Raw genomic sequence first — 57,341 nt, forward strand, 5'->3', positions numbered from 1 at the left:
CAGGAGGAGGCGTTTCGTAAGAAACGTCGACGACTGGCGGGAGGGTTTGTTGTTAACCCAGTGCACCTTCGGCAGCAGTCCGCACAGCGCGAATATTGTCGCCATAGACCGACTGGTTTGAAACTGACCCGCCTTTAAAAACTGCTGATCCGGCGACCAACACGTCAGCGCCTGCAGCGACCACCAGAGGCGCTGTTTTGGGATCAACACCGCCGTCGATTTCGATATGCACCGGTCGGTCGCCGATCATCTCGCGCAAACGTTGCACTTTTGCGGTCATGTCGATGAATTTCTGCCCCCCGAAGCCAGGGTTGACGGTCATGACGCACACCAGATCAGTCAGGTCCAACAGATGTTCGACGGCCTCGGCGGGCGTCCCGGGATTCAACGCGATCCCTGCTTTCATTCCCGCAGCGCGTATCGCCTGCAGCGTGCGGTGCGAATGCGGCCCCGCTTCGACATGCGCGGTCAGCACATCAGCGCCCGCATCGGCATAGGCTTGAATATAAGGATCGACCGGAGTGATCATCAAATGCACATCCATGACGGTCTTAACATGTGGGCGAAACGCTTTGACCGCTGGGGGACCAAAAGTGAGGTTTGGGACAAAGTGGCCGTCCATCACGTCCACATGAACCCAATCCGCCCCTTGCGCTTCGATGGCCTGAATCTCCTGTCCGAAATTTGCGAAATCGGCTGACAGGATCGAGGGAGCGATCTTGATGGAACGGTCAAAACTCATGACTGGCCTCATGTGGGTGTGCTGTTGCGGTGGCGTATACCCTCGACTCGCGTCAATGCATAGGCCTGACTGCGGTGAATCTGATCGATAGATTCAACATACAAACCCGCCAGTTCAAAGCCTGCTCAGGCGCGATAGAAAAGATATCGATCGGGCGCGATGGTCTCGGGGCCTTCAATCTGCGCAAAACCCGTCAACGGTTGCCCTGAAATCAACAACCCACCGGGTCGCATGACCTGTTTGATCAAAGGGCTGAGGCGTGCCGCTTCCGCAACATCTTCGGATTTGATCCCGCGGCCGAAATCGTAGTGCGCCAGCGCGATTGTTTGGCCTGCGTCCGCCAGTTTACGCAACATCGGCTCAGCCTCACCCTGCAGGAAATCCTGTGCCGGTGGCATGCTGTCGGGATGACACTGCAAGACGCGATCCATCACCCATATACGCCGAGAGGGCAGGATCTCACGCAGATGATCATAGGTACGTCCGTTACCTAGCCCCAGGTCCAGAACGTCCCCTTCCATGGTGCCGATCTGTGCGGCGGCCCAGTTTAGCCCATCGCGTTGCGCCGTCAGGCGGCGCAGCATGGAATCCAGTCGGCTCATTCGGGCTCTCCTTGCGAGTTCAGTTGCGTGGTGCGGTCCAGGGTGTGCCCGGTCCATCAAGCAGCCTGTGCAACAGATCCTGTGTAAACGTCCAGATGTCCTGATCATGGACCAGATGATGCGTCAACACCCCAAATGCTTCGGCATTGTCTGCGCGATCGGTGCGTCGGTCATGCAGCAGCTCAACCGTCTGTTCGATCAGTCTGTCAGGGTCGATTAAACCGCGCGTCCCGCGCCAGTCGATTGGATCGAGATGTGTGTTTACCTGCGCGAGGCCGGGCGCCGCGAGCGGTATCTTTCGGGGGGTCGCCGTCGACAGTATCCGATAGCCCAGCCCGTGAAGCTGCATGGCGACTTTGGAGTCGATCCGATTCCACGGGGGCACAAACATCGGACGCAAGTTGTCACCGAACAAACCTCGCAGCCGGGACAATCCAGCCTCGGCATCTGCAACTACCGCTTCAAGGGGCCGGTGCAGGCGAAATTCGGCTTTCTTCTCGTCCGCAGGCGCGTGGTTCTGATGCGCCCAGCCATGCACAACCGGGATCAAAACAGACTGATCTGACACATACTCTGCAAGTGCCGTCTGCGCCTCACGCGGGATTACCGCCAGATGGACTGGCAGGCCGAGCTCGTCTGACATGGCCGATAGCTTTTCTATCTGTGGTGTCACTGCAACTGCATCGTCATCACGCCACCACAAGGGCAGGGTCAATCCTGCATCCTGCCAGCGCCGCAACTCTGACTGCAAGGGGCGCCAATCAGGCCTCATCGGCTGGCCTCGTACAAGCTCACTGCAATATCCACTGACCGGCGCGCGCCATCAAACCCTTCGGTCATCGGGGGGCGTTCAACACTCGAAATGACATGCTCCAGCGCATTGGCCAGCGAGCCGGCGGTCAGGTCAGAACTGTTAAGCACCTCGATCCCGTTCAACTGCGAAAGAGATCGCGCGCGCAAAGATTGCTCAACCTCTTTGCCATCATCGAAGGGGATCAGAACCGCCGGGGTACCGCTTTGCAGCAGGTCCATGGCGGTGTTGTAACCGCACATGCTGACCGACGCGGCGGCAAGCGGCAGCATTTGGCGAAAATCAGGGCGGACGGTTTCAAGAAGAACCGATGAACCCTCGGCCATTTGCGAAAGCTCGGCAATCCGCGCATTGGCATCCTGCCCGCCCACCAACAGGCGCCATCGCCTGTTGGGCATCTTTCGGGCGGCCTCGATGGCCGCTCGAAAGATCGGCTGGCCGACAGATCCGCCACCCGCGCTGACCACGATCTCGCCTTGGCCTATGCCGTCTGGATGACTTGGCGCAGCACTTGGGGCGACGAAACCGGTGTAATGAAGGCGCGATGCCAGTTGAGCCGAGACAGGCCAACTGACTTCAAGTTCGGTGATCTTGGGGTCGGAATGGACCAGAACGCCGTCGTAAAACTCTGCGATAACCTCATCCGTTTGGGTTACTTTTGCAGACTTCGATGGCGGTGCAAGAATGTCACGGATCGAACCCAGGATGATGGGCGGCTGAGGTAGGTTCCGCGCGGCTTCCAACGCAGAACGGAATTCTGCGGCCAAGGAGCGCCGCCCGAACGGATAAAGCTCGGTGATCAATATTTGTGGCCCAAAGCTGCGGACCGCCTGCGTCAGAGCGTTGGTGCGCGCAGCGAAATAGGCCGGGTCAGCAACAGTACCACTCTGATCAAGCAGGCGGGTGAAATCGGTGCCGTCAGACCGCAGCGGCGGTAAGTTCAGAAATGACAACCCACGTGTGTCAAGCTGTGGCGCAGGCATTCCGCCCGAGACCATAAACACTTCATGGTCCTGTTCGGCGAATGCGCGCCCCAATGTGAGGGCTCGGCTCAGATGCCCTGTGCCCAACAGATGGGTAACAACGATCATCACCTTCATGGTCAAACCTCACGCGCAATCAATCGAACGGGTTCGGGTTCAGGCCGCATTTCGTCCAAGTCTACGATAAACAGTCTGTTGCGCTTGATCTTGAACGGCGCGGGGCCGGCAAAATTCCAGCCCCACGCCTTGGCCAAGATCACCCTCATGATGCCGATATGGCAGACCGCGAGATTGTCGCCGTCCAAGCCCGCCAGCCACGGCGCGATACGCGCCCATAATTCGGCTGGGCTTTCGCCGCCCGGAGGCCGATAATCCCAGCCCCAGTCTTCGATGTGGCGGTAACCGCTATCGGGTGTCTCGATCAGCTCAGCACCGCGCTGTCCCTCCCATTCGCCCCAATTCATCTCGGTCAGGGCCTGAGATGTTTTGGGCGCTTTACCCGATACCAACTGCGCTGTTTCAGACGCGCGGCTTAGCGGGCTGGACCAGACTGATGCCGCGTTCCATGGCGATGGCAGGCAATACCCCGCAAGTTCAGCCCGAGCGTCGGCATCCAACGGAATGTCGCTGCGCCCCTGAATGCGACCCGCGCGATTCCAATCCGTGTGTCCATGGCGCAGAAGGGCGAGGCGGGTCATCGGTTTTTCTCCAACAATGGGCGCACAGTGGTCCAGAACCGCTCGGTGGCGGATGGCATCAGATGGCGGTGCGCGACATAGGCGCGGGCGCGATTGCCCTCAGACTGGCTCAGGTCGGGATGGTCCAGAAACCTCTGTATACGCACGGCCAACCCTTTGGCACCCGATCCGGTATCGGGATGATCGGAGGGTATCAGCACATCACGAACACCGGGGCGATCTTGTGCTGCGACGGGAACGCCGCAGGCCTGGGCCTCAAGATAGACCATTCCATAGGCTTCGTTGACCCCGGGCCAAACGAACAAGGACGCCTGGCGGTACTGGACCTGCAACGTGTCCCGATCCAGCTGACCCAGAAACCGGACACGAGGTCCGAACCGCGCCATCAGCGCCTCGACTTCCAATCGGGCCGGGCCATCGCCTACCACGTCCAACGCCCAATCCCCTGTCAGATGTTCCAGCGTGTCGGCCAGAATGGCGTACGAGGCCAGCTTGTCCCCCGGCCGCATCATGCCCACGGTCAGCATCGGCCCATCACGGGTCGAAACAGGGGGCAATTCCGTGATGGGAAGAAACGGAGGCAGTTCCACCAACGCCTGCGTACCGAACCTTTCCCGTTCTAACGTGATCAGGTCGTTGGCAGTGTGGTAGAAAATCACCTGCGCGCTGTCGCACGCATCATGCGCCGCTTGCGCAAAATCAGCCCATGGGCCTGCAAGCCGGCTGGTGGCGCGGGTACTTTCCAGCTGCACATACGGGATGTCTCTTGCGCGGCTCACGGCCGGGCCGAGCAGATCGGGGGCCTTGTAGTAGTTGTGATAAGTCACCCACAGGTTCGTGTCAGAGGGCAGTTCCTCAGCCAGTCGTGCAGCCTCGGTCGTTGCTTTGCGACGTAATTCGTCCTGAAGTGCCCGGTCGCCTGCCTTGTCGTAAATCCGCAATTGCGAGGCCAGCTCAACAATGTCTCCCTGAGCGCCGAGGGCCTGCATCAGGTTGCGGGCCATTTCGCGATCACCCGAGGGCTTGGGACTGTCGGGGGACTTCATCGGTGCATAGAAAGCCACCCGCGCCATCAGGGCTCGTCCGCGCACAAGGCGCTGAGCCGCTCGGACAAGCGACGTATGCCCGGGTCCATCCGGAAGTCGGCGATCAACCGGTTATACGCGGCCTCAGCCATCTCGGCCGTTCTGGCCGGGTTCTGGGCGAGATCCACAATAGCCGAGGCCAGAGAGGTCGGGTCATCTTCTGACAGCTGACCGTGAACACCGGATTCAATGAACTCCGGGATGGCTGACACCGGCGTTGACAGGATCGGGAGGCGCTGGGACGCGGCTTCCATCAAAACATTGGGTAAACCATCGCGGTCGCCGTCGGCAGCAATTCTGCTGGGCAGGACAAACAGATCAGAGCGGCGCATCTCGGCAATGACTTCCGGTTGATCGCAAGCCCCCATCCACGTGATCCGATCGGAAATCCCTGCGGCATCGGCTTGTGCGCTCAACTCATCGCCCAGATTTCCGCCGCCGATATGGGTCCAATGCCAATTCAGCGATCTGGGGAGCAGCGCGAAAGCTTGGAGAAGCCGGTCAAAGCCCTTCTTTTCGACAAGACGCCCGACCGACAGCATGTGAAAGGGTGCATCCGCTGCACGCGAACACTGCTGGGGAGGTGCAGGAAACCGCGACAGGTCCAGCCCATGATAGATCAGTTCTACCCGCGCAGGATCATCCGCCAGTTCGCGCAGATGTGCGGCACCAATGGCAGTACAGGTTGCCCCGAAGATGGCGCCGTGAGAGGCCAGTTGCAGCTTTTCCCGCTTTTCCCAGTCTGGTGAGGTCCAGATATCTTTGGCATGCGCCGAAAAACTCCAGGGCAGGCTGCGCATGATAGACGCATAGCGGGCGACCGAAGACGGAGTGTGCATGAAATGCGCATACAGCGCCCGCGTTTGATCGGGCAGCTCAGCGGCCAATACGCAGGCCTGACCAAACCGGCGAATTCGGTTGTGAGTCGGGTCTCGGCGAAGGTCTTGCCGCCAGACCTGGTAAGCTTGTGCGTATCCGGGCAGACGAGCTGCATTGTCTCGCGCAGTCGCCAGCCGCTCAGGCTCTTCATAAAGGTATTCCGGCAGGTAATGCACCTGCCCCTTGAAGCGATCGTGCAGAGGATGGCGCTTGGTATCGGTCGGGTGGCGCAACGACCAGATATCGAAGCTGTGCCCTGCCTCCTGCAAGGCCACCAATTCTTGCGCGATGAACGTCTCGGACAGGCGCGGCCAGCCTTTGACCAGCACCGCCAGCTTGGGGGGTTCGCGCGTCATCCGGTGGCGCGCTCTTGTTCCGCGCCTAGCAGCGCGTTTATGCGATGAGTGACGTAGCTTAGCCCGTCCAACAACCCTGCGCGAATGGCCTGCGAAGGCAGCGGCTGATGGGGCAAGGCGCGGATCGCGCGGATCATTGCATCCGCCGTCAGACCGTCACGGTTTTCATCCAGCATGCGTACCAGACCCAGATCCTCGGCGCGCGAGGCACGAATCCATTGCTCCAGCCGCGGCGTCGTGCGCGGAACAATGACGGCGCGTTTGTCGAAGGACAAAACCTCGCAGAAGGTATTGTACCCGCCCATGCAGACCACACCGGCAGCGCCCGCGAACAGCGTTTCGATCTGCGATTCAAAGCCAACGGCGGTCACACGGCCATTTAGGGCGGCGACACGGGTTTCAAAATCTTCGCGTAGTTCGCCTGACAGGAAGGGCCCATAGACCAGCACAGCGCGGGGTGACAGATCCGGGTCTTTTTCATATGCGGACAGCACCAAATTGACCATCGCCTTGCCATCGCCACCACCACCAGGGGTAATCAGGATATACGGTTGTTCTGGTGGCTCACCAACCGGCCCAAGATCGCGACGTAGATACCCTGTCCAATGAATGCGCTCTTGCGTCGCCGGGCTGAGGGGAAGGCCTTGTGTAGGATCGTAGACCGATCGCAACCCATATACCCAGATCTCATCATAGAATCGTTCAGTCGCCGAGATCGCGTCCTTACGCTCCCATTCGGCGGCCAGTACTTCGGGCTCATCCAGAACGTCGCGCAGGCCCAGAACCAATTTGGTTGAGCAGGAGTTTTCAAGATACTCAAGCGTCGGCAGCAGCTCACCGCGAAAACCGGTAGGCTCTTTGTCGACGATCAGCACATCGGGGTCGAACTGTTCGACAGATGTCTGGATCAGGCTTGCGCGCAACTCGGTCACATCATCGATGCCCATGCCGATGGTCTGCGAAGCATACGAGCCGTCGGCGCGTTTGGTGACCCCGGGTAGACGGACATGGTCAACGCGACGCGGAAAAGTAAACCGTCCGGCAATGGGTGAACCGGTCAAAATGAGGGCCGAAGCGCGTTGATCGGCTTGTGTTATGGCCGCAGCCAGCGCGCGTGACCGGCGCAGGTGACCCAGGCCGAACGTGTCGTGACTATATAGCAGGATGCGCGGTGCGCGGCCGTGATTTTCGTTTTTGATCCCTAGGCTCATGCCTTCGCCTGTTTCGGTTCCGGTGCAACTCCGCGCGTCTGCACCTGATTATCGTAATTCTGCCAGACCTTCTTGCCAAAGGCACAGATTCCGCCGTCCAAATGCGCCAAACATTGCGAATTGGCAACAGCATAATGCCACCGCCGGCAACAGGCGCACCTTGCGATATGCAGGCCGATGGTTCTTCATGCACAAGCCAATTCGGAGGCTGGACGCCTCAGGTGGTCATATTCAATTTTTGTTGTCTTGGAAACACTTTATCCCATCCATTGCGTCAGGAACACGGGCTCTCACGATGTTGACACCGCGTGTGCGGATGATTTGAACAGCCTTCTGAGGTTCTATAGTCTTGGACGCAGCTACGAATTGGATGCGATATACGATGAAAATGAATGTTCTGGCCGGGCTGATTTTGGTGATTTGGGCGGCGATGCTGGCCAGTGCAACCGACGCGGTTGCGCAAACTTCGCTTATTCCGGGATACCCAATAGGATCAAGCGAGGAAACCGGTTCTTCAAGCTCTGCCGCTGACAGCGATCTGGCGGCGGCCATTCGATCCGCTTCCGAGGCGGGCGCAAGCGTAATCGTAATCGACAGCGCCGGGCAGGTTGTATCGGCAGCGGGCAATAGCGCCGACGCGACGCCAGAGGCAGATAGCATTGATCACATGGCTGAGGGTTCTCAGCTGATGAAGGCGCAAGAGCGGTTCTCAAAGTTCCGGGATTCCGTACGCTCGCGGATGGAGGCGCTGCCCTATTCGGTCTTTGAGGTCCAATACATCCTCAGACAGACCAGTCCGGACGGGCGGATTCAGACCTATGTCGAGGTGTTGGTCCTGAACGTGTTGTTCCTTTTGCTGGGGCGATGGTTGTCGATCGAAATCTACGGCAAGCGCATCGCGAAGCGTTTGGTGGTTGCGCGCATCAAGGAAAACCCGGTTGGCTATCGTGAAAAGATGCCTTTCCTTGTGTATCGTTTCGTGATGGGCATTGGCGGAACGATCTTTGCCATGCTTATGGCGCTGATCGTTGGCTATCTGTTCTTTGGTGAAGCGGAAGACATATCAATCCAGTTTACCGTTACGGCAATCTTTACCGCATTTTTCCTTTCGCGCACTGTCTCGGACTTGTGGCGGATGGTTCTGTCGCCTTACCTTAGCCAGTATCGCTTGCCGCCTTTTTCAGACCGGGACGCCAAGCGCCTGTATGTTTGGGCGTCAGCACTGGCGACCTATGACATCTCGGTTGTTCTGTTCTCGACATGGGTCGCGGATTTTGGGCTGAACTATAACGTCTATGCCATGGTCTATGGTAGCCTGACGCTGATCGGGGCGCTGGGCAACATACTGATGATCCTGTTCAATGCACGCGCGATCTCGAACGCTATTCGTGGCGGGCGTGCTCCGGATCAGGTGTCTTGGATACTGAAGTTCATCTCTTTCGCCTGGGCGCCGGTTCTGGTGCTTTATATGGTGTTCAGCTGGTTCAAACTGGCCGTTGATCTGGTGCTTGAGGTTCAGGATTCGATCCCGATCGTGGCCAGCAGCTATGCCATCTTTATGTCCGTCGTCGTGGCCTACGGCGCGATGAACTATCTGCTTGAAAGGTATTTTGATCGCAATCGCAGAATTGAGGTGATGAATGCCGACGCAGAAGCGGCTGAGCAGATCGAGGATGAGCTGGTGGCTGATACGCCGCAGGCCGAAAAGCGCAAACACGCCATTCTGACGTACGAAGACCTTGCCCGTCGTGTGGCAGGCATTCTGGCCTTTGTGGTGGGTCTCTATGCGCTGGTAGTGATCTGGAACCCGCAGGCCAATTGGTCGGATGACTTGCCGATCGAGCGGGCGCTGGATGTGATGGTGATCCTGTTTATGGGTTACATTCTGTTTCACTTCTTCCGCGTCTGGATCGATAGCAAGATCGCGGAAGAGACGGATGACGGCGGTGCTGAAGCCGAGCTGGGCGACGAAGGAGGCGAAGGTGGGCAGAGCCGTCTTGCAACTTTGTTGCCTCTGTTCCGCGGGGCCATTCTGGCTGTGGTCGTTGTGACCATCGCGCTGATTGTATTGATGGAACTGGGGATCAATGTCAGCCCGCTGTTTGCCGGTGCAGGTGTTGTGGGTCTGGCCGTTGGTTTCGGGTCGCAAACCTTGGTCCGCGACATCTTCTCGGGTGCGTTCTTCCTGATGGATGATGCTTTCCGAAAGGGTGAATACATCGACATTGGTGATGTGAAAGGGACGGTCGAAAAGATATCGGTCCGGTCCTTCCAACTGCGCCACCACCTTGGTGCGCTCAACACGATCCCATTTGGAGAGATCAAGGTTCTGACAAACTATTCCCGCGACTGGGTAATCATGAAGCTGCCGTTGCGGGTGACCTATGACACCGATGTCGAAAAGGTGCGGAAGCTGATCAAGAAGCTGGGTCAAGAGCTGCTGAGCGATCCGGTGATTGGTGATAACTTCATTCAGCCGCTGAAATCGCAGGGTGTGATCGAGATGCAGGATTCTGCGATGATTATCCGGGTCAAGTTTATGACCAAGCCGGGCGATCAGTGGCTGGTGCGTAAGAAAGTCTATCAGGATATTCGTGAGCTGTTTGCCCGTGAAGGCATCCGGTTTGCGCATCGGGAAGTCACCGTGCGACTGGCGGATGACAAAGAGGCCGAGGACCTGACTCCCAAACAACGCGAGGCTGTCACAGGGGCCGTTCAGGCCGCGATTGACGAAGACTATCTGGACGATATCGGCCCCGGCGGTGGTGATGATCGCTAGGAGGGCTCCCGCCCCTTTGGTTTGCGTCTCTGGCGAGACGTCAACCAAAGCGTTGGGCCGGGCCGCGCGTCCCGCGCGGCGGCAGCTTTAAGCGGTAAGTGACGGCCAAGTGGGCTGCGAAGTTCCCAGTTTGGACGCAGGCAAAGCCCAGTGCATCTTTGCGGATCCAACGGTTAGCGCCGGCTTCAATCGATAGCCGGGCCCCCACCCGGAAGGTTCGAGCGCATCCGCATAATCGACAGGCAGCGCCTCGGTAATTTCGTCACCGGGCTCGCTCTTGGCGAGGGTGGCCAGCAATTCGGCGGTGCGCGCCAGCGAGAGCCTGGCATCCATAGCAGCGTGTCCAGATGCGGCTTCGGCGAGCGCCGAGAGCAGGGCGGCTGCCATCAAGTAACCAGTTGCGTGATCCAGTGCCTGAACGGGCAACGGAGTTGGCTTGTCGGCCCCCGCCCAACCCATCCCTGCATGTGCGATTCCGGAACTCATCTGTACAAGGCTGTCAAAACCGCGGCGCGCTGCCCAAGGTCCTTGCCAGCCATAGGCGTCTAGCGTGACCTCAACCCTGTTGGGGGCGAGCTGATCCCGCGTGTGTTTACCCAGACCGAGTGCGTCCAAAGCGCCGGGCCGATACCCGTGGACAAGTATGTCCGCTTGGGCCAGCAGCTCTTGCAGTTTTGCTTTTCCATCGGGTGATTTCAGGTTCAGATAGGCGCAATGCTTGCCGAGAGAAATGTCAGGAATGACGCCAGGTTCATCCCAGCCGGGTGGATCGATCCTCAGGACCTCGGCGCCGAATCCCGCGAGTGTTCGTGTCGAGACTGGCCCGGCCAGAATGCGGGTCAGATCGAGCACACGCAGCCCAGCAAGAGGTCGCGCGGCAGTCGCCTGAGGCCGATCACGTAGTTGAATATTGCGTGGCCCCTGCCATCCGATCAACGGCTCGCGGGCCAATATGCGTCCTTGCGGATGGTCATGCCACTCAGAGCGGCTGCGCATTGCGGCAGCGACGCCGCCCTCGGCGACAATCGCGGCTTCCAGTTCAGAGATGCTCCAATCCCGAACCGCGCGCGATACCAGCGCACGGTCCGGCGCGACTTGCAAAACACTAAGGGCGGCGGCGCGATGACTGGGCAGGTTGGTGTGCAGCCTGATCCACCCATCAGAGGCCTGATAGTCACCAGCAATCGCGTCCCAAAGGCTGGGCATATCCCACCCTTTGGGTTTGAAGGAAAAGCCATACCACAAGGAGGCCAGTCGATGATCTACGGCCACCTCCAGAGGTGTAGGCGCCAGGTTCAAGGCTGTCACAAGGCGCGACAGCTCCTGCCCGACTGCCGCAAAACTGGCCGTCGCCAGTTCCGAGACCGCAAAGGCGCTGGGCCGCGCACCCGCCCCATTGACCCTGTAGGTTTCAGGTGAGGGGAGGGCGGACAGCAAGCTCATTGCTGATAGGGATCAAGGCTGTCGCGCAACCCGTCGCCAAGGAAGTTGAAGGCCAGCACGACGACGATGATTGGCAGCATCGGGATCGCGGTCCATGGATAGATTTCGATTGAGGCGAGGTTCTGCGCATCGTTCAGCATCACGCCCCAACTGACCGCCGGGGCCCGCAGTCCAAGGCCAAGGAAGCTGAGGGCGGTTTCGCCCAAGATCATCGCAGGGATTGATAGCGTGGCCGAGGCAATCAGATGCGACATGAAATTGGGTAGCAGGTGCTTTCGGATCACACGACCGGAACTTGCGCCCATCATCTCGGCCGCACGTACGTATTCCTCTTCTCTGAGAGACAGGAATTTTGCGCGGACAGATCGGGCAAGGCCTGGCCAATCGAGAATACCGAGGATGATCGAGATGATGAAGAATACCGCGACCGGGCTCCAATTTGATGGCACCGCGGCGGATAAGGCCAGCCAGAGCGGAAGTTCCGGCAGCGAGCGCAGGATTTCGATCACACGGTTGATGGTCCAGTCGATGCGCCCTCCGAAATACCCGGCCATTGATCCGAACAGGATGCCGAGGAAGAAGGATACCGAAATGCCGATCAGGCCCACTGTCAGCGACAGTTGCGCGCCATATAGGATGCGGCTGAATACATCGCGGCCCAGACGGTCCGAGCCCCACAGAAACAGCGTGGCCCCTTCGGGCGCGCAAAACAGGTGCGTATCGGATTTTATCAGGCCTGCGAGTTTGTATTCTGACCCTTCGCAGAAGAACCGGATTGGGCGCGGGTCTTCCGTGTCAGCGACGAATTTCCACTGGAAAGTTTCAAGGTCCGCCTCTGCAACTATTGGATAAACGTAGGGGCCGATGAACTTCCCCTCATGAAACCAGTTGACCGACTGGGGTGGAGCGTACAGGTGTTCTCCGTTCCGGTCATTGGGGCCGTAGGGGGCAATAAAGCCCGCAAAAGGCAGCATCAAGTAGCAGAGCAGCAAGAAGAGGCCAGAAATCAGACCCAGCTTGTGGGTCCTGAACTTGCGCCAGACCAGCACCCAATTAGGGGCATCGAGATCTGCGCGCTCAAGCTGCTGAATAGAGGCCTGCGGGTCAAATGGTGCGTCGTCGACATAGCGACCATCGGGTTTGTCGGTCATGCTTCGCGCCCCTCGTAACGAATGCGCGGATCAAGCATGACCAGCAGGATATCGGAAATCATGGTGCCGATCAGCGTCAGCAGAGCCACGAACATAAGAATGAAGGCCGACAGGAACTGGTCCTGCGTTTTCAAGGCAGTCAGCAGGGTCGGGCCGATTGTTTGCAGACCCAGAACTACCGAGACCAAAACCGACCCGGAAACCATCGAGGGCAGCAGGTTTCCAATGTCGGCGACAAACGGGTTGAAGGCCACGCGCAATGGGTATTTCGTCAGCATCCGCGATGGGGACATGCCCTTGGCGATTGCTGTTTCGACATAAGGTTTCCCTAGTTCATCCAGCATATTGGCGCGCAGGCGCTGCATCATGGCCGAAGCACCCGAGGTTCCGATGACGAAGGTCGGAACGATCAGGTGGACAAGGATGGATTTCAACTTGTCCCAACTCATCGGTTGTCCCTCAAAGGAAGGGTCCATTAGTCCGCCGATTGGCAGGTTGAAATAGCGATGGCCATAGTAGAACAGGATCAGCGCCAACAGGAAGTTCGGGGTCGCAAGACCCAGATAGCCTACAAAGGCCGAGGTATAGTCGATCCACGTCCGTGATCTGGCCGCAGCGATGACCCCCAATGGCAGAGCAACGGCATAGACGAATAGAATGGCAGCCAGATTGACCACAACCGTCAACCACAGCGTATCGCCCACGATCTCGCGCACGGGGCGGTCAAATTCGAAGGACCAGCCATAATTGCCCTGTAACAAGCCTTCGAACCCATGCGGTCCGGGCCAGAAGCCCATCCAGATCAGGTACTGCTCGGGCAACGACCGGTCCAATGAGTATTCCTTGCGCAGAAACTCGGCCTTGGCGACACCGGCGGACTGTCCCGAAGCCTGCAGTTCGGCGATCTGGTTGCTGAGATAGTCGCCGGGGGGCAGGTTGATGATCACGAAAATCAGAACCGACACCACCAGCAATGTCAGCAGCATCGTGAAAAAGCGATACACCGCGTAGCGCAGCATGACCATTTAGCTGCTCCTGAATTAGTCGGCGAAGAAGAACTCGTCGGGACGGTGAATGCCGAAATGTGCGCCGGGTTCCCACGCCCACATGGCCTGCTCAGGCACATTGCGCAGGCGGTTCGACACGACAATAGGCTGCGGTGCGCCGTTCAGGATTCCGATCGCATAAAGCTGGTCGGCGTGAATTTTCAGCATCTCAGACCAAACAGCTCTGCGTTCTTCATCCGTGGAGGCGATTTCCCAATCGTGGGCAAGCTTCATGAGAAGTTCGGCCTCGGGCATGTCTGGTGGTTCGCCCGACCCTCCATTTGTCTGATAGTATTGGCCCCATTTAGGCCACGCCAGAAAGACCTGATCGGTCGGGGCGAGATAGGCCGGCGATGTGTGGCTTTGCGGAATGCCGTCATCCCAGCCGAACCAGACCGACGCCATTGTATTGCCCGAGAAGACCCGGTTGCGCAGAATGTCTCGATCCAATGGTCGCATGACCAGTTCGACTCCGATCTCACGCCAGGTATCCGTGACGATCTGCAGGGCGTTTTCAACCTCTTGCCGCTCACCTGCGGTTTCGATGATCAGCTCCATCGGACGCCCGTCGGGCAACAGTCGGATACCATCTTTGTCACGCTCGGTCAGCCCAGCCTCATCAAGCAGAGCATTCGCCTTGTCGACGTCATACTGTGCCCAAGCCTGCGCATTCGCTTCGTCGTAGAAGGGCGATGCGGGCAGAACCGACATAGCGCCGGGTTGGGCCAGCTTGAAATAGAGCGCCTGATTGATCGTCTTGCGATCAATGGCGAGCGACAGTGCCCTGCGTACACGTACATCGCGCAGAACCTCGCGCCACGCATCGTCAGTGTAGTTCAAATTGGGATAAATCGCGATCTGCGACGCGACGCCTGTTTTCCACAAAAGCGTCTTGTATCCACCTTCAGCCTCGCCCTTTTTCAAGATCGAGGCATCGCGGAATGCCAATCCGCGACCTTGCAAGTCAGTTTCACCCGCATTTGCTTTGGCCGCAACCAAACCCGGTGCGACGATCTCCATTTCGACTACGTCGATATAGGGCAGCTGAACCCCATTTGAATCCACCCGATGGTAATAAGGGTTACGGACAAAGTTGTGCCGGATTTTCTTGCCCGAACTTGCGTTGAGCCATGGCTGCAACGTCGGCAGTTCATGATTGTCGTACTTATATAGATTGTCCAACTTGTTATGCAGCGCCGCCCAGCTTTTTACCCGCGCATCTTCGACCTTGAATGCCAGTTCTTCGGGGTCTGCAAACTTCTCGTGATACTGCTTAAGGAACTCAGACGGTCGATAGATAAAGGGCGGCCGCGCCTGAGCAAGTGATTGCAGGAAATTCGGGTTGGGGTCATCCCATTCGAATACAACTGTTGTTTCGTCGGGGAAGGTGACGGTGGGTGTTTTGCCTTCAACCAGCAGGAAATCTGGTGGGCCTGAAGGGCTGAGCAATTCGTTGTTGGCCACATCCTCCCACCAATACCGGAAGTCTTCGGATGTGAACGCGGATCCGTTTGACCATTTGTGGCCGGGTCGCAGGTTCAAAGTAAATTTGCGATTGTCTTCGTTTTCGAAAGAAGCCAGCAAATCCGGGACGATGTTGTAATCCTGATCGAAGCCCACAAGCCTTGCGTAGCCATAGACCACCATTTGCCGAATGTCTTTGGACCGGGTGACCATCGTGCGCAGTGTACCTCCGGGTACACCGAATTCGCGACCTTTGGCGGCTAAGTCCACGATCAGCGGATCTTGCGGAATACGTTCAGCAACCGGTGGCAGGTCGCCGCTTTCAACCTCGGTTTGCCAGAACGCGTTTTCCTGAAGATTAGACGGAATTTCCGCCGCAGCGGGCAGCATTCCTGCGAAGGCCAGCGTCGCGGCCAAAATCAATCGGTGAGTGGTCTTAAACATGGCAACGTACCTTATGGCCGGGCTCCAACTCTACCAAAGAAGGTATCACGGAGTCGGAAAATCGAAAGGCGTCATCCCAACTGTCGGGTGAACCGGCACCAAGCGCAACCAGTTTCAGATCAATCGGGCGATTGATATCCGGTTCGGGCTGGGCGGCAATCAGTGCCTTGGTATAGGGATGACGTGGATTGTAGAACAGAGTTTCGGGTGGGGCTTGTTCCACCACAAGACCCCGGCGCATGACGGCGACCTCGTCGGCAATGCGTGCGACGACGGCCAGATCATGCGAGATGAAGAGATAAGACAGGTTCAGACTGTCCTGCAGTTCTTCGAGCAGGGTCAAAATTTGCTCTTGAACGGATACATCCAGCGCCGAGGTTGGCTCGTCACAAACAATCAACGCCGGGTCCAGCATCATCGCGCGGGCGATAGACAGGCGCTGTCGTTGTCCACCAGAAAAAGCATGCGGATAGCGTTTGAGCATATCGGCATTCAGCCCGACCCGCTGCAACATCGCGGCCGCTTTGTCGCGCTGCTCTGCCACGGTGCCGAGGCGGTGTATCTCCAACGGCTCGGTCATGGCATCCTGAATGCGCATACGGGGGCTAAGAGAGCTATAGGGATCCTGAAACACCATTTGCGCCTTGCGCTGAAACGCGGTGCGTTCGGTCCGTGTCATACTGTGAACCGTTATCGGTTCGGAATCCCTTGTTGTTCTGAACAGAACTTCGCCGCCCGGGTCGGGCAGTTCAGCGCCCAGAGCGATTCTGGCGGCGGTTGTCTTGCCAGACCCGCTTTCGCCAACGATTGCAAGCGTCTTGCCGCGCGCCAGCTTCATATCTACGCCCCGGCAGGCATGGATCAGTTTGTCGGCTTTCCAACCTTTGCTCGACCGCATCGTGTAAGTCTTTGAGACCCCGGTCATCTGCAGAATTAGGTCCTCGTCGGGCATCGGTATGCCGACGGCATCCTGATCGGGTATCTCAGGCGCAGCGTCGAACAGCTGCTGCGTATAGGGGTGCGCCGGATCATTCAGAATTGGTGCTGCCGGGCCAGCTTCCATCACGCGGCCTTTGTGCATGACGACCACCCGCTCGGCCATGTTAGCAACTACACCCAGGTCATGGGTGACAAGGATCAGCGCCATACCGGTCTCGCGCTGCAGCTCTTTGATCAGCCCAAGAACCTGCGCTTGGGTGGTAACATCCAGCGCTGTTGTCGGCTCGTCCGCGATGAGCAATTCAGGCTTGGACACCATGGCCATGGCAATCATGGCGCGCTGGCGCATGCCGCCGGACAGCTCGAACGGATAGCTGTCGTAGGCGCGGGCAGGGTCGGGGAAACCAACCCTCTCAAACTGGGTCAGAACTTCTTTGCGGGCCTGTGCATCGGATGCGCCGCGATGCAACCAAAGAACTTCGCTGACCTGATTTCCGATTTTGTGAAGCGGTGACAGAGATCGCATCGGTTCCTGAAAAATCATAGAAACCCGATTGCCGCGAATACCACGCATCTGTCTTTCACTCAGTTCGATCAGATTAGCGGTGCCTTTGGAATCGTTCAGCGTGATCGTTCCGCTACGGATCTGGGCGGTACGCGGCAGAATACGCAGTGCAGCGCGACAGGAAATCGTTTTGCCCGAACCGGATTCTCCAACCAATGCAAGTGTCTGCCCGGGTTCGACCTCGAAGCTGACATCTTGGACAACGGATGGACCCGTGCCAAAGCCGATGCTGAGATCCCGAACGGACAACAACGCACTCATGCGGGTTTTCCACCCGTCTGGCCGCTAGAAAACATCGGCTTTGTGAACTCCCTGTCTTTTTTGAGCAGTTTCGCGCGGTTGGGGCGGCGTAGTCAAACACCTTCTTCACCCGAATTGTCGCGGAATCGTGAAACTCGGGCCGTATGGCTACACAAAGTCTTGAGTTTTTGCCATCAAAGGCGCAATCGCCCCCCGACTGGTGTCGAATGATTTTGAAAGAGGTGCCCCGTGTCCGAGCAACAAAGCCGATTGGATCTGTTCATTGACCGAATGGTCTCGCAACGTGCTTGTCTGGACTTTGCCATCGCGCAGACCACGGGGCAGCCCGGTCCGGTTTTTGAGCTGGGATTGGGAAATGGGCGCACATATCACCACATGGTTAAGCACATTCAGGACCGTCCTGTTTATGTTTTTGAACGGGCCGTTGCGTCTCATCCCGATTCGACACCGCCCGATGATCTGGTGATTCTCGGTGATGTGCGCGAAACATTGCCTGCTTCGGTTACGCGATTTGGCGCGTCAGCCAGTCTGATCCATGCCGATCTTGGGGGACACAACCGGCAAAAGAATGATGCTTTTGCCCGCCTCGTCTCACCTTTGATCGAACCGCTTCTGGCGCGGGATGGACTGATGGTTTCCAGCGATCGTATGTATTTCGAAACACTGACCGAAGTGCCGCTGCCTGCAGGCGCGGTGGAGGGACGTTGTTTCATCTACCGGCGTTGATCTGCCGTAGGGTCACTGTGTGATCCGACTCGCGCTATAGTACCGGGCCGGTCTAACGTCTGAGGCGTGAAGCTTTGGAGGGGACCGTCAAAAATGCTGTTCTACGATTGTTCAACCGCGCCAAGCCCGCGCCGTGCCCGGATGTTTATTGCGGAAAAGGGGCTGGAGATTGAAACCCGCCATATCTCAATCGCCAAGGGTGAACAGTTTAGTGATGCCTTCCGGACCGTGAACCCCGGTGCAACGATTCCCGTGCTTGTTACGGATGAAGGTACCACGCTCACAGAAAATCTTGGCATCGCCGCCTATCTCGAGGCGCGCTTTCCGGAACCTGCCTTGATGGGGCAAACGCCGGATGAAAAAGGCGAAATTCTGATGTGGAATGCCATCGCCGAACAACAATGTGGCGCACCAATCGCGGAAACTTTGCGAAACACCCATCCTTCGTTCAAAGACCGCGCGATCACCGGGCCTGCAAACCACGCGCAAATCCCTGAACTAGCGCAGCGGGGGGCTGAGCGGGTGCGTGCCTTCTTCGATTTGCTTGAGGCCCGTCTGCAAGTGAGCGGTCTCGTTGCGGGTGACATGTTTTCACTGGCCGATATCACCACATTTGTGTTTGTCGATTTCGCACGTGTCATCAAGATGCGTATCCCAGAAGAGAACACGGCCACACGCGCCTGGTTTGATGCCGTTCAGACACGCCCGAGCGCCCGGCTTTAAGCTGATCCGGGTGCTGTCCCTCGAACTGTACAGAAATGTCTAGACAGAAGTGAACAGTGCCTCTAGCGTCCTCTGCGAGTCATGCAGGGGAGCGCAGGATGAAATCTCAGTATCGTGTCGTAGTCATCGGTGGCGGCGTTGTCGGCGCCTCGGTTCTGTACCATCTCGCCAAGTTTGGCTGGTCAGATGTGGTCATGCTGGAGAGGCGGCGTTTGGCCTCGGGGTCTTCGTGGCACGCGGCGGGAGGCATCCATGCGCTGAACGCAGATCCGAACATGGCGTCGCTGCAAGCCTATACGATCGATCTGCTGAGCGAGATCGAAAAAGAATCGGGCCAAAATATCGGCCTGCACATGACCGGTGGACTGACGCTGGCAGGTACACCCGAACGGTGGGAGTGGCTGCAGGCCAACTACCGCATTTTCCAGTCTATCGGCATCGACGACTGTGAGCTGTTGTCGCCAGAGGAGGCGCAGAAACGCTGCCCGATCATGTCCACCGACGGCGTGCTGGGCGCAATGTGGGCGGATCGCGAAGGTTACATCGATACAACCGGTACGGTTCAGGCTTATGCAACAGCGGCCAAGAAACGCGGCGCGGAATACTACGAAGAAACCAGGGTCGAAAGCCTGACACAGACTGCGGATGGTTGGGAAGTTGTGACCGACAAAGGCACTATCACTTGTGAACATGTGGTCAACGCAGCTGGCCTCTGGGCCAAACAGGTGGGGCGCATGGCCGGAGTGGAGCTGCCGGTTTCGCCGCTGAAACACCACTATCTGATCACCGATACGGTGCCTGAGGTGGCCGAGGCGGATTTCGAGATGCCGATGACGGTTGATCTTGAAGGCTTCACCTATATGCGACAGGACCAGAAGGGCGTTCTGGTGGGCATCTACGAGGTCGATCACGAGCACTGGGCTATGGACGGTGCGCCGTGGAACTACGGTGAAGAGTTGTTCCAGGAACAGCTCGACCGGATCGAGAACGAGCTGACGCTGGGCTTTGAACGGTACCCGTCGATCCAGAATGTTGGCATCAAAACATGGGTGAACGGCGCGTTTACCTTCTCACCCGATGGCAACCCGCTGGTCGGTCCGGTCCCAGGCAAGCGCGGTTATTGGTCAGCTTGTGCGGTGATGGCCGGATTCCTGCAGGGTGGCGGCGTTGGTAAGACGCTGGCCGAATGGATGATCCATGGCGAGCCTGAGGCCGACGCATGGCCTATGGACGTGGCGCGCTATGGCGATTTCGCTCAGAACAAACGCTACATCCGCGAAACAACCGGTCAGTTCTATTCCCGTCGTTTCGTGATGACCTATCCGAACGAGCAACTGCCCGCAGGTCGCCCGCTGAAGATGGCCCCAGCCCATGATGCAATGACCGAGGCGGGGTGCAAATGGGGCGTCAGCTGGGATCTGGAAGTACCGCTTTACTTTGCGCCCAAGGGCTTTGAAGAGACGCCGACGCTGAAACGCTCGAACGCGCACGACATCGTAGCTGAGGAGTGCAAAACCATCCGCGAAGGCGTGGGACTACTGGATATCTCGGGCTTTTCGCGCTTCGAGGTCACAGGCCCAAATGCCGAGGCTTGGCTGGACAGGATCATGGCGTCGAAACTGCCTGCACCGGGGCGTGCCAAACTGGCTCCGATGCTGGGTGAAAACGGTCGCCTCAAGGGTGATCTGACCGTGCTGAACTGGGGCGACGGGACCTGGTGGATCATGGGCAGCTATTATCTGCGCGCATGGCATATGCGCTGGTTCGATGATCACATGATGGACGGTGTGAACATCCGCGATCTGGGCGAGGAATATTGCGGCTTTGCCGTGGTTGGGCCGAAATCGCAGGCTGTGGTCGAGAAACTGGCAGAACAAGATATCTCGGGCCTGAAATTCATGGGCTGCGGCGACTTTGATATCGGTCTGGTGCGTGCCCGTGTGGCGCGTATGTCGGTGACGGGCGAAAAAGGGTATGAGATAAACTGCCGCTATGGCGACCACATCGAACTGCGCCGGATGCTGCTTGAGGCTGGGGCCGGGGACGGTATCCGCGAATGCGGATTCAACGCGATGCTGTCGACGCGGCTTGAGAAGAGCTTTGGTATCTGGTCTGCAGAATTCACTCAGCTTTACACGCCAGGCATGACCGGAATGGATCGCTGGATCGACTGGAACAAGGATTTCGTTGGCAAAGAGGCTGCGCTGGCTGAACGCGATGGCAACGGTCCGGCGCAAGTTCAAGTGACGCTTGAGGTTGACGCGCTGGATGCCGATGCCAGCGGGTATGAACCGATTTGGGCCGGGGAAGAGCGGGTGGGTTTTGTGACTTCGGGTGGCTATGGCCACTACACGGGCAAGTCGCTGGCCATGGCTTTGGTCAACCGCGACAAGGCTGAACCGGGCACCGAGTTGTCGGTGCATGTGGTCGGTGTGGAACGACCCGCCCGCGTTATTGCGCCGTCGCCTTATGACCCGCAGGGCAAAGCGATGCGAGGTTGACCATGTCGGACTTGGGCCAAAGACGCCGACGGCGCGGGCGCGGTGCAGATGCCGCCCCGCAACCTAGCCGTGATGTGAATTATCGCCAGCTGCGCAATCCGTTTCCGCAGATGGAAGTGTTCCCCGCAGATCAAATCGCAGAAATGCACAACACCGCTTTGCGCACGCTGGAAGAGTTGGGCGTGAAAGTTCTGTTGCCCGAAGCGCGGCGGATCTTTGCGCAGGGTGGCGCACGCGTGGATGAAGACAGCGAAATGGTCTTCATCGGGCGGGATATGGTTGAGGCTGCGGTGGCCTCAGCTCCGAAATCCATAGCCTGCCGTGCAGGCGCTCGGCACCGGGATTTCACTTTGGAGCTGGGCTCTTTGGTGTTCCAACCCGGCGCTGGCGCTCCAAACGCGACCGATCTGGAACGCGGTCGGCGGCCAGCGAGTGGGCAGGATTATCTGGAGTTCCTAAAGCTCACTCATCACTTTGATGTCTTCCAGATGATCTCACCGCAGGTCGAACCGCAGGACGTGCCAACCAATGTGCGGCACTATTTCACCACACAAGCGCAGATGGAGCTGACGGATAAGTTCCCGTTCTTCTTCTCGCGAGGCACGCCGCAAGTGATGGACTGCTTCGAGATGCTCTCGACGGCGCGAGGTCTGTCTGACAAGGAGTTCCGCGCTAACGCCCATTGTTACACGATTATCAACACCAACAGCCCGCGGACGCTGGATATTCCAATGGCTCAGGGGCTGATCGACTTTGCGCGCCATGGTCAGATGTCGATCATCACACCCTTTACCCTGATGGGCGCAATGGCTCCGATCACGGTGGCCGGGGCCATCACGCTGTCCCATGCCGAGGCGCTTGCGGCCTTGACGCTGACCCAGCTTACCAACCCCGGTGCGCCGGTGTGCTATGGGACCTTTACCAGCAATGTCGACATGAAATCAGGGGCGCCTGCATTCGGGACACCCTCGCATTTTCAGGCGTCTTTGGCGGCGGGCCAGCTGGCCCGGTATCTAGGCCTGCCCTGGCGGTCTGCGGCGGGGTCTGCGGCAAATATCAACGACGTTCAGGCCGCCAATGAAAACCAGTTCGGCCTGTGGGGCTGCCTGATGGCCGGGGCTACGGTGATCATTCATTCGGCCGGATGGCTCGAAGGTGGCCTGACCGTATCTTTCGAGAAGATGATCTGCGATGCCGAGGTGTTGAACATGGTGGCCGAGCTTTGTGCAGGGGCACAGGCCAATGGTGCAGAGATCGGGTTTGATACTGCGCTGAGCGAGGTTGAACCCAGCGGACATTTCTTCGCCACCAGTCAGACGATGGAGCGCTATAATACCGCATTTTATGAGCCGCACCTGCATGATTACGCAAATTTTGGCACCTGGACCGAGCGTGGCGCGATCGACGCCAACCACCGCGCGACAGGCGTATGGAAGGAAATCCTGGCAAATTTCAAAGCACCGGCATCAGATACGGATCGCCTTGGTGCGTTGAAGGATTTCATAGCGCGCCGTACAGAAGAGGGCGGCGCACCGCCGGAGAGTTGAATGAACACCAAACCCATCCTGCACAGGGACGATCCCGAAGCTGAGCCACTGATTGGTAACGTCAAGGTCACGCGCGATGATTGGCTGAACGTGGCCATGGACGTCCTGATTTCGGACGGGGTCGAGCAGGTGAAAGTCATGAACCTTGCCGAGCGGATGGCGGTCTCGCGCTCATCATTCTACTGGTATTTCAAGTCGCGGCAGGAATTGCTGGATGCTCTGCTGGCGCGGTGGCAGGCGACAAATACCGCGGCCTTGATCGCTCAATCCGAATTGCCTGCTGAAACGATCACGGCTGCGGTGTGCAATGTTCAGCGCTGCGTTGTGAATACCGAACTATTTGATACGGCGCTTGATTTTGCTGTGCGGGATTGGGCACGAAGATCGGGAAAGGTGCGGCGTATGCTGGACCAGTCCGATGCCCGTCGCCTGGCCGCGCTGCGCGCGATGTTCATCCGGTTCAACTATGATGAGACCGAGGCAGAGACGCGGGCGCGGGTGCTATATTATATGCAGATCGGATATGATCTGGCGCAGTTAAACGAACCATTGGCGATCAGGCTGTCGATGGTTCCACACTACCTTTATGTTTTTACAGGGGTCGAACCGCGACCCGAGGAAATCACCGAATTCAGCGCGTATGCGAAACGTTTCTGGGAAGGGGCAGGACATGAACCAACCTGACGCAATCATCATTGGCACCGGTGTGATCGGAGCCGCCATCGCGTTCGAGATGTCCAAGGCCGGTTGGAAAACTCTGTCGTTGGATCGCAATGCGCAGGTTGGGCATGGCTCGACCGCAGGCTCTTGCGCGATAATTCGGATGCATTATTCGACCCTCGATGGAACCGCGTTCGCCTGGGAAGGCTATCACTATTGGCGTGATTGGGCGAACTATCTGGGCTTGCCCGACACAGCCGATTTGGCGCAGTTTCGTGAGACCGGGTGTTTGGTCGTCAAGACCGAGGCCAATGGGTTTCTTGAGAAACATAAGAAGTACAGCGCAGAACTGGATTGTCCGTTTGAAGAATGGACACCTGAGCGGATTACCGAACGTCTGCCGATCTATTCTCTGGACAGCTTTGCCCCGGCGCGGCGCATGGATGATCCGGAGTTCGGCCAACCGAACGGAGATCGGATTCAGGGCGCAGTATTCTGGCCGAAAGCAGGTTATGTGACCGATCCGGCGTTGTCGGCGCAAAACCTGATGGATGCCGCCAAGCTGCATGGTGCCGAAGTGCGAACGGGCGCAGACGTGCGCGAAATCCTGTCGCAGCAGGGGCGCGTCGCAGGTGTCAGGCTTGCCTCTGGTGAAGAAATCCACGCCAAAGTGGTGGTGAATGTTGCCGGTCCCGGGTCAGCGTTTGTCAACGAAATGGCCGGGGTTCTGGGCGACATGACAATTCGGACCCGCCCGCTGCGGCAGGAGGTGGTACATGTACCCGCGCCCGAAGGATTTGATTTCGAATCGCAAGGAACAATTGTCTCGGATAGTGATATCGCGCTGTATTGCCGTCCAGAACATGGCAATCATATTCTGATCGGTTCCGAGGATCCGGCTTGTGATCCGCATCAATGGTGCGAAGATGATGTAAGCTATAACCACGATTTTACGGATCAATGGACCACGCAGGCCATGCGTTATGCCCAACGGGTCCCTAGCTTGGGGATACCCTCCAGAACCCGTGGAGTGGTGGATTTGTATGATGCCTCGACTGACTGGATTCCGATCTATGACAAGTCCAGCCTGCCGGGGTTTTACATGGCCTGCGGCACCAGCGGTAACCAATACAAGAACGCGCCGATTGCGGGCAAAATGATGGCTGCGCTGATCGACTACGTCGAAGGCGGTGCGGATCATGACGAAAAGCCGATGCAGTTTGAACTGCCTTACATTGGACGCACAATCAACACCGGTTTCTATTCCCGCAAGCGACCGGTCAATACCGATAGCAGTTTCTCGGTGCTTGGTTAACGCGCCATCGCGCGCGCGTTCTCATAGCTTTCTTCCCGTACTGGACCGAAACCGCGTATCTGGTCCGCAGCTGACAGCACGTCCAGCCACTCGGCCTCGGAATGGGCGGAGGGGTTTGTCAGATACATGTCCAACAGCGATTGGTACCAGTTTAGGATATCTCGATGCAGTCGCGCTTCGGAGTGATAGCCGAAGGGGTTCAGGACCGAGCCGCGCAAACCACGTAGACGGGACAGTCCCCGCAGAACCGGGCGCATCCATGGGCCCAGTGCAAACTTGAGGGGGCGGCCCCGTTCGTCCTTGCGCCAGCTGAGCATTGGCGGGGCGAAGTGGTAACTGGTTTTGAAATCTCCCTCGAACTGTTGCTTCAGTTCGTTGTCGAAGTTTTGGGACGTTTGCAGCCGGGCCACTTCGAACTCGTCCTTATAGGCCATGAAGCGGAACAGGTTACGGGCTACGGATTCTAGAAGATCGTCGGATATTTTCGGGTTCGACGCGCGGATTGCTTCAATCTGTTGCGCATAGCGATCCGCATATGCGGCATCCTGATAATCTGTCAAAAACGCCACCCGACGCGCAATCACCTGATCCAAGGTGCCGTTTGCCTCTTCGGGTAGTGCCAGCCCGTGAATGCGGTCGGGGTCAGCCGCCAGACAACGCCCAAGAGCAAAGGCCAGCCGGTTTTTTTCGACGGCAACACCGTTCAGCAAGATGGCCTGAGCCAATGCAAGGTGCGATACCGGAACCAGCTCGTTTTGCCATGCATAACCCAGCAAAATGACGTTGGCGAAGACGGAATCCCCCAGTAGCGCCTCAGCTATTGCATTTGCGTCAAGGCTGGCGAGATTGTCCACCCCAACCACATCTGCGATCGCCTGTTCCCGCTTATCGACCCGCAATTGGGCATCGCGACGCAGGACAAGATCGCCGGTGGGCATCTCAGCCCTGTTCAGCACAACGCGTGTCCCGCGGGCATAATGAGTTGAGGCTTTGGGGGCCGAACTCACCACCACATCACAGCCAATCACCGAATCCGCAGCGCCTTGATCTATGCGTACTTGGTTAAGCGCATCCGGAGCTGCGCCAAGGCGGATGTAACTGAGTACCGTGCCGAATTTCTGCGCAAATCCGGTGAAATCCAGGACCGAGGCACCTTTGCCTTCCAGATGCGCGGCCATAGTGATCAGGGCCCCAACCGTGACAACCCCAGTGCCACCCACGCCTGTCACAAGCAGATCAAACGGTGTGTCCAAAGATGGAAGCTTTGGGTCCGGCAGGCCTGTTTCAAGCGCATTGAAGTCCATTTCGATGGCGCGCTTTCGTCGGGTTGCGCCCTCAACGGTCACAAAACTCGGACAGAACCCGTTCAAGCACGAAAAATCCTTGTTGCACGAACTTAGATTGATCTTGCGCTTGCGCCCCAGCGGGGTTTCTCGCGGCTCAACGCTCAGGCAATTCGATGCCACCGAACAATCGCCGCAACCTTCGCAGACAAGATCATTGATCCAGACGAACGTCGAGGGGTCCTCCATTGCCCCACGCTTGCGGCGGCGGCGTTTCTCGGTGGCGCAGGTCTGTTCATAGATCAGGACCGTGACTCCGGGTATGTCGCGCAGTTCGCGTTGCAGGCTGTCCATCTTTGCCCGGTCGTGGAATGTGGTGCCAGCCGGGAAATCGGATCGGTGAAACTTGGCAATGTTGTCCGAGACCAGCGCGATCCGCGCAACGCCTTCAGCCCGGCAGGTTTGGGCAATGCCTGCAACGCTGACAGGTCCATCCACTGGTTGCCCTCCGGTCATTGCGACCGCATCATTGTAGAGGATTTTATAGGTGATATTTGTCCCTGCCGCGACCGCCTGACGGATCGCGAGTGATCCAGAATGGTACCACGTCCCTTCGCCAAGGTTCTGGAAGATATGCTTTCCGCCATTGAATTGTGAGGCCGCCACATGGGGTACGCCTTCGCCTCCCATCTGTGCATACCCGACCGTCTCGCGATCCATCCAAGATGCCATTACGTGGCAACCAATGCCGCTGGCAGCGGTAGAGCCTTCTGGAACTTTGGTTGATGTATTGTGCGGGCAGCCCGAGCAGAAATAGGGTGTCCGTGTTGCGCCCGGGACGTTGATCACGGAAGGTTCTGTCTCAGTCAGTGCACGCGCTTTGGCAGGCAGGTTTTCTTCAGGGAAGAACGTGTTAAGTCGGGCGGCAACAATAGGGGCCAGCATCAAAGGGCTGAGTTCCCCGGTCCATGGGATCAGCGGTTCGCCATGGCTGTCATATTTACCTACCATCTTATGGGGTTTGTCGCCGGGCCAGTCATAGAAATATTCTTTGAATTGGCTTTCGATGATGCCGCGCTTTTCCTCGACGACCAGAACCTCGGCCTTGCCTTTCACAAAGCGCAACGCGTTGCGACGGGCCAGCGGCCAGACCATGCCAACCTTGTAGATGTCGATCCCCAAGCGGCGACAGGCGGCTTCATCAAGGTCCAGCAAACGCAGCGCCTCCATGAGATCGAGGTGCCCCTTGCCGGTGGTCACGAAGCCGAACTTCGCGTTGTCGATGTCATAAATACGCCGGTCGATGGGGTTTTCTTCGGCAAAGGCCCTAACGGCGCGCAACTTGTGTTGGATGCGGGTCTCGATCTCGGGCGAGGGTAAATCGGCGGTGCGGACGTGCAAGCCGCGTTCGGGCAAGTCGATCTGCGGCAGGGAAAAGCTGCGATCCGGGTGCAGATCGACGGACCGCGCGCTTTCGACCGTTTCCGAGACCGCCTTGAACCCGACCCACGTGCCTGAGAAACGGGACAGAGCGAACCCGTACTCGCCGAATTCCAAATATTCCTCGACCGAGGCTGGGTTCAATGTCGGCATGAACCACGACATGAAGGCCACATCCGACTGATGGGGCATCGAAGAACTGACGCAACCATGATCATCGCCTGCCACGACCAGCACGCCACCTTTTGGCGCAGACCCATATGCATTCCCATGTTTCAATGCATCGCCTGATCGGTCGACACCGGGGCCTTTACCGTACCACATCGAAAAGATGCCCTCGACCTCGCAATACGGGTCCAAAATGGCCTGTTGCGCACCCAGAACCGCCGTTGCGCCGAGGTCTTCGTTCACGGCGGGCATAAACGTGATGCGATCCGTCTTCAGTCGGTCCTTTGCGCGCCATAGCTCAAGATCCAGCCCGCCCAGTGGCGATCCGCGATACCCCGAGACAAACCCCGCCGTATTCAGCCCGGCCTGACGGTCGCGTCGGGCCTGGTCCATCATAATCCGCGCCAAGGCTTGCGTGCCTGTTAGAAAAACCCGGCCCTGCGTCAGGGTATAGCGGTCTTCAAGCCGATAGGTGCGGGGGGAGGGTTCGTGGTGGCTCATTGCTGCGCGTCCATGGGTTTTTGTCTTTGGTGTTCGGTTATTTTAACCCCCCGCAGGTGAATTTCTGTTTCAGAGTTTGTGCGAGTTCTGCAAAATATGATAGGATTCACCAGATTTAGTTATATTTACGGATGAATCTTTCCGAGATGACCACTCTTGATGATCGGGACCACCGCATTCTGACGCTGCTTCAAAATGACAGCCGGGTTTCAAACGCCGAATTGGCAGATGCTGTCGGCATGTCAGCCTCCGCCCTGTGGCGCAGGGTGCGCGCGCTGGAAGAGGCTGGGGTGATCGAACGGTATGGCGCTTTGGTGAACCCTGCCGAGATGGGGTTGACGTTCGAAGCAATCGTGCATGTTCACCTGACCCGGCATGACCCGGACAAGATTGTTGACTTCATCCGTGCCGTCGAGATCAGCCCCGAAGTGCAGGAATGCTACGCCACGACAGGTCAGGCGGATTATCATCTGCGTGTCTTGTGCAGGAATCTGTCTGCTTACAACACGTTTCTGGAAGATTTCTTGTTTCGATTGCCCGCCGTCGCCAGCGCGCAAACGAATGTCGTGCTGCGGACGATCAAGCGGAACCGACCGGTGGTACCCTGAAGCTTAAGCCGCGAAAGCCACCCAAGCCCAGGCCATGCCAATATAAGTAAGGTTGTGAAACAACTGATCCAGACCAGCGGCACGCCAAAAAGCGGCCTGATTGGGTTGCAACTGTTTGCGGTCAGAATAGTTGGCTTTGGCAAAGTCGATGTGGAAATGCACGATCCATTCCAACGCAGCGATGATCAGTATGAATTCAATCGGGGCGCGAAATAGCGCGAAAATCACGACCGAACCCACAACATGCACAGCAGCATGTTGCGCGCGCCCCATGTGGAAATACGTGCCTCGCCCGGAAAGCATCTTGGGCGTCTGTAAATAATAGTCGGCGAACATGTGTTTGATCTGAAGCAGGCACAGCAACAGAAACACAGCGCCAAAGCTGGCAGGCAAATGAATCCTCCCGATATCGTCCTGAATCAGGAGATTAGGGGGTAAACGCGAAACGCGCAAATGAACTTGTTCACACAACGCAAATTAGGCGCAAATCGGAAATTCATTTGCGTCCGAGGATACGATTGCGGTAAATTCGGCCCGTTGTATTCACGCCAAAATCAGTGATTTGAGCGGCGGATCGTTAGTAGGGGCGGGTTCAATAGAACGATCGATCTTTCAGTTCATCTGGAAATACTCGAAGCGCGACCAGTTGATTTTGCTGGCCGTGACGTCGACCTTGTTTCCTTTGCTTTACCTGACGTTGGAGCTGCCCAAGCGCATCATCAATGACGCAATCGGCGCGACAAGTCAGATTGTCGATGTCTGGGGTTATAGCCTGACGCAGACCACTTTTCTGATGATCCTGTGCTTTGCCTTTCTGGCTGCGGTGCTGGCGCACGGGCTGATGAAGATGCGTATCAACACCATGAAGGGTGTTCTGAGCGAGCGTATGCTGCGTCGCTTTCGCTATCAGTTGATCAACCGCGCGCTTCGCTTCCCACAACCATATTTTGAGCGGGTCAGTCAGGGCGAAATGGTCTCGATGATAACCGCTGAAAGCGAACCGATGGGTGGGCTGATGGGGGATGCGATCAGTCAGCCCGTGCTGCAGGCCGGACAAATGATCACGATCCTGTCCTTTCTGTTCCTCCAAAGCGTTTGGTTCGGACTGGCCGCGGTGGCGTTGATCCCGCTGCAGGCCTGGTTGATCCCGCGATTGCAACGCCAGATCAATCTTCTGAACAAGAAGCGCATTCAAGAGGTCCGCGTTTTGGCTGCCCAGATCGGCGAGAACGCTGCCGGTGCTTCGACCCTGCGCGCCAATGGCGGTTGGCGTTATCGGCGGGCGATGATCTCGGATCAGCTGGGGCGCCTGTTCGCCATCCGCTTTGAGATCTATCAGAAGAAGTTCTTTATGAAGTTCATCAACAACTTCATATCGCAGCTGACGCCATTCATGTTCTACCTTGTCGGTGGCCTGCTGGTGTTGCAGGGGTCTGTTTCGCTGGGTGCTCTGGTGGCTGCGCTGGCGGCTTACAAAGACTTGAGCTCACCCTGGAAAGAACTGCTGACCTATTATAATCAAACGCAGGACATGTCGCTGCGATGGGATGTTGTGATTGATCGTTTCGCACCGGATGGAATGATTGATGAGGCCCTGTTTGACGGAGAGCCAGCGGATCGTCCACATCTGAATGGCGATATCGTACTGAATCAAGTCTCGGTTCGTGATATCGACGGCAATCAGGTTTTGGATGATCTGGACCTGACGTTCCCAGCAGGTAAAACTGTCGGCATTTCGGCCACCAGCGAGGAAGATCGCCATGCGCTGACCGAGTTGCTGACCCGCGAGATTCTGCCAACCTCTGGCCGTATTGAAATCGGCGGCATCAATATGGCTGGCCTGCATCAAAGCGTTGTTGCCCAACGAATAGGTCTAGCAACCTCGCGCCCCATAATGTTTCAGGGCACGTTAGGTGAAAATGTGATGATGCCGATGCGGTCACATCCATTGTCCAAGTCCACCGAGGATCCGGATTTCCCCGAGACGCTGAGGGCAGGCAATAGTGCTGATCCATTCAACGCCGAATGGCTTGACCCCGGAATGGCGGGTTTTGACGATACGGCGCGGCTGCGCGATTGGTGGCTGAAACTGATCGATGGCATGGGCTCGGGCGCGGCGTTGTTTCAGCGCGGTGCCGAGCAGGTGTTTGATGCGAATGAGCGCCCGGAACTGGCAGCAAAGCTGGTCGAATTGCGCCCTCGGGTGCAGAAGGCGGTGCGCGAGGCCGGGCTTGATCAGCAGGCGCTGATTTTCGATCGCTGCGCGTATAACCCTGCGCTACCTGTTGCTGAGAACCTGTTGTTTGCCACCCCTTGTGTTCCAGTGACACGGCAATTGCTGGCACAGCAAACCGTGTTTCTAGGCCAGTTGCGCGAGTTGGGGTTGGATGAAACCCTGATCAGTTTGACACGCGACGTTATTGAGATGCTGCGCCAGATCTTTGGGCTTGATGGAACGGATCACCCTCTGTTCCGCAAGCTGGGGCTTGAGGCCCAGACCTACGAGGCCGCGGTTGAATTGGTCGAGCAAACCCGGAAGGAAGGCGCAAACGGGCTGGATGACGAACAATTGGCTAGCTTGCTTTCGGTGCCATTTGTGATCTCGGCCGAGCAGATTGGCCCGGCGTTTTCGAATGAGCTGAAGAACCGCATTCTTGAGCTTCGCCACAGCCACTCGGCCAAATTGCTGGAACCGTTGCACGATGTATTCGTCCCGTTGGATGAAGATGCCTTTGCACCCGGTTTGACGGTTATGGAAAACGCACTGTTTGGCAAGGTCAGCCAGATCGGCGGTGCGCGGACCGACGAGGCGCGCAAACTGATCGTCGATGTTCTGGCCGAGAACGGGGCGCGACCGATGGTGGTGGAACTGATCTATGATGTGCCGGTCTCGATTGGCGGCCAGAACTTGCCTGCCGTTTTTGCCGAACCGCTAGCCTTTACCCGCGCTGCGATCAAAAAGCCCGATATTCTGATCCTGGAAACCGCGCTTGCCAGCTATGATATGGAGACACAGGTCGCAGTTTATAAAAATCTGCGTGAATTGCTGCCCGAAACTACTGTAATCTACCTAAATGATGCGTTCGAAAATCCAGATGTTTTCGACATGTATGTTGAAATCCGTCAGGGCCGGGTCGTGACGGGTGAAGGCCCAACCGACGTCGACGGCGACGGTGCTGCGTCTGCCGATTTGGTACGCAAATTGCGTGCGCTTGAGCAGACCCCGTTGTTCTCTGGGCTCGACCGTCGCCAGCTTCGACTGCTGGCCTTTGGTGCGCGCTGGTTCGAAGCGAAACCTGGCCAGGTGGTGTTTCTGAAGGATGATCAGCCAACCGATGGCGCCTATGTCATCCTTGAGGGCGAGGCAGGATTGTACCTGCCGCGTTCGGGCGAGGCCGATCAACTGATCACAACGGTTGGTGCGGGCGCGTTGGTGGGAGAGCTGGGGTTGATCCGAAAAGAGCCTCGGGCGTTGAGCATGGTGGCTGAAACGGAACTGTCCTGCCTACGGATCGGTGAGGAGGAATTTCTGGCGGTCGTCGAGAACGATGCAGCCACAGCCTTTAAACTGTTGCAGGTCATCGCGGGGTATGTCTCGAACTGATCGGCTTGCTCGCCTGTCGATTGTTACCCTTCGGTTGCGGGTGCACCGCCTTGAAACGCATTCCCATTTGCATAGTCACATGGGGTTTCCTGCATCTGTAGGTGCAGCCCGTCACCTTTGTAGGGATGGGCTCGGGCAAGGCCTTCATCGACTTCGATACCAAGGCCGGGCTCGGTCGGAGGAGTGACGAACCCCTCCTCGACGCGGATGCTTCCCTTTATCAGTTGATCGTGGAATGGGGTCTCGATGCTTTCAAGCAGCAGCAGGTTCGGGATCGACGCCGCCAGATGAATATTCGCCGCCCACTCGATCGGTCCCGCATACAGATGGGGTGCCATCTGGGCGTTGAAAACCTCGGCCATTGCGGCGACTTTCTTCATCTCCCATATACCGCCAGCGCGTCCCAACGCAGGCTGAAGGATTTCGGCGGCCCCGGCGCGCAGGACCGCGCCAAATTCCGCTTTGGTTGTCATCCGTTCACCGGTCGCGACAGGGATACGGACATTGCGCGCCACACGGGCCATATCCTCGATCATGTCGGGGGGTGTGGGTTCTTCGAACCACAGCGGCGAACAGGGTTCGAGCGCTTGGCCCAAACGTATAGCTCCGGCTGTGTTGAACTGACCATGAGTGCCGAACAGCAGATCGGCCTTGTCTCCAACTGCCTCACGGATCGCTTTGCAAAACGCTATCGACATTGAGATATCGGACATAGCGGGCATGTGCCCACCGCGGATCGTATAAGGCCCGGCGGGATCAAACTTGACGGCGGTATAGCCGCGCCGGACCATTTCAGCAGCACTTTCTCCGGCCTGCTCAGGTGAAGTCCAGAAGTCCGTCAGGTTATGCTGAGGAAGTGGGTAGAGATAGGTGTACGCCCGGATACGGTCGTTCATCCGCCCGCCCAGCAGCGCATAGACCGGACGATCACGATCCTTGCCCAAAATGTCCCAGCAGGCAATTTCGAGCCCTGAGAACGCACCCATGACGGTCAGGTCTGGTCGCTGAGTGAAGCCGCTGGAATAGGCGCGGCGGAACATCAACTCGATATTCTCGGGGTTTTCGCCCTGCATGTGCCGTTCGAATACATCGCGAATGACATGAGTCATGGCTTCGGGACCAACCGAGGACGCGTAGCATTCCCCCCAACCGATCACGCCCGTATCCGTGGTGACCTTGACCAAAATCCAATAGCGCCCACCCCAACCCGGTGCCGGAGGCGCGGTGACAATGACATCGAGATCTTGCAGTTTCATCGGGTGTTCCTTTTGCGGGGTTCAGTCGCGATCAAACAAGATTACATTGCGTTTGGCCGCACCGGACTTGGTGTCTTCGATGGCCTCATTGATCTGTGACAGGGTCCAGCGACCCGAGATCAACTCGTCCAGTTTCAGCCGCCCCTGTTCATACAGATCGATCATCCAGGGGATGTCTCGCTGGATCACTACATCGCCCATTTTTGAGCCCACCATGCCCTGGCCAAGCGCGGCCAGCACGACGGGTTCGTAACTGGACATGTCACCAGAATGGGGCATCCCGATCATGATCGCCTTACCGCCCCGACCAAGATAACGCGGGGCCTGATCATAGGCGGGGATTGCACCAACAGTAATCAAGACGGCGTCTGCGCCACGTCCGCCCAGCGCCTTGTAGGCGGCTTTCCACGGCTCTTTCTGGCTGGCCAAAACACCATGGGTCGCGCCGAACTCCATTGCGATATCCAGCTTATCCTGTGTCATATCGACCGCAACGATACGGCGAGCTCCGGCAATACGTGCGCCTTGGATTGCGTTCAAGCCGACGCCCCCGGCGCCGATGACAACCACGTCCTGCCCGGGGCGAAGCTGGGCGGCGTTGACTGCTGCACCAACACCGGTGATCACCCCGCAGGACAGCAGGCTGGCAAGGTCCTTGGGCAGCGTTTCGGGAATGCGGACGATTTGTCGGTGGCTGACAACTACCTTTTCGGCAAAGGCCCCGCATGCCATGGCCTGTTCCAGCGCATCACCGTCGGCAGTCTGCAGCGGACCTTTCACCGTGTCATAAGGTGTTTCACAAATGGTGGGCATGCCACCGGCACAGGACGGGCAGGACCCGCAGGCGCGGATCAAGGTTACCACAACGGGATCACCAAGTTTGAAATCCCCTGCGCCTTCGCCAACAGCAGAAACGATGCCAGCCGCTTCGTGCCCGTAAACCGCGGGCAAGTGGCCGCCCCATGCGCCGCTTGCAAAGGAAATGTCCGAATGGCAAATCGCCACTGCATCCAGCGTGACCTCGACCTCGCCCATGCCGGGTGGTGCGATCAGGATGTCTTCGATGACCAGAGGTTCGCCGAAGGCCCGGCATACGGCTGCTTTGATGGTTTGCATGTGTTTTCCCGCTCCCTAACGGGATCACGGTGACCCGTCCCGGCGGGACCTGCAAGGTGGAAACCGTCACGGATGTGTCGTTGTTCTGCCAAAGTGGGGTAGACGCAAAAGAATCCACCTATTGATAAGCGTTGTGTGGGTCATCGGTTCAGTGTGCGACAACCAAACAGATCGGCGCACGGCGTATCGGGGTCGGGACATCGACGGTGGCTGGCTACATTCGTTGCGAGATCTGGTGCATCAACCCGGCAAGATGCTCAGGATGCGAAAAAAACGGCGAGTGAGAGCTGTCTATCGTGAGGTGCATATCAGGGTCCGCACAACCCGCCATCTCGGCCTGATATTCGGTTGGAACGATTCGGTCATCGGTAGTTCTGATGTACCCTTTTGGAACGCGCGCGAAGTTATCGCCGACGTCTAGTGGGGTAGTCTGCGGTGCGATCGCCTGGGGGCACAGGCGCGCGAATGCATAGGCAACCACCTCGCGCGCGCAGTCGTGATAAAGCAGGTCGTGCACCTGATCCGGTACCACCGAATACGACAACCCGTCGCCGGATACTTCGACGGCATTTCCGATCAGTTGGCGTGGGGCTCGTTTGCGCATTTCGACCATAGATAGCCCGGATTTCGGAACATAGGCACTTAGATAAATCACACCTCGCATGGCGTTCGGGTCGGTCTCGGCAGCCGCACTTACTGGATATCCACCCCACGAGTGCCCTAAGATGATGGTCTTTGGTGTCGAAGCCTTCAGCACGGCATCTCTGCACGTTCCAAGGGTGACATCGCGGATAGGCGTCGGGTCCGAGCCGTGGCTTGGCATATCGATGGCGCGGGCGGTATGTCCGAATGTGGTCAATTCCGTGATCAGATCGCGCCAGCACCAGGCACCGTGCCAAGAGCCATGTACAAGCAAGAAATCTGCCAACAATCCCTCCTTCAAATATGTCCGATCTCGGTCAGAAAATCACCAATCAATTGGGCAAAGTCCTGAGGGCGCTCGACGCAGGGCAGGTGGCCTGCCTTTCGGATCAGCGCAAAGCGTGAACCAGGGATCAGATCGACCGTTTCGCGCACCAGATCGGGCGGGGTTGAGCCGTCTTCGCTGCCCGCAATCCCCAAGGTCGGCAGGCGCAATCCGCTGGTTGGCGTATAGAAATCGGTGCCCGAGATTGCAGCGCAACAGCCCAGATAGCCATCGACCGGTTGTCGGACCATCATGTTGCGCCAAAGCGTCATCTCGGCGCTGGCGCGAAATGATTTCGAGAACCACCGATCCATGGTGGCATCCGCCAGTGCCTCGATCCCGCCGGTACGGACAGCATCCATACGATGCTGCCACATCTTGGGAGTGCCGATCTTGGCGGCCGTATTCGACAGCACCAGCGCGCGGATCTGATCCATACGCTTGACCGCCAGGCCCTGCGCAATCATGCCACCGACGGACAGACCCACGAATACGCAATCCTTGACTTCTAGATAATCCAGCAATTGCTCGGCGTCGCGCACCAGATTTCCCATGGAATAGGGCGCTGAAGGTGCTGATGACAATCCGTGCCCGCGTTTGTCGTACCTAATGATGCGCAGGCCTTTGGGCAGTAGCGACAATATCGGGTCCCACAGCCGCATATCCGTACCCAGTGAATTAGCAAACACGATGGGGGCGCCAGCGGCGTCGCCATCAATTCGGTAGTGTATCCGAACATCTTTGAGGTCAGCGATATGCATGTTTAGCGTCCCCGTCTGCTCAGGGTGTCGGTTAAAACGACTACGATCGGATTTTGCACCGGCTGTAAGCGATTGTCAGGTAAGGAATTCCAACGCCCGTTCAAAGATCTGCGGATCCACGTTGCCGCCCGAGGCGACTACGATCACCGCATCCCCATCAATCTGATCCTTGCGAAACAGGGCGGAGGCCAGCGAAACAGCTCCGCCCGGTTCCAGCACGATCTTCAGACGCAGAAACGCAAGGGCCATGGCGCGTAGTGATTCCTGTTCAGATACCGACAGACCAGGGCCGCAAAGCCGCTGTAGGATGGGAAAGGTAATCTGCCCCGGCTGTGGCGTCAGGATTGCGTCGCAGATATTTCCCGAAGTAGCGTCGTTGCTTTGGATCGTCCCGCTTGCCAGCGAGCGTTTCACGTCTTCGAACCCTTCAGGCTCGCATGGACGAGGGCGCAGACCGGGCGCGTGACGCTCTAATGCCAGCGCTATACCAGATGTCAGCCCGCCGCCGCCACAGCAGATCAGCACGTCACCTTCGGTCACGCCCAGCGCCCGTGCCTGACGCGCCAGCTCCAGTCCCGTTGTTCCCTGGCCAGCGATCACTTGCGGTTCGTCATAAGGCCGGATCAAGGTCAAACCGCGCTCGGCAGCCAATGCCTCGCCGATGTCTTCGCGGCTTTCGCTGGCGCGGTTATAAAGGACGACCTCACCGCCCAGCGCGCGGGTGTTTTCAATCTTCAGCTTCGGCGCATCCGAGGGCATGACGATGACGGACGAGACTCCATGTTGAGCCGCTGCATAGGCAACACCCTGTGCGTGATTGCCCGAGGAATAGGCGATGACGCCCCGGTTGCGCGCCGCCTCATCCAATGCCGAAATAGCTGACCACGCGCCGCGAAATTTGAAGCTGCCGGTGTGTTGCAGGCATTCGGGTTTGATCAGCACGCGGCGACCCGCGATTTCATCCAGGAAAGGCGATGACAGAAGTGGCGTCTCGCGCACGTGACCTTTCAGCCGCTCGGCGGCGGATTCGATCATGTCTATGTTGCTCATTTGGCGTCCAGTATCTTGCGGATCAGGTCTAGGGATTGAGGCTCGTTCAGGAACGGGACATGTCCTCGGTCCGGCACTTCGGTCGAGATCAATTCGGGGTGGTGTGCGTGCATCTTCTGCACCGTGGCTTTGCTCAACAAGTCGGAATTTGCACCGCGGATCACGCCGGTGTGGATCGTGCTCAGGGCGTCGAACAAAGACCACAGATCCGGCGTTGGGGTGATGGCGGCCTGCTCGATCAACGCTTGTCGCAATGCGGGGTCATAGCGCAACTCCAGCCCGGTATCGGTTTGAATGTATTGATGTTCTACCTGCTGTTTCCAGACGTCCTGAGCAACGCCGGGGAACTGAGGTGCCATCATCGCGTGCAGGACCTGCGCAGCCTCATCATAGGATTGTGAACTTGGGGGATTGCCGACATAGTCCATAATCTTGGCAATGCCGGCGGGTTCGATTACCGGGCCAACGTCATTTAATATCACACCTGCCAGACGGTCAGGATGGCTGGCGGCCAAGGCCATGGCGATCAGCCCCCCGCGTGATGTGCCCAACAGGGTCACTTTCTTCAAGCCCAGTTGATCCAGCAGTTCAACCGCATCCAGCCCCTCGCGCAGGATGTTGTAATTCATGTAGTTCGCATCAAAATCGGACTTGCCGCGCCCGCGATAATCCATCGCAATCATACGAAGATCACTCATATGTGGCGCAAGAAATGAAAAGTCGCGGCAGTTGCGCGTCAAGCCAGCCAAGCAAAGCAGAGGATGGCCCGTGCCGGTATCTTCATAGTACAGGCGTTTGCCGTCCGAGGTGGTGAAATATGCCATCAAAGCCCTGCCAATTGTGGGATCGTCGTCAGGTCCGGCAGCACATGTGCAGGATTCCACGGCAGGCGATCCATTGGTTCGCCAGCGCGGTTGACCCAAGCTGTGACAAATCCATAGCCACTGGCCCCGGCAGCGTCCCACCCGTTTGAGCTGACGAACAGCACTTCATCGCGCGCGCAGCCGAAGCGGTTCTGCACCAGATCGTATACGCTGGCATGGGGTTTGAAGACCCCCACGCTTTCGACCGACAGAACATCATCCAGCACATCACCGATCCCGGCAGACTGCACCGCCCCGTTCAGCATCGGGGGTGAACCGTTGGACAAGATGGCGGTCTGCAACCCACCGGCCTTCAGCGCCTTCAACATATCGGGGACCTCGGGGTAGGCCTGCAATTCCCAATACAAATCAAGCAGACGCTGCCGAAGGGTGATATCCCCTTGAAGGCCAACCGCTTCCAAGGCCCAATCCAGCCCATCTTGCGTGACATCCCAAAAGTCACAATGCGCATCAGCGACAGCACGCAACCAAGTATATTGCAGTTGCTTTAAACGCCAGTGATTGGCCAACTCGGGCCATTTATCAGCCAACGTTTCGAACTCCGGTTCCGCTGCGGCCTGCCTTGCGGCGGCGGCCACGTCAAACAGAGTGCCATAAGCGTCGAATACACACGTGGTGATAGCCATCCGATCCTCCCCTGATCGGGCGCAGGTAAACACAACCGGTTCCGGGGTTAAAGAGGGCAGGGTTTACAATGCTGTGTCAGCCTCTAGGCTGCGCCGTTCATTTCTTTTCAGGCCGGAGGCCATCATGACCGCAATCAAACAAGGCGACACGGTTCGCATCCACTACACCGGAACTCTGCTGGACGGCAAAGTCTTCGACAGTTCCGAGGGGCGCGATCCGTTGGAGTTTGCGGTTGGTTCCGGGCAGATCATACCCGGTCTGGACGCTGCCCTGCCGGGCATGGAGATTGGCGAGAAGAAGCGTGTCGAGATCGATTGCGTTGACGCCTATGGCCCGATCAATCCGGGCATGCGGCAGCAGATCCCGCGTGAAGGCATCCCGGATGACATTCCGCTTGAACCCGGCACGCAGTTACAGATGCAAACTCCTGACGGTCAGGCATTGCCAGTGACTGTCGTCGAGGTAGATGAGGCGACGGTGACCTTGGATGCAAATCATCCATTAGCGGGGCAAGATCTGGTCTTCGATATCGAAATCGTTTCGATCAACTGACGCTGATTGGATCAAAGGCCCGGGATATGTGACAACAACGGCTCAATCGCATCGCGCACGGGCGGTTGGGTCAGAAACACAAAGGCAATCAGCAGCGATGTGAGAATCAGCAGCAAAAGACGCGCACGTCCGCTTCCTGATTTGCGTTTCAAAGCTGGCGAGCGCGTGTTGCTCGCAAGGATCTGTTCAAGTTTGCTCATATCGTAATCCCTGCGGGGCAAAGATGTTCAAATCTTGGCACCCGCAGGGAAAGATATAGTCACATGGCCTCTGGCTGGGGCATGCCCAGAATATGATACCCGCCATCGACGCGGATGATCTCACCCGAAGTATAGCTGCCGGCGTCGGACGCAAGATACACGGCGGTGCCTCCGACGGCCTCCAGCGTGGCATTCGAACGCATCGGTGCGTTCTGGTCGCAGAACTTGTAGGTCTTGCGTGCACCACCAATAGCCGCACCCGCCAATGTTTTCATCGGGCCGGGCGAGATGGCGTTCACGCGAATACCCTCGGGGCCCAGATCGTTCGCCAGATAGCGCGTCGCCGATTCCAGCGCAGCCTTGGCGACGCCCATGACATTGTAGTTTGGCACAACCTTGTTCGATCCCTGATAGGTCAGGGTCAACAATGTGCCGCCATTGTCCTTCATCAGCGGATAGGCGCGACGGGCAACTTCGATGAACGAATAGGCCGACACATCCAGCGAGTGTTTGAAGTTTGCCCGCGTGGTGTTCAAGAATCGACCGGTCAGTTCGGACTTGTCCGAATAAGCGATAGCGTGGACAACAAAATCTATTGTTGGCCAGCGGGCGGACAACTCGCCAAACGCGCGATCCAGTGAATCATCATCGGTCACATCCGCATCGACCATGAAGTCGCTGCCCAAGCTTTGGGCCAGCGGTTCAAGCCGTTTGCCAAACGCCTCGCCCTGATAGGTGAAAGCCAACTCAGCGCCTGCTTCGTGCATGGCTTTGGCGATGCCCCACGCGATAGAGCGGTCATTAGCCACGCCCATGATCAGGCCGCGTTTACCCTTGAGAATATCCGACATCTTGTTCACCCGTTATACTTCGACAGAACCATGGATCCGTTGGTGCCGCCAAAGCCGAAGCTATTGGTCATCACGCTGTCCAAGCCTGCGTTTTCAACCACTTGAGTTGCAATTTCACCGGGCAGGATGCCGTCGGCAAGTGTGTCGACATTGATCGACGGAGTAATGAAATCATGTTCCAGCATGAGCAGGCAGAAGATCGCCTCAAGCGCGCCCGCTGCGCCTTGCGCGTGACCGGTCATCGATTTTGTCGATGAAATCGGAGGCACACTGCCTTCACCAAAGATACGGCGTACGGCTTCGACTTCTCCGACGTCGCCCACTGGGGTCGAGGTGCCGTGGGCATTGATGTAGCCGACCTTGCGGCCTTCGGGTACAGTCGACAGCGCCAGACGCATCGCGCGCTCGCCGCCTTCGCCGGATGGTGCCACCATGTCGTGCCCATCAGATGTCGCGGCATAGCCGGTTACTTCGGCATAGATTTTCGCACCGCGTGCCAGCGCATGCTCGAGGTCTTCCAGAACCACGATGCCGCCACCGCCGGAAATCACAAATCCGTCGCGGTTCTGATCGAATGCGCGCGAGGCTTTATCAGGTGTGTCGTTGTACTTGGACGACATCGCACCCATCGCGTCGAACAGGCAGGACAGGGTCCAGTCCAGCTCTTCTCCTCCACCTGCGAACATCACATCCTGCTTTCCCAGCATGATCTGTTCAGCCGCATTGCCGATGCAGTGCAGCGAGGTCGAGCAGGCCGAGGTGATCGAGTAGTTGATACCTTTGATTTTGAACGCGGTCGCCAAGTTCGCAGAAATCGTCGAACACATGCACTTTGGCACTGCAAACGGGCCGATCCGTTTGGTTGCGCCGGTTTTCAGCACGGTTTGGTGCGCAGTCAACATCGCGCTGGTCGATGGTCCACCCGAACCTGCCACCAGACCTGTGCGCGGATTGACCACCTGATCTTCGGTCAGCCCGGCGTCCGCGATGGCCTGATTCATCGCGATATGGGCATAGGCAGCACCAGGACCCATGAACCGCAGGGTCCGCTTGTCCACGTGATCGGCCACATCGATTTTCAGCGAACCGGCGATCTGGCTGCGAAAGCCGTGCTCGACCATCTGTTCGCTTGCTACGATGCCGGATTTGCCTGCTTTGAGCGAGGCGAGCACCTCTTCGGCATTGTTCCCGATCGAGGACACAACCCCCAGACCGGTGACGACTACTCGACGCATGTGCGTACTCCTTATTGCGGCCGGTCAGGCTCAGGCGTCTGACAGAACGACCTTCATATCCTTGACGTCGTATATCAATTCGCCATCGGCTTCGACGATGCCATCTGCCACACCCATGGTCAGGCGGCGCGTCTGGATCGCCTTTTTGAAATCAATCTTATAGGTCAGCATCTTCCGGTCCGGGCGCACCATGCCGGTCAACTTGACCTCTCCGACGCCAACTGCCATGCCACGTCCTTGCCAGCCGCGCCAGCCGAGGTTGAAGCCGGTCAGTTGCCACAAACCGTCCAGGCCCAGACAGCCGGGCATGATCGGATTGCCAGGGAAATGGCAGTCAAAGAACCAAAGCTCAGGTGTGATATCGAATTCGGCCAGCACATGACCCTTGCCATGCGCTCCACCGTCGCCGGAAATCTCGGTAATGCGGTCCATCATCAACATCGGCGGAGCCGGCAACTGCGCGTTGCCAGGGCCAAATAGTTCGCCGCGGGCGCATTTCAGCAGATCGTCCTTGTCAAAACTGCTCGGGAATTGGGCCATTCTGCCGCCTCTCCTGCCTGGGTCCGTTTATTACATCTGGCCTCGTCTATCACCCGTATGCAAGGTCCTGCAAGACCAGCACTCCATATCTTGTTGTGACTACAATATTCTTTGCGAATGAATTTCATTTGAAATTGCAGGCAGGGCGCACTTATATTAGGGGCAGCAAAACACAGGTATCGGATTCATGACACCTCAGAGCCGTGAGATCGCTGCAAATTGGTTGGTTGACGCAGGTTTGCGCCCCACGCGCCAAAGGGTTGCTTTGGCCGAATTGCTTGTGGGCGACGGTCTGCATCGTCATGTGACAGCGGAAAGCCTGTTTGAATCCGCAAAAGCCAAAGGTGACGCGGTTTCGCTGGCGACCGTATACAACACATTGCGGGCGTTTTGCGATGCCGGGGTGCTTCAAGAGATAACTGTTGACGGGTCCAAAAGCTATTTCGACACCAACACGCATGACCATCCGCATTTCTATTGGGAAGACGAAAGCCGTCTGAGCGATGCACCATCCGACCAATTGGTGATCCAACAATTGCCGGAAGCTCCTGAAGGCGTCGAAATCGCATCGGTCGATGTGGTGATCCGCCTGCGGAAGAAGTAACCTCTAATCCTTACATAACAACGTAACCAACGCATGCTCAGCCTGCATGATCATTGGATCTGTCGGCCCCGTGCCATGCCGTGCCAATACAACAGATTCGGTTGCATCTGGATCGGTGATCGGCAGGCTTATCACGCGGACCTGATCATAACTGAAGCCGTTTTTAGGGCTGGTATAGCTTATCCCGATGCCTTCCCCATGAGCGGCCAGGCTGCGCGAAAGCTCCAATGATTCCGCTCGGTGCGAGATTGTGGGGTTCAAACCTTTGCGTCTGAAAAGCGCGAGTACATGCTGTGCAGACAAACCCTCTTTAGACAGAATCAGTGGATATGACGCTAGCTCGGTCAGGGTTAGCTGCTTGGCCGCCGCCAGTGTATGATCAGGTGAAAGCAGTGCGTGTGGGGTGCTGTCGAACAACTTCTTGCAGGAAAAACCGGCATCCATGCCGAGGTCATAGGTGAGTGCAAAATCGTATCTGCCATCGATCAGGCCGGAAATCAGGCCTTCGAACGTCTCAACCCCGTGTGTCAGGACGACGTCGGGCAAAGCTTTTTGCAGGCGGTGCAGAGATTGGGCCAGAAGAAAGGGTGCCAGATCGACAAAGCATCCCAGGCGTAATCGGCGCTCGCCGGTTATCGGCTGCATTGACTGTTCCAAATGCGCAGCTCGCTTCAACAAGGCCTCGGCCTCTTCGATGAATTTGCGGCCCTGCGGGGTCAGCGCCATCGCGGCACCCCGTCTTCGGGCAAACAGTGGATATCCCAAACGTGATTCGACCCGGGTCAGCGCATTGGACAAGGCAGGTTGCGAAACATTTAGGCGTTGTGCCGCAGCAGACAGGCTGCCATGCCGACCGATGGCGCAAACATATTCGTACTGGCGCAGAGTGAGGTATAACATAAAGTTAATACCTAGTTTGAAAGATATGATTTGAACAGATGTCTTATTCATGCGCAGATCGGGCGACAAATCTAAGGAGACCGCAATGACTCACCCTCTTGTTTCTCAGGCCATGATCGACAACTTCCAGACGGACGGCGTTGTGTTGGTCAAAGGCCTGTTCGCCGATCATATTGAAACCCTACGGGCCGGGGTTGCCGCGAATATGGCCGAGCCGGGTCCTTATGCTTCGGAGAACAGGAAAGATGGCGAAACCGGCCGTTTTTTTGACGACTATTGCAACTGGTCCCGTATCCCGCAGTTTCGTGAAGTGATCGAAAAATCTCCTGCTGCTGAAGTAGCGGCCGATCTCATGCAGTCGCAATCCGTGCAAATGTTCCATGACCATGTTCTGGTGAAGGAACCCGGAACCTCGATGGCAACGCCGTGGCATCAGGATGGGCCGTACTATTTTGTGGATGGTCAACAGAATATCAGCTTCTGGTCACCGTTGGACCCGGTGAAACAAGCGACCTTGCGCTGCGTTGCCGGTTCGCACCGCTGGGAAAAAGAAGTGCTGCCTACGCGCTGGGTCTCGGAAGAAGGTTTCTTCCCCGACGAGGGCCAGTACATGCCGATTCCGGACCCAGATGCCGAAGGGATGAAGATTGTAGAATTTGAAATGGAGCCCGGTGACGCAGTGGCCTTCAACTATCGCACGCTACACGGGGCCCGAGGCAATACTTCCGATAGCCGACGCAGGGCATTTTCGCTACGATTGGTTGGTGATGATGCACGTTATGTCGAGCGTCCAGGCCGGACTTCGCCGCCATTTCCGGGACATGAAATGGTGCCGGGGCAGCGGCTGCGCGAGGACTGGTTCCCAGTTCTGCTACAGCGTTAGAACCTAGAACCACTGGCCCGATTCGATCAGGCCCAGATCCAGCAATTGGCGCGAGTCCCACTCGAACGGAGTTGAATGGTTCCAGCAGAAGTTTGAGATATCAAACGTCGATCCGGCGTTCGTCTTCAATGCTTTGGCCGCCCGGAACGAACAGATCGCGGCGGTCAGGTTGTTGTGCCACGGGCAGGCATAGGTGTTGTATTCTGCCTCGCTGAACGTGTGATCCGGCAGAAGTTTCAGATCGGCTTTTGCTTTGAACAGCGAAATCCGATCGATACGGCGCCGTTCATACGGGATATGATCTTCGAACCGCCAGCGCAGACCACCAGACATATCCAGTTGCCGCTCTAGCGGCTTGCCAGATGCGTCATACCGCGTGTGGGCGTAGTATCCGGTCTTGTCCAGCATTGCGTGATCGGGGGCCACTCCGTTTGGATAGGCCGTCAGATCATTCGCATAAAGATCGATCACATGGGTCAGCATGGCCTGGCGCCGTTCTTCAGAATGGAAGGCCAGTAACTCTCCGACCGAGCGGGTCTCGCAGAAAGGGTAGAATAGATATTCAGAGTTGTAGCAGTAGTATACCCATGCACCCTGAGCCGCCTGAATGATCCGATTGACGGCCTCAAATACGACGGTTCTCGGCGCGCAGGTCATCGTCACTCGATGAACCCTTTCCCCCAGCGCTTCATCCAGCGTGAATTCCTGGGGCAGGAATGTGATCACGGATTTGAACCCCAGCTTCAAATGATGGTGCAGCGTCCCTTCTAGCTCGACATTATCTTCGGCAAATATCAGTGCCACGGGTCCCTTGCTCAGGATCGACCGATCGGATTTCAGAAGGTGATCAAGGGATTCGTACTGCATCGTTGGTTTCGTTGCCGCCTTGCTGGAAATTCCCGCCAAATTCGGGTAATTGCGCCAGCATTGCAAGCGGCGTTCGATACGTATAGACGACGCCGACCCAGCGACTGCAAAGGCCAACCCATGTCTGAACCGAAAAAGCTGTTTATCAAGACCTATGGCTGTCAGATGAACGTCTATGACAGCGAACGCATGGCCGAAGCGCTGGGCGGACAGGGCTATGTCGAGACCAAATCGCCCGATGATGCGGATATGATCCTGCTCAATACCTGCCACATTCGAGAAAAGGCAGCTGAGAAAGTCTATTCCGAACTGGGCCGTTTCAAGGGCCTCAAGGCGGAAAAGCCGGACCTTAAAATCGGTGTCGCAGGTTGCGTCGCTCAGGCCGAAGGCGAGGAAATCATCCGCCGCCAGCCGCTTGTCGATCTGGTGGTGGGGCCGCAAAGCTATCATCGCCTGCCCGAGATGGAGGCGAAGACGCGCGCGGGTGAAAAGGCGCTGGATACCGAGTTCCCCGAAGAAGACAAATTCGAAACGCTCAAGAACCGCCCCAAGGCCAAGCGCGGACCGACGGCATTCCTGACCGTGCAGGAGGGGTGTGACAAGTTCTGTGCCTTCTGCGTTGTGCCCTATACACGCGGGGCCGAGGTCAGCCGCCCGGCAGATCGCATCCTGCGTGAGGCCCGCGATCTGGTTGAACGCGGTGTGCGAGAGATCACGCTGCTGGGGCAGAACGTAAATGCCTATCACGGGGCTGGACCGGACGGAGACATGACCCTTGCCGGTCTGATCTGGGAATTGAACAAGGTCGACGGGCTAGAGCGCATACGCTTTACCACCTCGCACCCGAACGACATGGATGATGCGCTGATCGAAGCGCATGGCACCTGTGAGAAGTTGATGCCATATCTGCATTTGCCGGTGCAGTCGGGGTCGGACAAAATTCTAAAGCGGATGAACCGCAGCCATACGGCTGAAAGCTATCTGCGATTGATCGAGCGTATCCGAGAAGCGCGCCCCGATATTCTGATGTCCGGCGATTTCATCGTGGGCTTCCCGGAAGAAACGGAAGAGGATTTTCAGGCTACTCTGGATTTGGTCGAAGAGGTCAAATACGGCTACGCCTATTCCTTCAAATACTCGACGCGACCCGGCACACCTGCAGCAGAACGGCCACAGGTCGAGGCCGAAGTGGCGGATGAACGCCTGCAGCGCTTGCAAGGGTTGATCACGCGCCACCAGCGCAAGATTCAGGACTCGATGGTCGAAAGGACTGTTAATGTCCTGTTTGAAAAGCCTGGGCGGCAACCGGGCCAGATGGTTGGAAAATCCGAGTATCTGCATGCGGTTCACGTCGCGGACGCTGATATCGCGAGCGGCGACTTACGTAAGGTAAGGATAAAATCGTCTGGCGCGAACTCGCTGGGTGGTGAGTTGGTCTGATCCCTTGTGGCTGGCCCGCAAAGGGTTTTCGCCTTGAAATTTAACCCTTGATTTATGGCTTGGAACTATGTTCCGAGGAAGGCTAGATTTTTCTGGGCCGAATTTTGGGTGTCGACAAACTCATCGACCCCGCCTGAAGGCCCGCCTTTGCGGAGGGTACGAGTAGTGAGCTGGATACGTTTTCCGAGTGTAAACCTTTCCCGTGTTTTGTCGGCGACTGTCGTGTTGCTATCTTGCGCTGCCCCGACTTTGGCCGGCGATGTCGTCGGGGAAGTCACTGAGCCCGACGTAATCTCGTCTCAGCGTTTCGCGCGCGACGTCAATGCGTTCTATCTGGGGGTCAGCGCCGGACATGCCTCGGGCGGTTCGGACGAGTTTGGCCTGCGCGTGAACGACGGAGACACGTTTGCTGCGGGCGACCTTAAGCCAAGCGGAAATTTCGCAGGTTTTCGCGGTGGCTGGCGCGGAATTCTACCAGCCAGAGGTGGGCGCGACTATGTGTATGGACTGGAAGTCGGCTATGACTTTGGCACGCTCGATGACATCACCTCGTCCCGATCCGGTGGGGCAGAGGTCAGCGGCAGATCCGCGATCTCGGATGTATTGTCCATCCGCCTGCGGAACGGGCTGACGAACCGCAGCGGCAGTGTCCTCTATTTCGTGACTGTGGGTTATGTCCGCGGCGATATCACCACGTCAGGTTCACTAACTGATGCAAGCGGGACAAGCCGATTTGAGAGCGAGGACCGCCGACAAGGTTTCTCTGCCAGCTTGGGCGCTGAACACAAACTGAACGAAAATTGGTCGATCACCGGCGAGATCGAGTATCTGCAGTTCGAATCAAAAACGGTCGAACTGGGTCCGTCATTCTCGACCAAATCGACGCCAAGCTATCGCGGATTACGGATCGGGTTGAATTATACATTCTGATACCCGTGCGATTGGCGTTCATAGATGGCTGTTTCAGCGTTCATCGGCGCATTTGTCATGCGGTGTGCAAATTTTGAAACTGCCGCTTGCGTCTACCTCTACAGTTTGTCTACGCTCAAGATGAAACGCCAAGACAGGAGAACGGATTGGCCATCGGTGCCCTGACCCCACCGCAAGATGACATGCCCCAGCGTGAGGCGCTTGTTGAATTCCCCGACAACAGATTATTGATCGATTTATGCGGTGAATATGACCGCAACCTGACCGATATCGAACAGAAGCTCTCGGTGCAGATTGTGCGACGCGGCAATCAGCTTGTCGTGCTGGGCGACGAGGATTCGCAAAAGCAGGCGATTGAGGTTCTACAGGCCCTCTATACACGGCTCGAAGGTGGGCGTGATGTGGAAGCCGCAGATGTCGACCGCGAGTTGCGCATGGGCAATTCCGAGGTCGGAACTGGCACGCGCGATGGTGACCAGCTTGAGATGTTCAAGGGTGGCACGGTCGAGATCAAGACACGCAAAAAACTGGTCGAACCGCGCACCGACGCCCAGAAGGCATATGTGCAGTCGCTGTTCAACAACGAACTGGCCTTTGGCATTGGTCCCGCGGGCACCGGCAAAACCTATCTGGCCGTTGCGGCCGGGGTGTCCATGTTCATTGGCGGGCACGTTGACCGCATCATTCTCAGCCGTCCGGCGGTCGAGGCCGGTGAAAAGCTCGGTTACCTGCCCGGTGACATGAAGGATAAGGTCGATCCCTACATGCAGCCGCTTTATGACGCGCTGAATGATTTCCTGCCCGGAAAACAACTTGCCAAGCTGATCGAAGAAAAGCGGATCGAGATTGCTCCGCTTGCCTTCATGCGCGGTCGTACGCTGGCAAATGCATTTGTGGTGCTGGACGAGGCGCAGAATGCCACTACGATGCAGATGAAGATGTTCCTGACCCGGCTTGGTGAAGGTAGCCGGATGGTTATCACCGGCGACCGGTCTCAGGTTGACCTGCCGCGCGGTGTGCAGTCGGGTCTCAAGGATGCCGAACGGTTGCTGAAAACGATCCCGAATATCAGCTTCAACTATTTCACCTCGAAAGATGTCGTCCGCCATCCGCTTGTCGCCGCCATTATCGAGGCGTATGAGGCCGATGCGGGGCGCGAAACCGGATAACTTTCAAGGCGCCGATTGAAGCTGGGCTCGGAGCCAAAGGTATGAATCTGGAAATCACGCTTGAGGATGATCGCTGGCGCGGGCTGGAGCCTTTGGCCACGCGCGCAATTGCTGCTGTTCTGGAGTATTGCGATCTTGAGGCGGATCAATGCGAGATCAGCTTGCTGGGCTGCGATGATGCACGGATCGCTGAATTGAATGCTGAATTTCGTGAAAAATCCACGCCGACCAACGTCCTCAGCTGGCCTGCCGAAGAACTGGCCCCGGATCGGGCGGGAGACACTCCGCCGGCTCCGCAACCTGACTTTACTGGCGAAATCGTGCTGGGCGACATTGCGATCTCGTATGACACCTGCGCGCGCGAAGCAGCTGAAGCCGGCAAAAGCACCGACGATCACGTGACGCATCTGATCGTTCACGGTACACTACATTTGCTGGGGTATGATCACATTCGTGACTTCGACGCCACTTTGATGGAAAGGGTCGAGGTCGAGATACTTGGCAAACTGGGTATAGATGACCCATATAATGTATGACATGGGCACCTTTGCCCGATCATTTGGAACAGGATAATGGGCGAAACAGACGGCAGTTCTAGGGCGGCGCATGGCGCGCATTCTCAGAACAGCAGCAATGACAGCGACGAAAGAGGCGGGCTTTTTTCTCGACTCATCGACGTATTTTCTTCTCAGGGCGAAGAGACCAGCCAGCTAAACGGGGCAGAGGTCGTCAGCGCTCAGCCAAGGGGCATGATCAACCTGCGCAGAATGCGGGTCGAAGATGTTGCGATCCCAACAGCCGAAATCGTATCGGTCCCCTCGACAACCCCGAAAGACGAACTTGTCCAGATTTTCCGCGACAGCGGCTTGTCACGCATTCCTGTTTACGACGGCACGTTGGATACGCCCTTGGGGTTTGTGCATCTCAGGGACTTTGCGCTGACCCATGGCTTTAACGGCAATTCCTCCGAGTTCGATCTGAGGTCGATGCTGCGGACATTGCTGTTCGTGCCACCATCGATGCCAATTGGCGTTTTGCTGACCAAGATGCAGACAGAACGTCGCCATATGGCTCTGGTGATCGATGAATACGGTGGAGTCGATGGTTTGCTGACTATCGAAGATCTGATTGAACAGGTTGTCGGAGAAATCGCCGACGAACATGATGCCGACGAAGATCAACTATGGATACAAGAGAAACCCGGCTGCTACGTGGTTCAGGCGCGTGTACCACTTGAAGAGTTCGAGGCCGAGATTGGCCGCTCTCTGACCAGCCACGAAGATGTAGACGAAGAAGAGATCGACACATTGGGCGGTTTGGTCTTCATGCTCTCGGGGCGGGTTCCGGCGCGTGGTGAGGTTGTATGCCACCCCGAAGGTCCCGAGTTCGAGGTCATTGACGCAGACCCGCGCCGCATAAAACGGTTGCGTGTCATGCTGCCGGATATTGTTGCATGAACCCTGCCGAGGGGTGGCCCTTTTGGCTGCGATTGGTGCTGGCGGCGCTGTTGGGTGTCGCAGCGGCCAGTGGTCAGGCACCATTGGGATATTGGCCAATAAGCTTGCTGTCGCTGGTGCTGATAGCGCCGTTGTATCTGAGCACTGAGACAAATCGTCGAGCGGGTTTGCTGGGTTGGGTCTTCGCAACGGGCTATTTTGCGCACGCATTAAGCTGGATAATCGAGCCGTTTCTGGTTGATGTCCAACGCCATGCGTGGATGGCCCCTTTTGCTCTGATCTTTTTGTCAGGCGGGTTGGCCTTGTTCTGGGCGTTGGCCTTCGGAGTTTCGAAACGCATCGGTGGAGCGCCCGTCTTGCAGGGGGCTTTGCTGTCTGTAACGCTGGCGCTGGTCGAGTTTGCGCGTGGCTACATTCTGACCGGATTTCCTTGGGCAGGCATCGCGCAGATTTGGGTGGATACGTCGTTTGCCCAGACTCTGTCACTTGTCGGCCCTTATGGATTGGGAGCGCTGACACTGCTTGCCACAGTGCCATTGGGCGCAGCCTTGTTCAGCAATCGTACCCGAAGCGGCATCGTTGTACCTATCGCGTTGACCGCAGGCTGTGCGGCCTTGGCTTTGCTCTATGCAGCGAACCGACCTCCTGTCATGCCCTCTGGTCATATCGTGCGGCTGATTCAACCCAATGCACCCCAGGACCAGAAATGGGATCCTGCCTATGCGTCAGTGTTTTTCGCACGCCAACTTGAATTCACAGCGGCCGAGCCCCGCCCGGACCTAATCGTCTGGCCGGAAACCTCGGTCCCGGCATGGTTGGGCAGCGCGCAGCCCTATCTTTCAGCAATTGGCGAAGCTGCACAGGGCACCCCGGTAGTCCTGGGCATTCAGCGTGCCGATGGGCAGCAGATCTATAACTCGATGATCTATCTAAATGAGGAGGGTCAGCAAGACGGGCTATACGATAAACATCACTTGGTGCCCTTTGGGGAATATGTGCCATTTGGTGAAGTGATGGCAAGGTTCGGCATCTACGGGATGGCCGCAACCACAGGGAATGGCTTTAGCGCGGGACCGGGTGCCGCATTGATGGATGTAGGCGTGCTTGGCAAGGCGCTGCCGCTGATCTGTTACGAGGCGGTTTTCACGCAGGATATTTTATCCGCGCCGGATCGTGCGGATTTTCTTTTGCAGATTACAAACGACGCTTGGTTCGGAACGCGTTCCGGCCCGTATCAGCACCTCGCCCAGGCGCAGATGCGTGCAATCGAACAAGGCCTGCCGATGTTGCGCTCGGCCAATACCGGAGTTTCGGCAATGATTGACCCAGCGGGGCAGATCACCGAGGCGCTGGTGCTTGGGCAGGCGGGGTTTATCGACGCCGAATTGCCGCGCCCACAAACTCCGACCGTTTATTCCCGAATTGGTGATAGTCCGGTATTAGTAGCTCTATTGGTGCTATTCGCGCTGCTATGGCGACACACCCGGCGCGTAAACGACCAAATTCCGATTGACCCTGTCAAACGCTAAGCGTATTCGGTCGCACGCCTGTCACAACGGCTTCCTGACGTGGTGGGGTAAACTTAATGGAGCACATTCATGTCCCGACAGAATTATACTTTTACTTCGGAATCCGTTTCCGAAGGACACCCGGATAAGGTCTGCGATCGTATTTCCGATGCAGTACTAGACGCATTCCTGCGCGAAGAACCCGAGGCCCGCGTTGCCTGCGAAACTTTTGCCACCACGGATCGCGTGGTAATCGGCGGTGAAGTGGGTCTGTCGGATCGGGACAAGTTGCATGATTATATGGCGCATATCGACGATATCGCGCGGGCATGTATCAAAGATATCGGCTACGAGCAGGACAAGTTTCACCACGAAACCGTCGAAGTGACGAACCTGTTGCACGAGCAGTCGGCCCATATCGCGCAAGGCGTGGATGCTGCCGATAACAAAGACGAAGGTGCAGGCGATCAGGGCATCATGTTCGGCTATGCCACGACCGAGACGCCAGCGCTTATGCCTGCACCGATCCAATACTCGCATGCTATCCTTCGCCGTCTCGCTGAAGTTCGCAAAAATGGCAGTGAACCCGCCCTTGGCCCGGATGCAAAATCACAGTTGTCTGTTATCTATCGCGACGGCACGCCAGTCGGTGTCAGCTCAATCGTGCTGTCGACGCAGCACATGGATGAGGCGCTGACCTCGGGTGATATTCGCGCCATTGTCGAGCCCTATATCCGTGAAACCCTCCCTGACGGCTGGCTGACCGCCGAAACCGAATGGCACGTGAATCCCACCGGCAAGTTCGTCATCGGCGGTCCGGATGGTGATGCGGGTCTGACCGGGCGCAAGATCATCGTCGACACCTATGGCGGCGCAGCCCCTCACGGTGGTGGTGCATTCTCGGGCAAAGACCCAACCAAAGTAGACCGCTCGGCGGCTTATGCGGCGCGGTATCTGGCTAAAAATGTTGTGGCCGCAGGCATGGCTGAGCGCTGCACCATCCAGCTGAGCTATGCGATTGGTGTATCCAAACCGTTGTCGATCTACGCCGACACGCACGGAACCGGCCAGATTGCAGATGCAGTGATCGAAAAGGCGGTTGGGCAGGTAATGGATCTGACCCCGCGTGGTATTCGCGAGCACCTGCAACTGAACAAGCCGATCTATCAGCGGACCGCTGCTTATGGCCATTTTGGCCGTGAACCCGATGCGGATGGCGGATTTAGCTGGGAACGCACCGACCTCGCTGAGGCCCTGAAACAGGCGGTCTGAGCCAAACCAAGGCCTGCGCTCTGATGAGCGTCCTTCATCTGGCCAAAAATACTCCGGGGGTGTGGGGGCTATCCCCCACCTCCACCCTTGCCAGAGACAAGGCGTCGCAGTATGGGCTGCGCCATGAGTACGCAGACCCCACAGCGCCCCCGCAGAAACTTTTATGGCCGCTTCAAGGGAAAAACCCTGAAGCCCAGTCAAAAGACCTATCTGTCGGAAGACCTTGCTGCCTTGTCCCCCGGTCCGGTGGATTGGGACAGCAACCCTGAACGCAAGCCGCTCGATCTCGATGGTCTATTTGGCGGTAAACCTGTCTGGCTTGAGGTCGGATTTGGCGGCGGCGAGCATCTGGTGCATCAGGCGCAGCAAAACCCGGATATCGGTATCATCGGGGCTGAACCTTATATCAACGGCGTTGCAATGCTGTTGGGTAAAATCCGGCAGGCGGGTGTCGAAAACCTTGCCGTATACCCCGGTGATGCGCGGGATCTGTTTGACGTTCTGCCCGAGGCCAGCATATCGCGCGCCTTTCTGCTCTATCCCGATCCCTGGCCTAAGACCCGGCATCACCGACGCCGGTTTGTGACACCCGAACATCTGGAGCCTTTGGCACGCGCGTTAAAGCCGGGCGCAATTTTTCGCGTTGCAACAGACATCTCTGACTATGTGCGCCAAACGCTGGAAGAGGTGCCGCGGGCAGGCTTCGAATGGCTGGTCGAGCGCCCCGCCGACTGGCGTGAGCCGTGGGATGACTGGATTTCCACGCGCTACGAACAGAAGGCGCTGCGCGAAGGCCGTACACCCCATTACCTGACCTTCCGCCGCAAAGACTGATTGTCGCTGGACCAACCGGCCCCAATTCGCTAATCGGCCTGAGGACTGATAGCGAAAACAGGAGCCCCCATGTCCGGACACGGCACGCCCATCCCGATGACGTCGCAGCCTTGCGGCCCGCTGACAGGCACCGCAGAGGTGCCCGGGGACAAGTCGATCTCGCACCGGTCCCTGATCCTGGGGGCAATGGCTGTGGGAGAAACCAAGATATCGGGCCTGCTGGAAGGCGAGGACGTATTGGACACCGCTAAGGCCATGCGTGCCTTTGGGGCCGAAGTAACGGATCATGGCGGTGGTGAATGGTCGGTGCATGGCGTGGGCGTTGGTGGTTTTTCCGAACCAGATCAGGTAATCGATTGTGGCAATTCGGGCACTGGCGTGCGCCTGATCATGGGGGCGATGGCGACTTCTCCGATCACAGCGACCTTCACCGGAGATGCGAGCCTGAACAAACGTCCGATGGCGCGCGTCACCGATCCGCTGGCGCTGTTCGGAACCCAATCTGTCGGCCGAGACGGTGGACGTCTGCCGATGACCATTATCGGTGCTGCGGACCCCACCCCGGTGCGCTATGAGGTGCCTGTGCCGTCGGCGCAGGTGAAATCCGCCGTTCTGCTGGCAGGGCTTAACGCCCCCGGCAAGACCATCGTGATTGAGAAAGAAGCGACTCGCGATCATTCCGAACGGATGCTTGCGGGCTTCGGCGCAGAAATCACGGTCGAGGACACGGATGAAGGGCGCGTCATTACGCTGACCGGTCGGCCCGAGCTGAAGCCACAAGTCATCGCCGTGCCGCGCGACCCGTCCAGTGCGGCCTTCCCCGTCTGTGCCGCACTGATCACACCGGGCTCGGACGTGTTGGTCCCCGGTATCGGCCTGAACCCGACCCGCGCAGGCCTGTTCACCACGCTGCGCGAAATGGGTGCCGATCTGACCTACGAAAACGAGCGCGAAGAGGGGGGTGAACCGGTTGCCGATCTGCGTGCAAAATACTCGCCCAACATGAAGGGGATCAACGTCCCGCCCGAACGCGCGGCGTCGATGATCGATGAATACCCGGTGCTGTCTGTTGTGGCCGCAAATGCGACCGGCACAACAATGATGGGCGGCGTGAAAGAGCTGCGCGTCAAGGAAAGTGACCGGATCGACGCAATGGCCCGTGGCCTGCGCGCCAACGGTGTGACCGTGAACGAGGGTGACGAATGGTGGTCAGTCGACGGTCTCGGCATCGGCGGTGTGCCCGGTGGTGGGACCTGCGAAAGCTTCTTGGACCACCGCATTGCCATGTCGTTCATGGTCATGGGGATGGGGGCTAAAAAGGCGGTTTCGGTGGATGACGGCGGACCGATCGCAACGTCGTTCCCGATTTTTGAGCCTTTGATGGCCGCGCTCGGTGCCAAGGTCGAGCGTACATGAGATTCACCGTAGCTATCGACGGCCCTGCGGCGGCGGGCAAGGGGACGATTTCCAAGGGCGTTGCCGCGCATTTCGGGTTTGCGCATCTGGATACCGGTCTTCTCTATCGCGCGGTGGGGCGTCGTATGCTGCAAGGTGACGAACCGGTTGCAGCGGCAGGGTCCCTGACAGCAGAAGAATTGCAGCAGGGTGATCTGCGTACGGCTGAGATCGCACAGGCGGCCTCGAAAGTTGCGGTCATTCCTGAAGTCCGAAGCGCACTCGTTGATTTTCAGCGGGCGTTTGCCCGTCGCGCCGGAGGCGCCGTGCTGGACGGGCGCGATATTGGAACCGTGATTTGCCCAAACGCTGAGGTCAAACTGTTTGTCACCGCCAGTCCCGAAGTCCGGGCGGAACGGCGATATCTTGAGCTTTCGGCCAAAGGTTCGGACGTGTCACGCGAACAGGTGCTTGCGGATGTCAAAGAGCGTGACTCACGTGACGCGGATCGCAACACTGCGCCGATGAAACCTGCAGATGACGCCGTGCAGCTTGATACGTCAAACCTGAGCATCGAGGCCGCTTTGGCACGGGCGCTCGAAACGATAGAACAGAACCTGCCCGCAGCCTGAAGTGGCTGCGGACAAGGGTCCGTCAGTTACAATTCACCAACTGCGATGCTCTTGATATTGGCCCACTGGTCATCTGCGGTTTTAGCGGTGCCGGTGACGTCTTTCAGGAAAGCAGCGCGGGTATCAGCATTCAGGAACAGATACAGCTTGCCGTCTGCGATCAGGTACTGATCCGGGTCGCCGTCGAACTTTTTGCCAACAGACACCCCGAACGAACAATAGCCACCGTGCTGGGGCAAGTAAGCCGCCGGATTGGCCTCGAACGCTTCAAGGTTTTCCGCGCTGGTGAAGTAATAGGATGCGCCGTCATAAGTCGCCGAATGATTGGCGAAGCCTTCGACCGGATTGCCATTGTTGACAAGCGCGACCAGATCGACGCCATGGGCTGCCAGGGGTGCACCAGCCGCCGACAGGCCTTTGGAGACGTTGATTTCGTCTGCGGCAAAAGCCGGAGCTGCCAGGGCCAGAGTTGCGGCTAATGCTGTAAGTGCGAGCGATTTCATAGTAGGGGTCCTTTCCCTTTTTGGTTCAAGGCTCGGGTCCGCCCCAAGCCGATGTAACTAAGTTAGAAAAGGTTATTCGGACGGGTAATCGCAGATAGGTCATGAGATTTTGCAGATCGTCCAAAGATCAGAGCGTTTTGCAAAAACTGTTCACATAGCTTTGTTTGGCCACCTGTCCGATGGCCGCCTAAGCTTGTTGGACAACCGTAGGAGTGGCTCATGATCAGACTAGCCCTGTTTTTGTTCTTTCTTGCAGGTAGCGTAGCTGCGCAGCAATCAGACGCGCCGGTGCCCGAGGCCGAACCTCCAATGACTTACGAGCGTCTGGGAAAAATCATCTTTGCGCTAGATCCCGAGGCGCAACCGATCGGGC

Annotated in this window: 52 protein-coding genes and 1 riboswitch (1 of these 53 running past the window's edge); of the genes, 23 read left to right on the forward strand and 29 right to left on the reverse strand. The window is 57.5% G+C overall.

Features of this window, described 5'->3' with window-relative positions; genetic code table 11:
- Positions 1–52: 52 nt before the first annotated feature.
- From rpe to ACR0CZ_RS16045, 8 genes are all read right to left on the reverse strand, one after another.
- The gene (gene rpe, locus ACR0CZ_RS16010) at positions 53–742 is read right to left on the reverse strand and encodes a ribulose-phosphate 3-epimerase (RefSeq protein ID WP_170397685.1); all 690 of its coding nucleotides are present in this window, start codon (positions 740–742) and stop codon (positions 53–55) included.
- A gap of 125 nt (positions 743–867) precedes the next feature.
- Positions 868–1,344, reverse strand: a complete 477-nt coding sequence (locus ACR0CZ_RS16015; protein ID WP_170466201.1) for a class I SAM-dependent methyltransferase — start codon at positions 1,342–1,344, stop codon at positions 868–870.
- A 19-nt stretch (positions 1,345–1,363) separates the two neighbouring features.
- On the reverse strand, positions 1,364–2,116 hold the full coding sequence (locus ACR0CZ_RS16020; protein WP_170466198.1) for a polysaccharide deacetylase family protein: 753 nt from the start codon (positions 2,114–2,116) through the stop codon (positions 1,364–1,366).
- Positions 2,113–3,255, reverse strand: a complete 1,143-nt coding sequence (locus tag ACR0CZ_RS16025; protein ID WP_170466195.1) for a glycosyltransferase — start codon at positions 3,253–3,255, stop codon at positions 2,113–2,115. The genes ACR0CZ_RS16020 and ACR0CZ_RS16025 overlap by 4 nt, the downstream gene beginning before the upstream one ends.
- A gap of 2 nt (positions 3,256–3,257) precedes the next feature.
- Positions 3,258–3,836, reverse strand: a complete 579-nt coding sequence (locus ACR0CZ_RS16030; protein ID WP_170397674.1) for a histidine phosphatase family protein — start codon at positions 3,834–3,836, stop codon at positions 3,258–3,260.
- A complete protein-coding gene (locus ACR0CZ_RS16035; protein WP_170397671.1) occupies positions 3,833–4,909 on the reverse strand; it encodes a glycosyltransferase in 1,077 nt (358 codons plus the stop codon). The genes ACR0CZ_RS16030 and ACR0CZ_RS16035 overlap by 4 nt, the downstream gene beginning before the upstream one ends.
- Positions 4,909–6,156: a glycosyltransferase gene (locus tag ACR0CZ_RS16040; RefSeq protein ID WP_170397668.1), complete on the reverse strand. Its 1,248-nt coding sequence runs from the start codon at positions 6,154–6,156 to the stop codon at positions 4,909–4,911. Before ACR0CZ_RS16040 ends, ACR0CZ_RS16035 begins: the two co-directional genes overlap by 1 nt.
- Positions 6,153–7,367 carry a hypothetical protein gene (locus ACR0CZ_RS16045; protein ID WP_170397666.1) on the reverse strand — a complete coding sequence of 405 codons (1,215 nt, stop codon included), beginning with the start codon at positions 7,365–7,367 and terminating at the stop codon, positions 6,153–6,155. Before ACR0CZ_RS16045 ends, ACR0CZ_RS16040 begins: the two co-directional genes overlap by 4 nt.
- A gap of 382 nt (positions 7,368–7,749) precedes the next feature.
- Here ACR0CZ_RS16045 and ACR0CZ_RS16050 point away from each other — a divergent pair, with 382 nt between their 5' ends.
- The gene (locus tag ACR0CZ_RS16050; RefSeq protein WP_170397663.1) at positions 7,750–10,146 is read left to right on the forward strand and encodes a mechanosensitive ion channel family protein; all 2,397 of its coding nucleotides are present in this window, start codon (positions 7,750–7,752) and stop codon (positions 10,144–10,146) included.
- A gap of 87 nt (positions 10,147–10,233) precedes the next feature.
- Here ACR0CZ_RS16050 and ACR0CZ_RS16055 read toward each other — a convergent pair whose 3' ends face one another.
- Genes ACR0CZ_RS16055 through ACR0CZ_RS16075 form a run of 5 tightly spaced genes read right to left on the reverse strand, consistent with a single transcriptional unit; the run spans position 10,234 to position 17,459 of the window.
- Positions 10,234–11,589 carry a CoA transferase gene (locus ACR0CZ_RS16055; RefSeq protein WP_170397660.1) on the reverse strand — a complete coding sequence of 452 codons (1,356 nt, stop codon included), beginning with the start codon at positions 11,587–11,589 and terminating at the stop codon, positions 10,234–10,236.
- On the reverse strand, positions 11,586–12,740 hold the full coding sequence (locus ACR0CZ_RS16060) for an ABC transporter permease (RefSeq protein WP_170397657.1): 1,155 nt from the start codon (positions 12,738–12,740) through the stop codon (positions 11,586–11,588). The genes ACR0CZ_RS16055 and ACR0CZ_RS16060 overlap by 4 nt, the downstream gene beginning before the upstream one ends.
- On the reverse strand, positions 12,737–13,765 hold the full coding sequence (locus ACR0CZ_RS16065; protein WP_170397654.1) for an ABC transporter permease: 1,029 nt from the start codon (positions 13,763–13,765) through the stop codon (positions 12,737–12,739). Before ACR0CZ_RS16065 ends, ACR0CZ_RS16060 begins: the two co-directional genes overlap by 4 nt.
- 15 nt (positions 13,766–13,780) lie before the next feature.
- Positions 13,781–15,694: an ABC transporter substrate-binding protein gene (locus tag ACR0CZ_RS16070; protein ID WP_170397651.1), complete on the reverse strand. Its 1,914-nt coding sequence runs from the start codon at positions 15,692–15,694 to the stop codon at positions 13,781–13,783.
- Positions 15,687–17,459: an ABC transporter ATP-binding protein gene (locus tag ACR0CZ_RS16075; protein WP_170397648.1), complete on the reverse strand. Its 1,773-nt coding sequence runs from the start codon at positions 17,457–17,459 to the stop codon at positions 15,687–15,689. Before ACR0CZ_RS16075 ends, ACR0CZ_RS16070 begins: the two co-directional genes overlap by 8 nt.
- 228 nt (positions 17,460–17,687) lie before the next feature.
- On the opposite strand from ACR0CZ_RS16075, the gene ACR0CZ_RS16080 reads away from it, so the two are divergent.
- The 6 genes from ACR0CZ_RS16080 to ACR0CZ_RS16105 all read left to right on the forward strand — a co-directional run bounded on the left by ACR0CZ_RS16080 (position 17,688) and on the right by ACR0CZ_RS16105 (position 24,931).
- Positions 17,688–18,185, forward strand: a complete 498-nt coding sequence (locus ACR0CZ_RS16080; RefSeq protein WP_170397645.1) for a class I SAM-dependent methyltransferase — start codon at positions 17,688–17,690, stop codon at positions 18,183–18,185.
- 93 nt (positions 18,186–18,278) lie between these two features.
- Positions 18,279–18,908, forward strand: a complete 630-nt coding sequence (locus tag ACR0CZ_RS16085; protein WP_170397642.1) for a glutathione S-transferase — start codon at positions 18,279–18,281, stop codon at positions 18,906–18,908.
- Positions 18,909–19,006: 98 nt separating this feature from the next.
- The gene (locus ACR0CZ_RS16090) at positions 19,007–21,409 is read left to right on the forward strand and encodes a GcvT family protein (RefSeq protein ID WP_170397639.1); all 2,403 of its coding nucleotides are present in this window, start codon (positions 19,007–19,009) and stop codon (positions 21,407–21,409) included.
- Positions 21,410–21,411: 2 nt separating this feature from the next.
- Positions 21,412–22,956: a trimethylamine methyltransferase family protein gene (locus ACR0CZ_RS16095; RefSeq protein ID WP_170397636.1), complete on the forward strand. Its 1,545-nt coding sequence runs from the start codon at positions 21,412–21,414 to the stop codon at positions 22,954–22,956.
- Positions 22,957–23,640 (forward strand): TetR/AcrR family transcriptional regulator, encoded by a 684-nt coding sequence (locus tag ACR0CZ_RS16100; protein WP_170397633.1) that lies wholly within the window; start codon positions 22,957–22,959, stop codon positions 23,638–23,640.
- Positions 23,627–24,931 carry an FAD-dependent oxidoreductase gene (locus tag ACR0CZ_RS16105; protein WP_170397630.1) on the forward strand — a complete coding sequence of 435 codons (1,305 nt, stop codon included), beginning with the start codon at positions 23,627–23,629 and terminating at the stop codon, positions 24,929–24,931. Before ACR0CZ_RS16100 ends, ACR0CZ_RS16105 begins: the two co-directional genes overlap by 14 nt.
- Here ACR0CZ_RS16105 and ACR0CZ_RS16110 read toward each other — a convergent pair.
- Positions 24,928–28,323, reverse strand: coding sequence for an indolepyruvate ferredoxin oxidoreductase family protein (locus tag ACR0CZ_RS16110; RefSeq protein WP_480537218.1), 3,396 nt, complete (start codon positions 28,321–28,323; stop codon positions 24,928–24,930). The genes ACR0CZ_RS16105 and ACR0CZ_RS16110 overlap by 4 nt on opposite strands.
- A 146-nt stretch (positions 28,324–28,469) precedes the next feature.
- On the opposite strand from ACR0CZ_RS16110, the gene ACR0CZ_RS16115 reads away from it, so the two are divergent.
- Entirely contained in the window at positions 28,470–28,931 is a 462-nt protein-coding gene (locus tag ACR0CZ_RS16115; RefSeq protein ID WP_170397624.1) for an Lrp/AsnC family transcriptional regulator, read from the forward strand.
- Positions 28,932–28,934: 3 nt separating this feature from the next.
- On the opposite strand, the gene ACR0CZ_RS16120 is transcribed toward ACR0CZ_RS16115, so the two are convergent.
- On the reverse strand, positions 28,935–29,324 hold the full coding sequence (locus ACR0CZ_RS16120; RefSeq protein WP_170397621.1) for a DUF3307 domain-containing protein: 390 nt from the start codon (positions 29,322–29,324) through the stop codon (positions 28,935–28,937).
- Positions 29,325–29,493: 169 nt separating this feature from the next.
- On the opposite strand from ACR0CZ_RS16120, the gene ACR0CZ_RS16125 reads away from it, so the two are divergent.
- Positions 29,494–32,535, forward strand: coding sequence for an ABC transporter transmembrane domain-containing protein (locus ACR0CZ_RS16125; RefSeq protein ID WP_170397618.1), 3,042 nt, complete (start codon positions 29,494–29,496; stop codon positions 32,533–32,535).
- Between the two features lie 23 nt (positions 32,536–32,558).
- Here the strand turns inward: ACR0CZ_RS16125 and ACR0CZ_RS16130 are convergent, their stop codons facing one another.
- From ACR0CZ_RS16130 to ACR0CZ_RS16160, 7 genes are all read right to left on the reverse strand, one after another.
- Positions 32,559–33,791 carry a mandelate racemase/muconate lactonizing enzyme family protein gene (locus ACR0CZ_RS16130; protein WP_170397615.1) on the reverse strand — a complete coding sequence of 411 codons (1,233 nt, stop codon included), beginning with the start codon at positions 33,789–33,791 and terminating at the stop codon, positions 32,559–32,561.
- A 21-nt stretch (positions 33,792–33,812) separates the two neighbouring features.
- Positions 33,813–34,907 carry a Zn-dependent alcohol dehydrogenase gene (locus ACR0CZ_RS16135; RefSeq protein WP_170397613.1) on the reverse strand — a complete coding sequence of 365 codons (1,095 nt, stop codon included), beginning with the start codon at positions 34,905–34,907 and terminating at the stop codon, positions 33,813–33,815.
- 214 nt (positions 34,908–35,121) lie between these two features.
- Positions 35,122–35,835, reverse strand: a complete 714-nt coding sequence (locus ACR0CZ_RS16140) for an alpha/beta fold hydrolase (RefSeq protein ID WP_480537217.1) — start codon at positions 35,833–35,835, stop codon at positions 35,122–35,124.
- Positions 35,836–35,846: 11 nt separating this feature from the next.
- On the reverse strand, positions 35,847–36,635 hold the full coding sequence (gene pcaD, locus ACR0CZ_RS16145; protein WP_170397605.1) for a 3-oxoadipate enol-lactonase: 789 nt from the start codon (positions 36,633–36,635) through the stop codon (positions 35,847–35,849).
- A gap of 75 nt (positions 36,636–36,710) precedes the next feature.
- Positions 36,711–37,685 carry a threonine/serine dehydratase family protein gene (locus ACR0CZ_RS16150; protein ID WP_170397602.1) on the reverse strand — a complete coding sequence of 325 codons (975 nt, stop codon included), beginning with the start codon at positions 37,683–37,685 and terminating at the stop codon, positions 36,711–36,713.
- On the reverse strand, positions 37,682–38,509 hold the full coding sequence (locus ACR0CZ_RS16155; RefSeq protein ID WP_170397599.1) for an alpha/beta fold hydrolase: 828 nt from the start codon (positions 38,507–38,509) through the stop codon (positions 37,682–37,684). The genes ACR0CZ_RS16150 and ACR0CZ_RS16155 overlap by 4 nt, the downstream gene beginning before the upstream one ends.
- Positions 38,509–39,195: a haloacid dehalogenase type II gene (locus tag ACR0CZ_RS16160; RefSeq protein WP_170397595.1), complete on the reverse strand. Its 687-nt coding sequence runs from the start codon at positions 39,193–39,195 to the stop codon at positions 38,509–38,511. The genes ACR0CZ_RS16155 and ACR0CZ_RS16160 overlap by 1 nt, the downstream gene beginning before the upstream one ends.
- A gap of 124 nt (positions 39,196–39,319) precedes the next feature.
- On the opposite strand from ACR0CZ_RS16160, the gene ACR0CZ_RS16165 reads away from it, so the two are divergent.
- Entirely contained in the window at positions 39,320–39,748 is a 429-nt protein-coding gene (locus tag ACR0CZ_RS16165) for an FKBP-type peptidyl-prolyl cis-trans isomerase (RefSeq protein WP_170397592.1), read from the forward strand.
- Between the two features lie 11 nt (positions 39,749–39,759).
- Here the strand turns inward: ACR0CZ_RS16165 and ACR0CZ_RS16170 are convergent, their stop codons facing one another.
- From ACR0CZ_RS16170 to fabA, 4 genes are read right to left on the reverse strand one after another with little or no spacing between them, the layout of a single operon-like run.
- Entirely contained in the window at positions 39,760–39,948 is a 189-nt protein-coding gene (locus tag ACR0CZ_RS16170) for a hypothetical protein (protein WP_170397589.1), read from the reverse strand.
- A 59-nt stretch (positions 39,949–40,007) separates the two neighbouring features.
- Positions 40,008–40,799 carry an enoyl-ACP reductase FabI gene (locus tag ACR0CZ_RS16175; RefSeq protein WP_170397587.1) on the reverse strand — a complete coding sequence of 264 codons (792 nt, stop codon included), beginning with the start codon at positions 40,797–40,799 and terminating at the stop codon, positions 40,008–40,010.
- A 5-nt stretch (positions 40,800–40,804) separates the two neighbouring features.
- Complete coding sequence (fabB, locus tag ACR0CZ_RS16180; RefSeq protein ID WP_170397584.1) at positions 40,805–42,034, reverse strand: beta-ketoacyl-ACP synthase I; 1,230 nt, start codon at positions 42,032–42,034, stop codon at positions 40,805–40,807.
- Between the two features lie 30 nt (positions 42,035–42,064).
- Positions 42,065–42,574 (reverse strand): bifunctional 3-hydroxydecanoyl-ACP dehydratase/trans-2-decenoyl-ACP isomerase, encoded by a 510-nt coding sequence (fabA, locus tag ACR0CZ_RS16185; protein ID WP_170397581.1) that lies wholly within the window; start codon positions 42,572–42,574, stop codon positions 42,065–42,067.
- 187 nt (positions 42,575–42,761) lie between these two features.
- Here fabA and irrA point away from each other — a divergent pair, with 187 nt between their 5' ends.
- Complete coding sequence (gene irrA / locus ACR0CZ_RS16190) at positions 42,762–43,178, forward strand: iron response transcriptional regulator IrrA (protein WP_170397577.1); 417 nt, start codon at positions 42,762–42,764, stop codon at positions 43,176–43,178.
- A 3-nt stretch (positions 43,179–43,181) separates the two neighbouring features.
- Here the strand turns inward: irrA and ACR0CZ_RS16195 are convergent, their stop codons facing one another.
- Positions 43,182–44,078, reverse strand: a complete 897-nt coding sequence (locus ACR0CZ_RS16195; RefSeq protein ID WP_170397574.1) for a LysR family transcriptional regulator — start codon at positions 44,076–44,078, stop codon at positions 43,182–43,184.
- 85 nt (positions 44,079–44,163) lie between these two features.
- Between ACR0CZ_RS16195 and ACR0CZ_RS16200 the strand changes: the two genes are divergently transcribed.
- Positions 44,164–44,961, forward strand: a complete 798-nt coding sequence (locus tag ACR0CZ_RS16200) for a phytanoyl-CoA dioxygenase family protein (RefSeq protein ID WP_170397571.1) — start codon at positions 44,164–44,166, stop codon at positions 44,959–44,961.
- Positions 44,962–44,964: 3 nt separating this feature from the next.
- On the opposite strand, the gene ACR0CZ_RS16205 is transcribed toward ACR0CZ_RS16200, so the two are convergent.
- Complete coding sequence (locus ACR0CZ_RS16205) at positions 44,965–45,828, reverse strand: hypothetical protein (RefSeq protein WP_480537216.1); 864 nt, start codon at positions 45,826–45,828, stop codon at positions 44,965–44,967.
- A gap of 120 nt (positions 45,829–45,948) precedes the next feature.
- On the opposite strand from ACR0CZ_RS16205, the gene miaB reads away from it, so the two are divergent.
- The 10 genes from miaB (at position 45,949) to cmk (ending at position 56,465) form a co-directional block, all read left to right on the forward strand.
- Positions 45,949–47,268, forward strand: coding sequence for a tRNA (N6-isopentenyl adenosine(37)-C2)-methylthiotransferase MiaB (gene miaB / locus ACR0CZ_RS16210; protein WP_480537215.1), 1,320 nt, complete (start codon positions 45,949–45,951; stop codon positions 47,266–47,268).
- A 165-nt stretch (positions 47,269–47,433) separates the two neighbouring features.
- Positions 47,434–48,198 (forward strand): outer membrane beta-barrel protein, encoded by a 765-nt coding sequence (locus tag ACR0CZ_RS16215; protein WP_170397562.1) that lies wholly within the window; start codon positions 47,434–47,436, stop codon positions 48,196–48,198.
- Between the two features lie 146 nt (positions 48,199–48,344).
- A complete protein-coding gene (locus tag ACR0CZ_RS16220; RefSeq protein WP_170397559.1) occupies positions 48,345–49,367 on the forward strand; it encodes a PhoH family protein in 1,023 nt (340 codons plus the stop codon).
- A gap of 41 nt (positions 49,368–49,408) precedes the next feature.
- Positions 49,409–49,903, forward strand: coding sequence for an rRNA maturation RNase YbeY (gene ybeY, locus ACR0CZ_RS16225; RefSeq protein WP_170397556.1), 495 nt, complete (start codon positions 49,409–49,411; stop codon positions 49,901–49,903).
- A gap of 36 nt (positions 49,904–49,939) precedes the next feature.
- Complete coding sequence (locus ACR0CZ_RS16230) at positions 49,940–50,824, forward strand: hemolysin family protein (RefSeq protein WP_170397541.1); 885 nt, start codon at positions 49,940–49,942, stop codon at positions 50,822–50,824.
- A complete protein-coding gene (lnt, locus tag ACR0CZ_RS16235) occupies positions 50,821–52,353 on the forward strand; it encodes an apolipoprotein N-acyltransferase (protein WP_170397538.1) in 1,533 nt (510 codons plus the stop codon). The genes ACR0CZ_RS16230 and lnt overlap by 4 nt, the downstream gene beginning before the upstream one ends.
- Positions 52,354–52,368: 15 nt before the next feature.
- Positions 52,369–52,417: riboswitch (SAM-SAH riboswitch) on the forward strand.
- A gap of 5 nt (positions 52,418–52,422) precedes the next feature.
- Positions 52,423–53,604 carry a methionine adenosyltransferase gene (gene metK / locus ACR0CZ_RS16240; protein WP_480537214.1) on the forward strand — a complete coding sequence of 394 codons (1,182 nt, stop codon included), beginning with the start codon at positions 52,423–52,425 and terminating at the stop codon, positions 53,602–53,604.
- 123 nt (positions 53,605–53,727) lie between these two features.
- Positions 53,728–54,438 carry a tRNA (guanosine(46)-N7)-methyltransferase TrmB gene (gene trmB, locus ACR0CZ_RS16245; RefSeq protein WP_170397532.1) on the forward strand — a complete coding sequence of 237 codons (711 nt, stop codon included), beginning with the start codon at positions 53,728–53,730 and terminating at the stop codon, positions 54,436–54,438.
- Positions 54,439–54,507: 69 nt separating this feature from the next.
- Complete coding sequence (aroA, locus tag ACR0CZ_RS16250; protein ID WP_170397529.1) at positions 54,508–55,854, forward strand: 3-phosphoshikimate 1-carboxyvinyltransferase; 1,347 nt, start codon at positions 54,508–54,510, stop codon at positions 55,852–55,854.
- The gene (gene cmk, locus ACR0CZ_RS16255; RefSeq protein ID WP_170397526.1) at positions 55,851–56,465 is read left to right on the forward strand and encodes a (d)CMP kinase; all 615 of its coding nucleotides are present in this window, start codon (positions 55,851–55,853) and stop codon (positions 56,463–56,465) included. Before aroA ends, cmk begins: the two co-directional genes overlap by 4 nt.
- A 26-nt stretch (positions 56,466–56,491) precedes the next feature.
- Here cmk and ACR0CZ_RS16260 read toward each other — a convergent pair whose 3' ends face one another.
- A complete protein-coding gene (locus tag ACR0CZ_RS16260) occupies positions 56,492–56,968 on the reverse strand; it encodes a YHS domain-containing (seleno)protein (RefSeq protein ID WP_170397523.1) in 477 nt (158 codons plus the stop codon).
- A 219-nt stretch (positions 56,969–57,187) separates the two neighbouring features.
- Between ACR0CZ_RS16260 and ACR0CZ_RS16265 the strand changes: the two genes are divergently transcribed.
- Positions 57,188–57,341, forward strand: the 5' portion of a protein-coding gene (locus tag ACR0CZ_RS16265; protein WP_170397520.1) for a hypothetical protein. Its footprint extends 383 nt past the window's final position; 154 of the gene's 537 nt are visible here — the first part of the coding sequence; it begins with the start codon at positions 57,188–57,190; the stop codon falls past the right edge of the window.

This window comes from Ruegeria sp. H9, from assembly GCF_056532915.1.

Excerpts from the sequence above, each read along its gene's own strand:
- ACR0CZ_RS16170 (WP_170397589.1), bottom strand. The coding sequence starts at position 39,948 with ATGAGCAAACTTGAACAGATCCTTGCGAGCAACACGCGCTCGCCAGCT.
- ACR0CZ_RS16050 (WP_170397663.1), top strand. The coding sequence starts at position 7,750 with ATGAAAATGAATGTTCTGGCCGGGCTGATTTTGGTGATTTGGGCGGCG.
- metK (WP_480537214.1), top strand. The coding sequence starts at position 52,423 with ATGTCCCGACAGAATTATACTTTTACTTCGGAATCCGTTTCCGAAGGA.
- ACR0CZ_RS16055 (WP_170397660.1), bottom strand. The coding sequence starts at position 11,589 with ATGAGCTTGCTGTCCGCCCTCCCCTCACCTGAAACCTACAGGGTCAAT.
- ACR0CZ_RS16030 (WP_170397674.1), bottom strand. The coding sequence starts at position 3,836 with ATGACCCGCCTCGCCCTTCTGCGCCATGGACACACGGATTGGAATCGC.
- ACR0CZ_RS16105 (WP_170397630.1), top strand. The coding sequence starts at position 23,627 with ATGAACCAACCTGACGCAATCATCATTGGCACCGGTGTGATCGGAGCC.
- ACR0CZ_RS16045 (WP_170397666.1), bottom strand. The coding sequence starts at position 7,367 with ATGAGCCTAGGGATCAAAAACGAAAATCACGGCCGCGCACCGCGCATC.
- ACR0CZ_RS16065 (WP_170397654.1), bottom strand. The coding sequence starts at position 13,765 with ATGGTCATGCTGCGCTACGCGGTGTATCGCTTTTTCACGATGCTGCTG.
- pcaD (WP_170397605.1), bottom strand. The coding sequence starts at position 36,635 with ATGCATATCGCTGACCTCAAAGATGTTCGGATACACTACCGAATTGAT.
- fabA (WP_170397581.1), bottom strand. The coding sequence starts at position 42,574 with ATGGCCCAATTCCCGAGCAGTTTTGACAAGGACGATCTGCTGAAATGC.
- ACR0CZ_RS16015 (WP_170466201.1), bottom strand. The coding sequence starts at position 1,344 with ATGAGCCGACTGGATTCCATGCTGCGCCGCCTGACGGCGCAACGCGAT.
- ACR0CZ_RS16200 (WP_170397571.1), top strand. The coding sequence starts at position 44,164 with ATGACTCACCCTCTTGTTTCTCAGGCCATGATCGACAACTTCCAGACG.
- ACR0CZ_RS16160 (WP_170397595.1), bottom strand. The coding sequence starts at position 39,195 with ATGGCTATCACCACGTGTGTATTCGACGCTTATGGCACTCTGTTTGAC.
- ACR0CZ_RS16175 (WP_170397587.1), bottom strand. The coding sequence starts at position 40,799 with ATGTCGGATATTCTCAAGGGTAAACGCGGCCTGATCATGGGCGTGGCT.
- ACR0CZ_RS16070 (WP_170397651.1), bottom strand. The coding sequence starts at position 15,694 with ATGTTTAAGACCACTCACCGATTGATTTTGGCCGCGACGCTGGCCTTC.
- trmB (WP_170397532.1), top strand. The coding sequence starts at position 53,728 with ATGAGTACGCAGACCCCACAGCGCCCCCGCAGAAACTTTTATGGCCGC.
- ACR0CZ_RS16260 (WP_170397523.1), bottom strand. The coding sequence starts at position 56,968 with ATGAAATCGCTCGCACTTACAGCATTAGCCGCAACTCTGGCCCTGGCA.
- lnt (WP_170397538.1), top strand. The coding sequence starts at position 50,821 with ATGAACCCTGCCGAGGGGTGGCCCTTTTGGCTGCGATTGGTGCTGGCG.
- ACR0CZ_RS16090 (WP_170397639.1), top strand. The coding sequence starts at position 19,007 with ATGAAATCTCAGTATCGTGTCGTAGTCATCGGTGGCGGCGTTGTCGGC.
- ACR0CZ_RS16155 (WP_170397599.1), bottom strand. The coding sequence starts at position 38,509 with ATGGCATATTTCACCACCTCGGACGGCAAACGCCTGTACTATGAAGAT.
- ACR0CZ_RS16150 (WP_170397602.1), bottom strand. The coding sequence starts at position 37,685 with ATGAGCAACATAGACATGATCGAATCCGCCGCCGAGCGGCTGAAAGGT.
- ACR0CZ_RS16025 (WP_170466195.1), bottom strand. The coding sequence starts at position 3,255 with ATGAAGGTGATGATCGTTGTTACCCATCTGTTGGGCACAGGGCATCTG.
- cmk (WP_170397526.1), top strand. The coding sequence starts at position 55,851 with ATGAGATTCACCGTAGCTATCGACGGCCCTGCGGCGGCGGGCAAGGGG.
- ybeY (WP_170397556.1), top strand. The coding sequence starts at position 49,409 with ATGAATCTGGAAATCACGCTTGAGGATGATCGCTGGCGCGGGCTGGAG.
- ACR0CZ_RS16165 (WP_170397592.1), top strand. The coding sequence starts at position 39,320 with ATGACCGCAATCAAACAAGGCGACACGGTTCGCATCCACTACACCGGA.
- fabB (WP_170397584.1), bottom strand. The coding sequence starts at position 42,034 with ATGCGTCGAGTAGTCGTCACCGGTCTGGGGGTTGTGTCCTCGATCGGG.
- ACR0CZ_RS16230 (WP_170397541.1), top strand. The coding sequence starts at position 49,940 with ATGGGCGAAACAGACGGCAGTTCTAGGGCGGCGCATGGCGCGCATTCT.
- ACR0CZ_RS16115 (WP_170397624.1), top strand. The coding sequence starts at position 28,470 with ATGACCACTCTTGATGATCGGGACCACCGCATTCTGACGCTGCTTCAA.
- ACR0CZ_RS16095 (WP_170397636.1), top strand. The coding sequence starts at position 21,412 with ATGTCGGACTTGGGCCAAAGACGCCGACGGCGCGGGCGCGGTGCAGAT.
- ACR0CZ_RS16135 (WP_170397613.1), bottom strand. The coding sequence starts at position 34,907 with ATGCAAACCATCAAAGCAGCCGTATGCCGGGCCTTCGGCGAACCTCTG.
- ACR0CZ_RS16035 (WP_170397671.1), bottom strand. The coding sequence starts at position 4,909 with ATGGCGCGGGTGGCTTTCTATGCACCGATGAAGTCCCCCGACAGTCCC.
- ACR0CZ_RS16040 (WP_170397668.1), bottom strand. The coding sequence starts at position 6,156 with ATGACGCGCGAACCCCCCAAGCTGGCGGTGCTGGTCAAAGGCTGGCCG.
- aroA (WP_170397529.1), top strand. The coding sequence starts at position 54,508 with ATGTCCGGACACGGCACGCCCATCCCGATGACGTCGCAGCCTTGCGGC.
- ACR0CZ_RS16110 (WP_480537218.1), bottom strand. The coding sequence starts at position 28,323 with ATGAGCCACCACGAACCCTCCCCCCGCACCTATCGGCTTGAAGACCGC.
- ACR0CZ_RS16195 (WP_170397574.1), bottom strand. The coding sequence starts at position 44,078 with ATGTTATACCTCACTCTGCGCCAGTACGAATATGTTTGCGCCATCGGT.
- ACR0CZ_RS16130 (WP_170397615.1), bottom strand. The coding sequence starts at position 33,791 with ATGAAACTGCAAGATCTCGATGTCATTGTCACCGCGCCTCCGGCACCG.
- ACR0CZ_RS16075 (WP_170397648.1), bottom strand. The coding sequence starts at position 17,459 with ATGAGTGCGTTGTTGTCCGTTCGGGATCTCAGCATCGGCTTTGGCACG.
- ACR0CZ_RS16085 (WP_170397642.1), top strand. The coding sequence starts at position 18,279 with ATGCTGTTCTACGATTGTTCAACCGCGCCAAGCCCGCGCCGTGCCCGG.
- ACR0CZ_RS16060 (WP_170397657.1), bottom strand. The coding sequence starts at position 12,740 with ATGACCGACAAACCCGATGGTCGCTATGTCGACGACGCACCATTTGAC.
- irrA (WP_170397577.1), top strand. The coding sequence starts at position 42,762 with ATGACACCTCAGAGCCGTGAGATCGCTGCAAATTGGTTGGTTGACGCA.
- rpe (WP_170397685.1), bottom strand. The coding sequence starts at position 742 with ATGAGTTTTGACCGTTCCATCAAGATCGCTCCCTCGATCCTGTCAGCC.
- ACR0CZ_RS16205 (WP_480537216.1), bottom strand. The coding sequence starts at position 45,828 with ATGCAGTACGAATCCCTTGATCACCTTCTGAAATCCGATCGGTCGATC.
- ACR0CZ_RS16020 (WP_170466198.1), bottom strand. The coding sequence starts at position 2,116 with ATGAGGCCTGATTGGCGCCCCTTGCAGTCAGAGTTGCGGCGCTGGCAG.
- miaB (WP_480537215.1), top strand. The coding sequence starts at position 45,949 with ATGTCTGAACCGAAAAAGCTGTTTATCAAGACCTATGGCTGTCAGATG.
- ACR0CZ_RS16100 (WP_170397633.1), top strand. The coding sequence starts at position 22,957 with ATGAACACCAAACCCATCCTGCACAGGGACGATCCCGAAGCTGAGCCA.